Genomic DNA, 57231 nt, shown 5'->3' on the forward strand with positions numbered 1-57231 from the left:
CAACATCCGTGCTCGCGCGGAAGAGTTGTGGCGACGCGGGGCGCAGTCAACCGCCCCAGACCCACCCCCCGAACCCGAGGGTGGGACCGGACGCAAGCGCAGCACCACAGCCAGTGGCGCCCGCTGTGCAAGCCCGGGACTCTAGTCCCGGGTCGTTGACGTACGTGATCATCTCGGACGACACCTGGGTGCCGCCGCCCATGCCGCCACCGCCGCCCGAGCCGGCCGCCCCTGCCGTGCCGGATCCCGACTCCGTCGTGCCGGATCCGACTCCGTCGTGCCGGATCCCGACTCCGTCGTGCCCGACTCCGTGGAGTTGCTGCCCGTCGGGGGCTACCCCAGCTGTCCGCCGTCGTCCGAACCGCTCTGGGCCTGACCGGAGTCGGTGCCCGGGCCGCCGCTGCCGCTCGGCCGCTGACCGCCGCCCCCGCCCATGCCCCTCGTACCGCCGGTGCTCGGACCGGCCGTCGGGTTGGTGCCGTTCGTGGCGGAGGCCGCCGCCGAGGCGGAGTACGCGGCCGGGCCGGCCAGCAGGGCGACGACCGCGGCGACCGCCGCGAGGCACATCAGCGAAGAACGCGGGCAGGACGACGTACGCCTGCATCATCTTGGTGTTGAACGCGAACCCGATGGCGACGCCCGACCACACCAGCGGCATGGCCCGGCCGGTACGGACGGCCTTCAGCAGGGCCGCCGCGCCGAGCAGCATCAGGCGGCCGCCCGTCTCCGCCGGCCGCCGGGCGTGGACCAGCGGCAGCCGCAGGGTCAGGTCCGGCGCCACGGCCTTCGTTTCGTTCATGTCGGTGACGATCGGGGGCGTCTCTGGGGGATCCCTGAGCCGCTCCTGAGGGGAGAGTGAGAATCAGCGGATTCACAGGCCGCGCACAGTCGGCGCGGTGCACGGAACCCGCGTCTCCCGTCAAAACCCCCGCAACACAAGCGGTCTAGACTCTGTCCGCAACGGCTCGGACTCAGATGGTCGAGAACGGGCGGAGAGTGCCAGACCCGAAGGGCGTTCGGCGTTTTGATACGGATAGATTCAGTCACCAAGCGGTACCCGGACGGCACGGTGGCGGTGGACCGGCTCTCCCTCGAGATACCGGACCGCGCGATCACCGTCCTCGTCGGCCCCTCGGGATGCGGCAAGACGACCACCCTGCGGATGATCAACCGGATGGTGGAGCCCAGCGAGGGCACCATCTCCATCGACGGCAAGGACACCCGGCAGCAGCCCGTCAACACCCTGCGCCGGTCCATGGGTTACGTCATCCAGAACGCCGGGCTCTTCCAGCACCGCACGATCATCGACAACATCGCCACCGTGCCCCGGCTGCTCGGCTGGAGCAAGGACAGGGCGCGGACCCGGGCCCGGGAACTGATGGAGCGCGTCGGCCTCGACGCCTCGCTCGCCAAGCGCTACCCCTACCAGCTCTCCGGCGGCCAGCAGCAGCGCGTCGGCGTGGCACGGGCGCTCGCCTCCGATCCGCCGGTGCTGCTGATGGACGAGCCGTTCTCCGCCGTCGACCCCATCGTCCGCAAGGGACTCCAGGACGAACTCCTGCGCATCCAGGAGGAGTTGGGCGAGACGATCGTCTTCGTCACGCACGACATCGACGAGGCCGTCAAACTCGGCACCATGGTCGCCGTGCTGCGCACCGGCGGCCGGCTCGCCCAGTTCGCGCCGCCCGCCGAGCTGCTCTCCCGGCCCGCCGACGCGTTCGTCGAGGACTTCCTCGGCGCCGACCGCGGCATCCGGCGGCTGTCGTTCTTCTCCTCCGCGGGGCTGGACCTGCTCACCGCCCCGATCGTCGCGGTCGACGCGAGCGCCGAGCAGATCGCCGACCGCACCACCGCCGACGTCCCCTACCTCCTCGTCACCGGCCTGGACGGCAGGCCGCTCGGCTGGAGCGAGCCGGACGCGCTGACCGCCGGGCAGGTCGACACCGGCCGACTGCTGCCGTACGGACGGCCGTTCGTGGCCGGACGGGACTCGCTGCGGTCCGCGCTCGACTGCGCGGTGCTCTCGCCCACCGGCTGGGCGGTCGCCGTCGACGGCGAGGGCCGGGCCGCCGGTGTCGTCTCCCAGACGGCCATCGGCGAGGCGATCCGCGGCGCCCACGCCACGGACACCACCGGCCCCACCGGCGCCACCGGCCCGACTGGCCCGACTGGCGTCGGCGACGCGGCCGACGCGGCTGACACGGGTGCCGCAGCCGTGCAGAAGGCCGTCCGGTGAACGGTTTCTTCGACATTCCCAGCGACCTCCAGCACAGCTGGGCCGGTCTGATCGGGCTGCATCTGCGCGAGGCCCTGCTGCCCGTCCTGGGCGGACTGCTGCTCGCGCTCCCGCTCGCCCAGCTGTGCGTCCGGCTGCGCTGGCTGTACCCGCCCGTGCTGTGGGTGACGACCGTGCTCTACGCCATCCCCTCGCTGGCCTTCTTCGTCGTCCTCATCGACTACACCGGCCAGACCGAGGTCACGGTGATGATCCCGCTCACCGTGTACACCCTCGTCGTGCTCGTCCCGGCGATCGTCGACGGTGTCCGTTCGGTCCCGCAGGAGACCCTGGCCGCCGCGACCGCCATGGGCCTGGGCCCCGTACGCCGTTACGTCCAAGTCCAGTTGCCGATCGCCGTGCCGGCCATCATCGCGGGCCTGCGGGTGGCGACCGTGTCCAGCATCAGTCTCGTCAGCGTCGGCACCCTCATCGGCAACCAGGGCGCCCTCGGCAACCTGCTGCACGACGCGACCATCTACAACCGGCCCGAACTCGCCTGGAACGCCGTGCTCACCATGGCCGGCCTGGCGATCCTCGCCGACGCCCTGCTGGTGGGCGTCCGTGTCCTGCTGACGCCCTGGATGCCGAGCGGCACGGCCGGCCGCGGCAACGCCCGCGCCGACGGCCGGGCCCGTAAGGAGGCTGCGGCCCGGTGAACGTACTGCACTTCGTCATCGCGTTCTTCAGCGAGAACGCGTACTGGCACGGCTACGACGGCATCCCCACCCGCGTGGGCGAGCACATCGGGTACACCCTTCAGGCGCTCGCCCTGGCCGCCCTGATCGGGCTGCCGGTCGGCCTGGTCACCGGGCACTACGGGCGCGGCGGAAACACGCTCTCCCTGATCGCCACCGCCGCGCGGGCGCTGCCGACCTTCGGTCTGCTGGTGCTGATGACCATGCTGATCGGCTTCGGCATGCTGCCGGTGATGATCCCGCTGGTCGTGCTCGCCGTCCCGCCGATCCTGGTCACCACGTACGAGGCCGTGCGCTCCGTCGACCCGTCCCCGGTGGACGCCGCGCGCGGCATGGGCATGAACGAGGCCGGGATCCTGCTGCGGGTCGAACTCCCGGTCGCGCTCCCGCTGATCCTCGGCGGCCTGCGCTCGGCGGCCATCCAGATCGTCTCCACGGCCACCATCGCCGCGTACGTCAGCCTCGGCGGCCTCGGCCGGTACATCGTCGACGGCCTCTACCAGCGCGATTACGAGAAGGTCGTCGGCGGCGCCACCCTGGTCGCCGCCCTCGCCCTGGTGACCCTCGCGCTGTTCTGGGCGGTGAGCCGGGTGGCGGTGTCGGCGGGGGTACGGCGGAGCGCCTAGCCGTATCGGCCCCGAGCCGTATCGACCCGGAGCCGTATCGACCCGGAGCCGTATCGACCCTGAGCCCGAGGGGGGAGTCACGCCCCCTCAGGCCTCCTGTCATCCCTGGGTACGGGCCAGTGCCTGTTCCAGGACGACCAGCAGCGCGTCCCGGACCGAGCCGCGTTCGCGGGCGTCGAAGACGAGGACCGGGACGCCGTCGGACACGTCGAGGGCCCAGCGGACCTCCTCCAGCGTGTGCGCGACCTGGCCGTCGAAGGCGTTGACGGCGACGGCGAACGGGATCTGCTTGTGCTCGAAGTAGTCCACGGCCGCGTAGCAGTCGTCGAGCCGGCGGGTGTCGACGATGACGAGCCCACCGACCGCGCCCTCCACGAGGTCGTCCCACATGAAGCCGAACCGTTCCTGCCCGGGCGTGCCGAACAGGTACAGCTTCAGGGTCGGGTCGATGGTGATGCAGCCGAAGTCCATCGCCACCGTCGTCGTGGTCTTGCGCGGTGTGTGGCTGAGGTCGTCCACACCCGCGGCGACCTCGGTGATGGCGGCCTCGGTGGTGAGCGGCTCGATCTCGGAGATCGAGCCGACGGCGGTGGTCTTGCCCACGCCGAAGCCGCCCGCGATGACCAGTTTCACCGGCAGCGGCGGCCGTACGACGGCCTGGCCGGTCCCGGATCGGACCAGCGGTTCAGTCGGAGTCACGGAGTACCCCCCGGGAGTCGGGGATGGCCCGCAGGCCATCGATAACCCTGCGCAGTACGGACGCGTCGTGGGTGACGCCGGAGTCGGGCACGTGCACGGACAGCTGCCCCGCCGCCCGCAGGTCCTCGGCGAGCACCCGCACCACGTTCAGGTGCAGCTTCAGCCGGGCGGCTATCTCCGCGATCGACTGCGGTTGCCTGCATGCGGCAACGATGTCGTGCTGTTCGAACGAGAGCGTGTCGAGCGCGTCGAGCCCGTCGGCGGTGGCCACCAGCTGGGTCTCGACGGGCATCGTCCGGCCGGACGACGCCTCGCCCGCGCCCGCCACCCGGCCCGCGGTGACCAGGAAGGGCCGTACGGCGGGCGCGGGGCCGACCGGTGGGAAACCGTCGTCGCCCGCGCCGCGCGGAGTCCGGCCGTCCGCCATCGGTGTCGTTCGCTTCCTCTGCGCTTCCTACGGTGCCGGCCGCTCAGCGCGACCTGGTGGCGCCGACGCTGTTCTTCAGCTCCAGCACCAGCTGCGGGCTGAGCGCGGCACCGGCCCGGTTGGCGAACACCGTCATCTCGTAGGCGATGTTGCCCAGCTTGGCCTCCTTGTCGGTGACCACGCCGAGCACGGCGCCGCTGCCGATGGCGGAGACCAGGACGTGACCGCCCTCCAGGTCGATGATGACCTTGTTCAGAGCGCCCAGGCCGTAGTTGCCGGAGGCGCCCGCGGCGAGGCTGGTCATGCCGGAGACGATCGCGGCCAGCCGCTCGGAGTCGGCGTGCTCGCGCAGCTCCGACACGGCGATCAGCAGACCGTCGGAGGACACCGCGATCGCGTCCACGACGCCCGCCGTCTCGGTGGCGAAACGATTGAGCAGCCAGGTGAAGTCGGCTGCGGCCGCCCGCAGGTCGGTCGGCGTGGCGTCTCCCGCGGGAGTCTCACCTGTCGACGTGCTCACTGCTCGGCTCCTTCCGGAAGGTGGTTCTGGTGGTGCGCGGGGTTCCGGTGGTCGTTCGGGACCCTCTGGTCCTGCTGGTCCTGCTGGTCCTGCTGGTCGTGCTGGTCATGCCGGTTGTGCTGGTCCTGCTGGGCGTCGCGGCCGTTCTCGCCGCTCTCGCCGTTCTGGTCGCCGCGGCCGTTGCGGCCGTGCGGATGGTCCGGATGATCCGGGTGGTGCGGGCGGTTCGGGTGGTGCTGCTCGGTGGGCTGCGGGTGTTCGCCCGTGTCGCCGACCGTGTCGCGGTGGGCGCGCTCCACGGCCGCCTCGAACTCCTCCAGCGCGCTGCGCACGGCGTCCGCGTCGGCAGGGCGGGAGGCCCCTCGCGCCGTCTGCTGCGCGGCGTCGACGGTGGTCCGCAGGGTGGCGCCGCGGACGCGGCGACGGAGGGGGCGGGGGCCGTCGTCCCCCGCGGCCACGGCACCGTCTTCGGCGGGTACGGCACCGTTGCGCGGGGCGCGGCCGTTCGTCGGCGTGGGCTCGGCGGCGCGGGGCGTGCGCCTGACCGGACCGCCGTCGCGGGCGGGTTCGGGCGTACGGGTGTGAGGGACGGGGGTGGCGCCGCCGCTGGTCGTGGTGCCGGCGTCGGCCCGCACACCCTCGACACCGGCGCGGGCCGAGGAGCCCTCGGCGCTGGTGCGCGGTGTCGGCACGGCCGGGGCGCCGGAGCGTACGGGCTCCGTCGTACGGCGCGAGGTGTTCGTGTCGGGCGCGATGCCGGTCGTACCCGCGCGCTCGGCCGGGACGGCGTCCGGCGCCGTCCCCTCGGCGGGCGACCCACCGGTGGCGGTGTCCGTCCCGTCGGCGGGCTCGTGCTCGGTGGCCTCGTTCCCGGCGGCCTCGTGCTCGTTCTCGGGCTCGTCCTGCGGGCCGGCGGGCTGATCGCGGCGCGGCACCCGGCGCGGCAGCGGGACCGCCTCCTCGACGGCGGACGCACCGGCCTCGGGCGACACGGAGGACGCGGGGGACGGGCCGGCCGACGGGGCCGAGGGCGCGGGCAGCGCGGCCGGGGCCGAGGCGTCCGCCGGGACGTCCACCCCGCTCAGCGTCAGCAGCAGGGACGACGGGAGGCTCACCTCGGCCGTCACACCGCCGCCCGGGGTGCGGGAGAGGGTGACGTCGATGTCCCAGCGGCGGGCCAGGGCGCCGACCACGAACAGGCCGAGCACCTTCGTCGGCACCAGGTCGAGGCGCTCACGGCGCACCAGACGGGCGTTCTCCTCGGCCAGCCGCTCGGCGCTCATGCCCAGGCCGTGGTCGGCGACGGTGATCGTCGCGCCCGCGTCCCCGGAGTCCACCGCCACCTCGACGGCGCTGCCCTCGGGCGAGAACGACACGGCGTTCTCCAGGAGTTCGGCGATCATCAGCGTCAGGTCGCCGATGATGTCGGGCTCCACCATCGTCTCGGAGCCGGCGTACAGCCGCACCCGCTGGAAGCCCTCGATCTGGCCGAGCGCGGCGCGCACCACGTTGGTGAGCGCGGTCGGGCCGGAGTCAAGGACGGTCTCGCGGATGCCGGCCAGCAGCATCAGACTGTCGGCGTTGCGGCGCAGCCGGACCGCGATGTGGTCGATGGAGTAGAGGCGTTCGAGCAGCGCCGGGTCGGTCTCACCGCGCTCCACCGCGTCGATCAGGGCGAGCTGGCGGGTGGTCAGGTTGCTGACGCGACGGCCGACGTTGCCGAACATCTCGGCGACGTTGCGCCGGCTGAGCACCTGGCGCTCCAGCAGTGCCGCCGCGGTGGTCTGCACGTTGTTGAACGCCTCGGCGAGTTCACCGATCTCGTCGTCCGCGGTGACCGGCAGCTCGCGCAGCTGCGGCGACCCGGACTCCTCGGCGTCGTCGTCGGCCACCCGGGCCAGCTCGCGCCCGGCGATGTCGGCGACCTCCTGCGCGGCACCGGTCAGCGCCAGCACCGGCCGCACCACGGAACGGCGGACCATGACGGCGAAGGTGATCCACAGGGCGAAGCAGAGCAGCGCCAGGTTCAGCAGCAGGCCCGCGCGCCACTCGGCGCTGGTCGCGGCATCGTCGGCGCGGTCGGCGATCTCGTCGATCAGCGAGGTGGTGATCTTCAGCCGGGCCTCGGCCTGCGCGCTGTACTCGGGGTAGGAGGCGATGGCCGCCCGGAACGCCGTACGGATCCCGGCCTGCGACTCCGCCTGCAACGCGCTGGGGTCGACGGAGAGCTCGGCGAAGTGCTGGCCGATCGCCGCCTGCGAGGAGTTGTGCTCGATGCCGCCGAGCCGGTCGGTCTGCGCCTCGGTGGCGAACCGGGCGAACCGCTCGGCCTGGTACTGGTACACCTTGTACGAGCCGACCGCGCCGGTGAACTCGATGAGCGCGTTGCTGTCACCGGTGCGCGCGGAGAACACGCCGGTCTCGTAGGCGCCGTGCGCGGCGTCGGCGCGCAGCAGCGAGTCGAGCAGGTTGCCGGTGAAGGTGGTCGCCAGGCCCGAGTTGCGGTCCAGACCGAGGCCGTCGATGAGGGCCTTGGCCGCGCCCGAGTACGCCGGGTCGATGTTGTCGGCGGGCAGATAGCCCTGCTCGATGGTGCTCCGCAGGCCGGCCAGGCCCTGGATCTCCCGCAGCGCCTGCGCCTCGGTGCCCGGCAGCCGGTCGCCGAAGGTGTCGATCACCTTCCTGACCTGGTCGTCCACGGCGAGCTGCGCCTGCCGGTAGGCGTCGGTGGAGGGCGTGCCGCCGTCGAAGGACGCCTGGTAGCGCACGGAGAGCAGGATCGCCTGCTGGTGCTCGTCCTGGAGTTCGGCGACGAGCCGTGCCACCTGGGAGCTGTCGCGCACCAGCTGGGCCGCGGACTCGGCGCGGTTGGACTCCTGCACCAGATCGGCGATGAGGTACGTCAGCAGCAGGGCGATCACCGTCAGCGGGATGCCGACGAGCACGTTCAGCTTGCGCTGGAAGGGCCACCGGTCCGCGAAGCCCCGCAGGCCACGTCGCGCGGACGACGGGGCCGAGGATGCCGACCGGGCGGGCGCGTCCACCTCTTTCGTGGACACCGGGCCTCCTTCAAGGGGGTCTTGCGAGCGTGGCCGTGGTACGCGTATGGCCGAATGCGAACGAAACGACACCGAGCGGCCCCCGCACACCGCTGTGGTTGACGCCAACTCAGGGGACACTATCGCTTCTTTGTGCGGCCCTGCGTGTTGCACTACGTCAAGAATCCATTACGAAGCGCCCTCACGTTCCCCGGAAATGGCCACTGAACAACACACAAGTGACCACGAATCGAACCCAATCGGTAACCGGTACGCACTTGACTGACCAAGAACGGGGTGGATTGGATCAGGCCAGAGTGTTTCCGCGTCCGTCGGCTCCGTCATGCCGACGGCCCGCCTCGACAGTTCCACCGCGACACCTCATCGCCCCCCAGAGCTCGGAACGGAACCGTGACTTCCAACGCCCACAGCAGCAGGTCCAGGTCCTTCAGGAACCACCCCGGCGCGGCGGCCGTCGCGCTCGCCGCGATCGCGGCCCTGCTGACGGGATGTTCCTCCTCGTCCGACGACTCCTCCGACAACCCTCTCGACGGGGACAAGGCGTCCGGCGGGACCGTCGTCGTCGGCTCCAACAACTTCGCCGAGAGCATCCTGCTCGCCGACATCTACGGCGAGGCCCTGAAGGCCAAGGGCATCAAGGTCTCCTACAAGCCGAACATCGGCAGCCGCGAGACGACGTACGGCCTGCTCAAGAACGGCTCCGTCACCGTGCTGCCCGAGTACAACGGCTCGCTGCTGGCCTACCTCGACGCCAAGGCCGAGCAGAAGTCGCTCGCGACCGTGAACGCCGCCGCGCAGGCCAAGCTCGACCCCAAGCTGACGCTGCTGGAGTCGTCGCCGGCCGAGAACAAGGACTCCGTCACGATCAACGCGGAGACCGCGGAGAAGCACGGCCTCACCGCCGCCTCGACGCTCGCCGACCTCAAGGACATCGCGCCCGAGCTGGTCCTCGGCGGCTCGCCCGAGTTCCAGACCCGGCAGCAGGGCATGCTCGGCCTGGAGTCGGTGTACGGGCTGAAGTTCAAGTCCTTCAAGGCGCTCGACGCGGGCGGCCCGCTGACCCAGGCCGCGCTGAAGAAGAACACCGTGCAGGCGGCGGACATCTTCACCACGGACCCGACCATCACCAAGGAGAAGTTCGTCGTCCTCCAGGACCCGGAGAACCTCTTCGGCTACGCGAACGTGACGCCCCTGGTCTACAAGAGCGGGCTCACGCAGGAGGGTGTCGACGCGCTGAACGCCGTCTCCGCCAAGCTCGACACGAAGACCCTGCTCGACCTGGACTTCCAGGTGCAGCTGGAGAGCAAGGACCCGCTGGACGTCGCCCAGGCCTGGCTGAAGTCGGTGGGCCTGGACTGATCCCGGCCAGGCCACTGACCCACCCTGGCAACGGACACCGGACGGCCCCGGCCGGGCCGTCGTCCTGAACGGCACCCCCTCACCGTCGGCGAGCCGATCACGCTCGCCGACGGTGACGCCGTACCCACCGTCGCCGGGCTGTGAGACCTACGGCGGTCAGTAGCCGACCTGGAACGTGGCGTCCTGTCGCTCCGTGGTCGTCGAGATCGGGTCGATCCGCAGGACGTGGTCGGCGTGCCGGATGTACCGGGTCGGGTTGTTGTACGACCGGAACGACGCCCAACTCGCGTCCGCCAGGCCCGCCGTACGGTAGAAGGTCGCGTCGCCCGCGAAGGTCGAGGTGCCGTCGTTGACGTCCAGCCGGAGCTGGTAGTTGTAGTGCCGCAGGTAGCGGGTCGGGTAGTTGACCGAACGGAAGGACACCCCGGAGCCGTCCGCGAGGCCCGGCACCAGCGTCCACAGCGAGTCCTTGTACGGCTCGACCGGGTACTCGTCGATCCGGCCGACGTATCCGGAGTGGCGGACGTAACGGGCGGGGTAGTTGTACGACTTGAGCCGGTTCCAGACGGGGGCGCCCCAGTGGGCGATGAGGTTGTCGTACTGGGCCGTGGTGATCGTCGCGATGCCGCAGTGCTTGGAGTTGACCGGCTGGGTGTAGGTCCGCTGGTCGAGCGCGGTCCAGGTGCCCGCCGCGAGGTCGGTGGACTGCCAGGCGTAGAAGACCCCGTTGGGCGTGTAGGTGTCACCCCAGAGCCACCAGGCGTTGGACGTCAGGGACTTGACCAGGGTCGGGGCCTCGGTGCCGCCGTGCGCGACGCCCGTGCTGAACTCCGTGAAGCTGCCCGGGTCCAGGGAGGTGGACCGCGCGCCCACGAGCGTCTGGTTCTTCTTGAAGTAGAGGTAGTTGACGCCGTTGACGCCCACGGCCATGTCGCCGTCGATCACGTCGTAGCCGGGGTCGAAGAAGACCTGGGGCGCCGACGCCGTCACGAAGTCGGTGGTGTAGTTGACCATCAGCACGTTGTGGCCACTGGAGTTCACCGACGAGTACACGACCGCGTACTGTCCGCGCCCCGCGTCCCAGAAGGCCTCCGGTGCCCAGCTGTGCGTCGTCATGTCGTGCAGCTTCAGCCGGTGGTAGCCGGTGAAGGTGCGCAGGTCGGTGGAGTTCCAGACGTGGATGTACTGGCTGTTGTAGCTCCAGTCGGTGCCCTTGAGGTCGGTGGCGAGCACCACGAACGTGCCGTCCTGCTTGCGCAGGATGAACGGGTCGCGCAGCCCCAGCGCGCCCTCGGTGGGCGTGACCACCGGGTTGTTCTGGTTCAGCGGCGTCCAGCGCAGCCCGTCCGTGCTGACGGCCAGATGGAGGCCGTAGTCGGTGCCGTCGCCGAGGTTGGTCGACTCGGTGAAGTAGCACATCACGTACGCCGAGTCGGCCGCGTGGGCGGTTCCGGCACCGAGGGTCAGGGCGCCGGTCATGGCCAGCGGGGCGGCGGCGGCCATACCGAGGACGAGACGGCGGGAGGGGTGCGGGCGGGGCGGGGGAGTCATGCGTGCTCCAACGGGGATGCGGGCGCCCTGGGGGAGGGGCTTGGCGGGGGGAACTGCGCACACGGCCGTCCGAAATCCCGAACGCAGTTCGGAAGATCGATCAGAAGGTAGGGGTGGGGCTGAAGTGCGTCAATCAGTGTGTCGGGCTTGGCTGAAATTCGACGTCCGCGATCAGCCGGTCGATCAGAGCGATCAGCACGTCCCGGCACGACCGGCGCTCCCGCGCGTCGCACAGCAGCACCGGAACGTGCGCCGGCAGCGCCAGCGACTCCCGGATCTCCGCCGCCGGATAGGGGTGCCGGCCGTGGAAGCCGTTGACCCCGACGACGAACGGGATCCGCCGCCGTTCGAAGAAGTCGATCGCGGCGAAGCTGGACTCCGGCCGGCGCACGTCGACCAGCACCACCGCCCCCAGGGCACCGATGGCCAGGTCGTTCCACATGAACCAGAACCGCTGCTGCCCCGGGGTGCCGAAGAGGTACAGCACCAGGTCGTCGCTGATCGTGATCCGCCCGAAGTCCAGCGCCACGGTGGTGGCCCGCTTCTCCTCGATGCCCTTCAGGTCGTCGACGTCCAGCCCGGCGACGGTCAGCGGCTCCTCCGTGCGCAGCGGAGTGATCTCGCTGACCGACCCGACCATGGTGGTCTTGCCGACGCCGAAGCCGCCGGCGATGAGGATCTTCACCGCCTCGGGCGCCACGACAGCCCCGTCGGTGTGATCAGATCCGGCCAAGGCCGTCCCTCACTTTCTGCAACAGGTCCAGGTCCGGAGTGCCGGCGAAGGAACGCGGCGGACGGGCCGTGATCAGGCCCGCCTCCAGCAGATCGCAGAGCATGATGACGACCACGCTCACCGGCAGGTCGAGATGGGCCGCCAGTTCCGCCACCGCCACCGGCCGGGCGCACAGCCGCAGGATCCGGGAGTGTTCCGGCTGCGGCCGTACGGCCCGCTCGGGCGGCGGGTCCACGGCCGTGACCGTCGTGATGAGCGTGAAGTCGGCGCGGCTGGGCCGGGTCCGCCCACCGGTCAGGGCGAACGGCCGGACGAGTCGGCCCGCTTCGTCGCCTCCGCTCACCTCACCCGCCGTGGGTGCGGACGGCGGGACCGACACCGGTCCGCGGCGCCGCGCTGAGGTGCTCGCCGATCTTCTTCACCAGCATGTTCATCTGGTACGCCACCACGCCGACGTCCGCGTTCGAGCCGGCCAGCACCACGAGATGGGCCCCCGGACCGGCCGAGGTGAGGATCAGGTAGCTGTGGGCCATCTCGATGAGCGCCTGGCGCACCGGGCCGCCGCGGAAGTCCATGCTGACGCCCTTGCTGAGGCTCATCAGACCGGAGGCGGTCGCGGCCAGCCGTTCGGCGTCCTCGCGCAGGAACCCGGTGGACTTGCTCACCACCAGCCCGTCCTCGGAGAGCACGACGGCCTGGTTCACATCGGCGACCCGGTCCACGAGACCGGTGAGCAGCTGGTCGAGCTGGGTGTTCGTGGCGGGGAGGGAGCGTGTCATCGCGGTGTCCTTCATGAGCGGTCGGCGGGCGGGGTCGGGGTCTGGGGTGCGCCGGCGGAGACCGCCGGGCCGGGGTCCCGCGCCGGGTCCGCCTCCTCGGGGCCGGACGGCGGGTCGTCGTCGGCGTCGCGCGCCCGGAGCGTGCCGCGCTGGAATCCGGCGAGGGAGGAGGCGGCGCGCTCCGCGGTGAAGTCGTCGAGGAAGCCGTCCTCCGGCACGGGCGACGGCGCGGCCTCCTCGCGCAACTCGGCGGCGAGGCTGGTCTGCGGGACCCGCCGGGGGAGCGGGGTGAGGCCCTCGGGGCGGGGACGGTCGTCCGAGGTGCCGTCCGCCGGGGGCGCGGCGGCGGGCACCGGTGGGGCGGGGGACGTCGAGGTGGGAGACGTCGAGGTCGGGGACGTCGAGGTGGTGGAGGCCGGTGCGGAGCGGTGCCGTATCGGTAGGGGCGGCTGACCGTCCGGTCCCGGCCTGCCGGGCGACGGCTCGGGAGCGGACGTCTCCTGCTCCGGGGGGACGCCGGGGGTCTTGGGGGCGGGCGTGGGTGAGGAGGCGGGTGTGGGTGTAAGTACGGGCGCGGAAGACTCGTACGCCGCACCGGTCTCCTCCGGCACCGCACTCGACGCCTTCGGTTCCGCACTCGATGCCTTCGGCTCCGCGGTCGATATCTCCGGCGCGGGGGAGGTCCCGGGCGCCGGGTACCCCGCGCCGAGGGCCTCCCGTACCACGATCTCGTGCGGGACCAGGACGATCGCGGTCGTCCCGCCGTACGGCGAGGGGCGCAGGGTCACGGCGATGCCGTGCCGGGTGGCGAGCCGGGCGATCACGAACATGCCCAGCCGCAGGTCGTCGGCGAGCGCCACCACGTCGAACTGCGGCTCCACCGCCAACTGGGCGTTGAACGAGGCGTAGTCCTCCTCGGACAGACCGAGACCGCGGTCCTCGACCTCGATCGCCAGCCCCTTGGCCACCAGCGCGGCCCGCACCCCGACCGGGCTCGGCGCCGGTGAGTAGGAGGTCGCGTTGTCGATCAGTTCGGCCAGCAGATGGATCACGTCGGCGACGGCGGGCGGAGCGATGGACACCTCCTCCTCGGTGTGCACCTCCACCCGCCGGTACTCGGCGACCTCGCCCACCGCGCTGCGCAGGATGTCGATCAGCGCCACCGGCTCCGACCAGCTGCGCCCCGGCCGGCCGCCGCTGATGATGACGAGGTTCTCCTCGTAGCGGCGCAACTGGCTGGCCGTGGAGTCCAGTTCGTACAGCCCCTTGAGCACTTCGGGGTCCTGGTGCAGGCGCTCCAGCGCGTCGAGCTTGGAGAGCTGGAGGTTGACCAGGTTCTGGCTCTGCCGGGCGATGCCCAGGATGACCTTCTGGAAACCGCGCCGGGTGTCCGCGAGTTCGACGGCGGTGTGCACGGCGGTGCGCTGCGCCGTGTTGAACGCCTTCGCCACCTGGCCGAGTTCGTCACCGCCGTAGTCCAGGGGCGGAGTCGCCGAGTCCACGTCGACAGTCTCTCCCCGGTCGAGCCGTGCCACCACATCCGGGAGCCGCTCGTGCGCCAGGCTCAGCGTGGCCATCCGCAGCCCGCGGAGCCGTCGGGACAGCGAACGGGTGATCCGCCAGGACATCACGACGCACAGCAGCAGCGCCACGAGGCCGCCGGTGCTCAGCGCGGCGGCCTTGATCAGCAGATCGCGCGCTTCGTCCGCGCTGCTCTGGAGCAGCGCCCCGGTCTGCTGCCGGATGAGCGCCGAGTACTCGTCGGAGACCTCGATGAGCGCCGCCCGCCACTCCTTCCGGACGTCCGGCAGGGGGATGTCACCGTTCGCGCCCTGGTCAGCCCGGGCCGCGAGCACCCGGTCCTCGACGGACTCCAGCGTCCGCCATTGCGCGCTCTGCAGGATCCTTTCGGTCTGCGTCTTCGTCGAGCCGGTGAGCGAGGGGACGATCTGGTCCTGCACCAGCCAGCGGCGCGCGTTCACCGTCTGCGCGAACGCGGCCCACGCCTTCTCGTCCATCCGCCCCTGCGGGCCGGCCAGGGTGAGGTACAGATCCTCCTCGGAGACCAGTTCGGCCGCGTGTTCCAGCGCGACCAGCGGGCCGGCCTGCGAGGTGAGGTCGCCGTCGTCGACCTGCGACAGCTCCTGGAAGGCGTGGATCTGGTCGTCGATGATCGACGTGTACTGGTCCAGCGCCTGCGCCGCCGTGATGTCGGTGGGGTCGTCCACCTGTCCCCGGTAGTACTCCAGGCTGCCCACGGAGGCGACGACCGAGTACATCCGGTCCCGGACACGGGTGGGCGCCTGCTGGATGTCGTCCGCCCGCGCGACGAGTGTGGCGACCGCCGCGTCCGTCCGCCTGCGCGCGGCCTCCAGCGGCGCGCGGGAACCGTCGGGCGTGGCCAGCCACACGGCCGACAGGCTGCGCTCCTGCTGGAGCGCGAGCGTCGCCTCGGTGCCCATGGCACCGGTCGACCGGCTCAGTTCGGTCTGCGCGCGCAGCCGCAGCCCCTCCGAGAACATCTGGATCGTCGTCACACCCCACATCGCGGTGAGGGTGACGCCGGGCACCAGCGCCAGGAGGATCAGGGAGAGACGTATGGAGCCGAGACGGCGGCGGCGGGCACCTGTCCGTGGAGACATAGTCGTCCTAGGGCGATCAACGGGGAGGCGGGGAGCGGAGGAACGGGGGAGCGGGGAAGCGGGGAATCGGGGAGGCGGGGGCTGGAAAGTGGTGGATCCGGGGGAGCGGGAGTAGGCCGGCCGTCGGGGGCAACTGCCGGGTCAGCGGGTGCCGTTGGCGATGAACCGGGCCACCGAGGAGATGTTGGTCTTCGTGACGAAGGCCGGACCCGTCAGTACCGGGGCCACCCCGCCGCCGCTGATGTTGCCGTTGGTCTCGTGGAGCCACAGTGCGTCCACGGCGAGATAGCCCTGGAGATAAGGCTGTTGGTCCACCGCGAACTGCACCCTGCCGTCGCGGACCGCGTCGACCAGGTCCTGGTTCAGGTCGAAGGTGGCGACCTCGGCCCCGCTGCCCGCCTCTTCGGCCGACTTCACGGCGGCGAGCGCGAACTGCGCGCCGTTGGTGATGACTTCGTCGACGTCGGGCTCCTGGCGCAGCGCCGTCGTCACGGCCGCGGTCATCGCGTCCATGTCGGTGCCGTCGACGTAGAGCATCTCGGTCCGGCCGGCGAACGCCTTCTTCACGCCCGCGCAGCGCGCCTCCAGGGCGATGTTGCCCCGCTCGTGGATGACGCACAGGGCGTGTTGCGCGCCGAGGCCGTCCAGCTTGTCGCCGACGGCGCGACCCGCGACGCTCTCGTCCTGGCCGAAGTACTCCAGGAGCCCCGCCGACTGCCAGGCGTCGATACCGGAGTTGAGACCGACCACCGGGATCCCGGCCGCCTCGGCCTCGGCCACCGGGCCCTTCATCGCCTGCGGCTTGGCGAGCGTCACCGCGATGCCGTCGACCTTGTCGCGGATCGCGTCCCGCACCAGCTCGGCCTGCCCGGCGGCGTCCGCGTCGCTCGCGTACGTGAGGTCGACGCCGTCCTTGGCGGCCGCCGCCTCGGCGCCCTTGCGCACCCGTTCCCAGAAGACGTCGCCCTCCGCGCCGTGCGTGACCAGGGCGACCTTGATCCGGCCGCCCGAGCGGCCCGCCGCGTCCGAGTCCGAGGCCAACGACGCCCCGCCGGAGCAGCCGGCGAGGAGGAGACAGCAGACGGCGGCCAGGGCGGTCAGCGCGGTCGGGGCGGCCGCGGTGGCCGGGCGGGCGAATCCGAGGGCGGTCGAGGCGGGGAGGGGAGTGTTCATGGGGGGCTGCACCTCGCTGTGCGGCAGAACAGGAGTACGGGGCGAGCGCCGCTGGTGCGCAGGGGTGGTGCACCGGCGAAAACCTTGGGTTGGCTCGGAGCCAACCCTGTGTGACCGCTGGTAGTCAAGTGACCAACCACGTGGTGTGAGGTCCCGCCGCCGCATTGTGATGTGGCGTCGGCCGAGAAGGGCGGAGCGGGGGCGGAAAACGGTATAGCCGCAGGGTGATTGACTGTCGGTCAATATGTGACGCCCCCGCGTCAGGGCTTGCGCGCCACCGCCCCGTACATCGCGATGTCCTCGTCCCGGACCACTTCGGTCCCCGTGCCGTCCGGACGCCAGTGGTGCACCTGGACGATGCCCGGGCGACGAGATCGAGCCCGGTGAAGAACTCCGCCGCCTCCGCCCGGGTGCGCAGCCGCATCGGCATACCCCGCGCCGCGTACTCCCGGGCCACCCGGCCCACCTCGTCGGGCGCGAAGTCCGCGGTGCCGACGGACATCGCCAGGTAACTCCCCGACGGCAGCGGGTCGAGAAGCCGGCGGACGATCCCGACGGCGTCGTGCTCGTCCAGCAGGAAGTGCACGATCGCGATCACGGTGAGCGCGACCGGCCGGCCGAGGTCGATCGCCGTACGGAACTCCGGCGCGGCCAGGATGCCCGCCGGGTCGAGCATGTCCGCCTCCAGGTACGCCGTACGGCCCTCGGCCGAACCGCGCACCAGATTCCGGGACAGCGTGAGGACGAGCGGGTCGTTGTCGACGTACACGACCCGGGCGTCGGGGGCCTCCGTCTGCACGATCTCGTGGATGTCGGGCGATGTGGGGATGCCGCTGCCGATGTCCAGGAACTGCCGTATCCCCGCCTCCCGCGCCAGATGACGCACCGCGCGGTTCATGAAGTCCCGGTTGGCCCGCATGTGGACGGGAAGCGCGGGCCACTGCGCACACATCGCGTCCCCGGCGTCGCGGTCGGCGGGGAAGTGGTCCCTGCCGCCGATGATGCAGTCGTAGATCCGCGCGGAGTGCGCCGTCCCCGTGTCGATGCCGTCGATGCCGTCGAAGTCACTGAAGCCGCCGAAGTCGTCGATGCCCATGAGGCCCGACGTCCCACCGGACAGCGGTGGTCGGCGAGTGAACGAAGCCGGCGGGGCCGCGGACGCCTGCTTCAGAGCAGGTCGTCCCGGCCCCGCCGGTGAGGTGACGTACATCCGAAGGGTCTGACCGGTCCGAAGGGACGTGGCAGGCCCGGTCTCAGGCGGGTTCGCCCGCCTCGGGCAGCGAGCCCGGCCGGAGCGTCTCCGCGGCCGCCGCCCGGGCCTCCTTGCGCCGCTTGCGGCGGCTCACCCGCGGATCCTGGTCCGGCAGCCAGCCGAAGGTCAGGCAACTGCCCACGACCCCCAGCAGGATGCCGACCATGAAGCCGCCGATGTTGGATGTGAGCCAGGTGCCCAGGGAGAGCAGGACGGCGAGCACGGAGTAGAACAGCCGCTGCGCCGGGTTGAAGAGGATCAGCAGGCCGCAGACCACCATCAGGGTGGGCAGGAGGTAGCCCGCCAGGCCCTGCATGCCGACGTGCAGAATCACCGGGAGCGGTGCCTTCATGGTCAGCAGGATCTCGCCGCCGGCCAGGACGAGCAGCAGTCCGCCCACGAAGGGCCGACGTCCCCTCCACTGCCTGAAGTCGCTTCTCCACCGCTGGGCGCGGGTCACTGCGGGCAGCCCTCGCTCCCGAACTTCATGTGCAGGTTGGGCAGCTTGAAGACGGCGGCGGTGGCCGCGTAGTTGTGCTGGTACAGGTCGGTGATGACGACCGAGTCCGCCTGCTGGCCGTACACGCCGGGAGGACCCTGGATCGGGACCTTGTCGAAGGTGCTGGAGTCGCGGCCGATCTCGATGTTGTTGAACTCGGCGTTGCCCGTGATGTCGTCGGAGTCGATGGCCAGGTTCTTCACGCTGACCGGGGTGGCTCCGTCGCCGGCGGTGAGCACCAGCTGGATGCCGCCGAGGTCGACGCTCTGGCAGAGGTTGGTCAGCTTGCCGTTCTTCACGACCGAGGTGACGACCAGGACCTGGCCGCCGGTGTCACCCTGGTTGGGGCTGTTCTCGATCATGTTGTCGAGCCCGCCGAACTGGGCGAAGCCCTGTCCTTCGAGCTTGTCGGCGGTGACCACGAACGGCATACCGGAGATCGCGAACTGCACGCCGAGGGCTCCCTCGGCGGTGAGGATCGCGAGTCCGGCGGCGACCGCGGCGGCCGGTACCGCCATCACAGCCGCCCGGCGCAGCCGGACCCGGCCGCGTCTCTCTGCGGAACCGTTTTCCGGGGTCCCGGGGGTGTTGTCGGCGGACGACGTGACGTCCGAGGACGAGGCCATGTCTGCTCCCATGCGCTGAGTCGTGCGGGTTGGGCTTCAGTGGCACGTTGTCCTGGCGCGGACAGCGGCTGTCGCGCACGCCCCTCACAACTCCCGGAAGGCGCAAGGGCTTTCTGGTTACGCGGCAGTAGCCATCGAGGAAGTTACCGATGGTTACAGTCAGGGGTCAAGGGAGATGTGGAAAAAGAGTGTTCACTGTGTGCCGCTTGTGGATCAAGTCCGCCACGAGACCCGTGGATATACCTGTCGGACCATCAACTTCCTTACAAACTATTGACGTTGACGGAATCCCAGGTCTACAACTCTCCCTGGCTCAGCCCGGATCCGTGGCGCCGGATCCGTTCCGCGGCGACCCGGCCGCGTTCCCGGACGTTCAGCACCACGACCGGCGGTCTCCGCTCACGTACGGGCCGCCGGTGTCCGAGTCCGATCCCTTCACGGCGCCGGTACGGCCGCTTCCCCCCGCGGGCCGCGCCCGGTCGCCCCTACCGCCCGGCCCGGCCGGAGAGTACCCACCCCGTGCCCTCCGGCCGGTCACCGGCCGGCTGCCGTTGCCGGCCCGTCCCGTACGGAGAAGGCGTCACGGGCCGGCGACGGCGGACGCCGACCCGCGCCCCCCACCTCACGAGACCACCTTCCAGGGCGCCCTCGGGCTCCCGTCAACTCCCCCTGAGCGTCACCCAGTTGAGAAAGAGGCACCCGCATGCGCATTCGCCCCCTCCTTGCTGTCGTCGGCACCGCTGTCGCCCTCACCCTCCCGGCGGTCACCCCGGCCGCGGCGGCCGGCGCGGTCCTCACCACCGACGGTGGCGACGTCGCGGTCGGTGACGTCCTGAACGCGTCCCTGGCCAGCGGCACCACCGCCACCCTCTACTCGAGCGCGACCGGCACCAGCGGTGTCACCTGCGCCAGCTCCGCGTTCAGCGCGACCGTCACCGACAACCCGACCGCGCCCGGCACCGCCACCGAGTCGCTCACCGCGCACTCCTTCGGCAACTGCACCGCGAACGTGATCGGTGTCCTCGGCGTCACCAGCATCACCGTCAACAACCTGCCGTACACCGCCAGTGTCTCGTCCGGCGGCACCCTCACCGTGACCCCGGCGAGCGGCTCCACCATCCAGACCACGGTGGTGCTGCGCACCCTGCTCGGCAGCATCAACTGCGTCTATCAGGCCGCCAGCCTGACGGGCACGGCCAGCAACACGGACAACAGCATCACCTTCGCCGCCCAGCAGTTCACCAAGTCGTCCGGATCCTCGCTCTGCTTCGCGAACGGTTACTTCACCGCGAAGTACGCCCCGGTGACCGCCGGGGGCGCGGCCGTCACCGTCAACTGATCATCTCGGCAGCAGAGTTCAGCGCCGTCGCAGACGCAGGACCAGGGCGGTGCCGCCGGTGAGCACCAGCACCGTGGCGGCGCCGCCCGCCAGCAGCGGCGTGGACGGCCCGGAACCGGCCCCGGTGGCACCCGCCACCGGGGCGCTCTGCTCGGTGGCCGCGGCGGCCCGCGCATCGTCGCCGACACCCGGTGCGGCGGTGGCCGACGGACTCGCGGAGGCCGGGGACGGCGTCGCCGACGCGGTCGGCGTGGCCGAAGGGGGCGCCGTCGTCTCCTTACCGGATTCCGGGGCCTTCTGCGTCTCCCCGCTCTGCTGCGTCTCCCCGGTTCCGCCCGCCCCCGGGAACACCACGTCCGAGCACGAGTAGTACGTGTCGGGCGTACTGCTGTTCTGCCAGATCGTGTACAGCACCTGACGGCCCGTCCGGCCGGTCGGCAGCTGCGCGGCGAACCGGTACGCGCCGTTCGTCAGCTTCGGGTCCTTGATCTCGGCGAACGGGCGATCCGGCAGATCGGCCCAGGTCAGCGGCTTCGCGGGATCGTATCCCTGCTTCGTCAGGTACAGCTTGAACGTGCCGGTGTGCGGAATCGTCGAGGCGTACGTCATCCGCAGTGTCCCGCCCGCCGTCACCCGGGTCGACGGCCAGTCGGCGCGGGCCAGGTCGAGGCCCTTGTAGGCGGGCAGCCCGCCGCTGCACAGCTTGCCGTCGGGGACGGTCTGCCGGTCCCGGCCGTTCACGTTCGCGACGCGCAGGTTGTCCCAGGCGGCGAAGGCGGTGCCGTTCGCCGCGACGGCGGCCTTGCAGGCCGCGCTGCCGGTCTGCGCGCCGTCCGGGGAGCAGCCGTACACCCGGCTGACCGGATCCGTGGGCGCGCCGTGCGCCAGGGCGGGACCCGCGGCCCACAGGTTCAACAGGAGCGGGGTCGCGGCGGCGGCCGCCAGGGCGGCGGTGCGATGGGCGGTCATCCGGGGCATCGGGGACGTCTCCTCGGCCGGCGGGAACGGTCTGTCGGCTTCAGTACGGGAATCCGGCCCGGCGCGTTCAGTTCGGCACCGGGCGTCTGTCGTGGGAGCGAAGCGGGGCATTGGCGGTCAACCCGCTGAGGCAGAGGGTGGGTTTCCGGCCTGATCGAGGGTTTCCCCTGTATCCGGATGACTGTTCCTTTGCCTATCGTTCCACCACAGCTGACCCACGGGTAACCCCTGACGGAGTCCGCTTCCGCGCCTGGCCGGCCATCGCGATCCACCCCCCGCCGCTTCGATGCCGAAGCACCCCGACCGCCGCTCCGCGCTGCCCGGAGTCGGCCAGGAAAGGCACGCCCTTGCGCACCTCACCCGCTCTCCGGCGGAAGCTGATATCCGCCGCCGCGCTCTCCGCCGCCCTGCTCACCGCCGCGTCCACCGCCTCGGCCGTCGCCGCCCAGGAAGCCGTTTCCCAGGGCTCCGCCGCGTCCGCCGTTCCCGCGGCGCAGACCGAGGCCGCGCCCGGCACCCCGGCCGAGCGTCTGATCGTCGGTTACAAGTCCGGTGCCACCGAGGCCACTTCGAACGCGGCCGCCGAGGCCGACGCCGCCGCCAAGGGTGAGGAGGCCGGCGAGGACCTCGACTTCCAGCGCCGTCTCGGCACCGGCGCCGCCCTGGTCGACCTGGGCGAGGACCTCACCAGGACGGACGTCGCCGACGTCGTCGCCCGGTACCAGGCCGACCCGCAGGTCGCCTACGTCGTCCCGGACCGCCTGAACACCCCGAAGGCCGACCCGAACGACACCGAGTACGCCAAGCAGTGGGACCTCTTCGAGTCCACCGCCGGCATGAACGTGCCCGGCGCCTGGGCGACCACCACCGGCACCGGCGTCACCGTCGCCGTGATCGACACCGGTTACGTCGCCCACACCGACCTCGCCGCGAACATCGTCGGCGGCTACGACTTCATCGGTGACACCGCCGTCTCGGTGGACGGCGACGGCCGCGACAGCAACCCGGCCGACCCGGGCGACTGGTACAACGCCAACGAGTGCGGCTCGGGCATCCCGGCCAGCACCTCCTCCTGGCACGGCACCCACGTGGCCGGCACCATCGCCGCCGCCACCAACAACGGCAAGGGTGTCGCGGGCATCGCCTACGGCGCGAAGATCTCCCCGGTTCGTGTCCTCGGCAAGTGCGGCGGCTACGACTCCGACATCATCGACGCCATCACCTGGGCGTCCGGCGGCACCGTCTCCGGCGTCCCCGCCAACTCCAACGTCGCCAAGGTCATCAACATGAGCCTCGGCGGCGACGGCGCCTGCACCTCGGCGACCCAGAGCGCGATCACCGCCGCCGTGAACCGCGGCACGACGGTCGTCGTGGCCGCCGGCAACGAGAGCGACAACGTCGCGAACCACTCGCCGGGCAACTGCAACAACGTCATCTCGGTCGCCGCGACCAACCGCACGGGCGCCAAGGCGTCCTACTCCAACTTCGGCTCCCTGGTGGACATCTCGGCGCCCGGCGGCCAGACCAGCACCGGTACGGCCAACGGCATCCTGTCCACGCTGAACTCCGGCACCAAGACGCCGTCCACCGAGAACTACGCCTACTACCAGGGCACCAGCATGGCCACCCCGCACATCGCGGGCCTGGTCGCGCTGATGAAGTCGGCGAACTCCTCGCTGACCCCGGCGCAGATCGAGACCGCCATCAAGAACAACGCCCGTGCGCTGCCCGGTGCCTGCTCCGGCGGCTGCGGCGCGGGCCTGGCGGACGCCGCGAAGACCGTGGCGGCCGTGACCGGCACCGGTGGCTCGACCGGCACCGTCTTCTCCAGCGCCACCGCGGTGTCGATCCCGGACAACGGTTCCGCCGTCGAGTCCTCGATCGCCGTGACCGGCCGCACCGGCAGCGCCCCGAGCGCCCTCCAGGTCGGCGTGGACATCACCCACACCTACCGCGGTGACCTGGTGATCGACCTGGTCGCCCCCGACGGAACCGCCTACCGTCTGAAGGCCGCCAGCTCCTCGGACTCCGCGGACAACGTCATCACCACCTACACGGTGAACGCCTCCAGCGAGACCGCCAACGGCACCTGGAAGCTGCGCGTCCAGGACACCGCCGCCCAGGACACGGGCCGGATCAACAGCTGGAAGCTGACTTTCTGAAACCGCCATGCGGAGACTTCCGCGTGATCTCTGAACGGGCGGGGGGGGGGGGGGGGGGGGGGGGGGAGGGGGGGGGGGGGGGGGGGGGGGGGGGGGGGGGGGGGGGGGGGTGGGGTGGGGCCGCCCCCCCCCCCCCCCCCCCGCCGTACGTTCGCCCTCAGGAGGCCGCCCGCTCCTCCAGTGAGGCCAGCACCCGCACGCCCCGGTCGGCCCGCGCGTCGAGGCCCGGCAGCAGACCGGGCACGGCGATGCTCGGCAGGATGTGCGACCACAGCACCGACAGCCGGTCGCCCAGGTCCGCACGGTCGCTCAGCGCCCGCGACATCAACTGGATGCCGGTGAAGGCGCCCACGAGCAGCTCCACCGTCTCCGGAGGCTTCACCGTCGGCAGCAACTCGCCCCGCTCCCGCGCCAGTTCGAGCAGTCCGGTCAGCCGTCGCGCCCACTGGAGGAACGGCTCCCCGTGGTCGACCCCGGACGGCGTCTCCTGGTCCACCGCAAGCCGGACGCTGCCCCGCAGCAAGGCGTTGTTCAGCAGCCGCTGGCCCACCACGAACGTCATGTCGACGATCTCCTGAAGCTTGCACGGCTGCGGCGGCACCGCCCCGAAGGGCACCTGCTCGTCCAGTACCGCCTGGGCGAGCGACTCCTTCGACGGGAAGTGGAAGTACAGGGCGCCCTTGGTGACTTCGGCGCGTTCCAGGACCATGGCGATGGTGGTGGACGTGTAGCCGTGCTCGTCGAAGACCGCGCCGGCCGCTTCCAGGATCGCCCTGCGCGTCCTGATGGCGCGCTCCTGTTTCGCCATAAGAGCCCCTTAACGGCACCGAGTTGGCCGGTCCGTCGATCGTCCACTGGTTCGGCCCGATCATAGGATGCCGTCGACTGATCTCATTGAAAACAAACCGGTCGCCTCGTACTCTAACGCCAACCGGAGCGGACGGTTCGCCGTCTGCCGTTGCCTTCGGGGGACCGTAGGGAGAGACATGACTCGACCACGGCAGCTTGCCGACGCTCCGATGCTGACCGCAACCGTGCCACGTCAACTGGTCCACCGCGCCGCCGTCGCGGAAACCCTGCTCACCGGCTGGCGGCGCACCGGGGACGACCGGTTCGCGGTCTCCGCGCAGTGGCCACGAGCACATGGGTTACACGTGTCTCCCGACTGGTCGGCGTACGACCCGCTGCTCGTCGTCGAGACCATCCGGCAGGCCGGCACGCTCATCGCCCACACCGAGTACGAGGTACCCCTGGATCATCAGTTCGTCCTCCAGGAGTTCCAGGTCAGTACGGTCGCGGGGCGGTTGACCGTCGGCCCGCGCCCCGCCGAACCGGAGGTCGCCGTGGCCTTCACCGACGTCCGCCACCGCGGCGGTCGCCCGTCCGTCGCCCGCTACACCGCGCACGTCCTGCGCGACGGCGACCGCGTCGCGTCCGCGGACGTCGCCTTCACCAGTGTCGGCCCGCCCGTCTACCGCAGACTGCGCGGCGGCCGCACCCCCGAGGCGGTGACCGCGCTGCCCGTCCCGCCCGGCCTCCCGCCGGCCGCCGTGGACCGCGCGCTGCCCACCGACGTCGTCCTGGCCGCGACCGGCGGCCCCGACCGCTGGCGGCTACGAGTAGATACCGCGCACCCCGTTTTCTTCGACCATCCGCTCGACCACGTCCCCGGCATGCTCCTGCTGGAGGCCGCCCGCCAGGCTGCCCGGCTGAGCAGACCCGACGGCCATCTGCCCGTGGCGTACCACGCCCTCTTCCATCGGTACGCCGAGCTGGACGAACCCATCTGGATCGACGTCAAGGGCGATCTCGGCACCGACGTGCAAGTCGTGGGCACGCAAGGGGAGTCGACGTTTTTCGAGTGCATGGTCGGCACCGTCGCACGGTGAGCTATTGTGTACAGGGGGTAAGAAACAAACGGCACGACCCGTTCTTTACCGGCCCAGGAGAGTCCACTCGATGGCGAGGCAGTTACGCGCCGAACAGACCCGCGCGACGATCATCACGGCCGCAGCCGACCTGTTCGACCGGCGCGGCTACGAGTCGACCAGCCTCAGTGACATCGTCGAGCACGCCCATGTCACCAAAGGCGCCCTGTACTTCCACTTCGCGGCGAAGGAGGACCTGGCGCACGCCATCATGGAGCTGCAGTCCCAGGCCTCGCGCCGGGTCGCCGGCGAGATCGACGACCGCGGCTACCCCGCCCTGGAAGCGTTGATGCGCCTCACGTTCGGCCTCGCACGGCTGTCGGTCGAGGGCCCGATCGCTCGCGCGGGGCTCCGCCTCGCCACCGGGGGAGTCGCGGTCAAGCCGCCCCTGCGCCATCCCTTCGCCGAGTGGCTGGAGCTGATGACCCGTCGGCTGATCGGCGCGGTCAAGGAGTCCGACATCCACCCGGACGTCGACGTGGACGCCGTGGCCCACTCCCTGGTCTGTTTCTTCGTCGGCACCCGCGTCGTCGGCCGCTCCCGCGAACCCGCGGCCCGGCTGCCCCGCCGGATGGCCGAGATGTGGCACGTCCTCATCCGGGGCCTGGTGCCGGTGCCCCGCCGGCCGCGCTACCTCACCCTGGCGGCCCGGCTGGAGCGGGAGATCATGGTGGGATGACCGGGGCTCGACGGCCGGGGGAAACGAGGAGAAACACCGGGAAACGGGGAGCCCGGTGGGGTGCGCGATACGGTGAGGCGCATGCCCGACACCCCCGTCCCGCCGCCCGTGATCCTCGGCGACGAGCCCGGCTCCTTCCCCCACGGCGTCCTGGCCGAACGGCACCCGGCGATCATCCGACAGGTGCGGGACGCCTTCCCGTACGACCCCGCCGTCCACCGCGCCCTCGACGCGCTGCTGGAGAGCTGCGCCAAGGGAGTGATCGAACCGCTTGCCGCCGACGCGCACGACGGCGAGCGGTGGCGGGACTGGGGACTCGACGCGTACGCGGGCCGGTCCTGGTTCGAGGTGCCCTGGCTGTGGTCCGAGAGCTACTTCTACCGCAGGCTCCTCGAAGCCGTCGGCTATTTCGGGCCCGGCGTCTGGCAGGGCATCGACCCGTTCCGCCCCTTCAAGCTCGCCGAACTCGACGCGCCCGAGACCGACGAGGAGCTGGCCGCCCTCGACACCCTCGAAGCCCGCCCGGCCGACGAACGGGCCCGCGCCCTGCTGCACGGCTCGCTCTGGGGCAACCGCGCCGACCTCGGCTTCCGCCTCTCCGACGCCGACGCCGAGCAACGGGACGCCGCACCGGGGCTGGTGGCCGACGACAGCGAGGTGCTGTGGTCGCTGCTGCCGGTTTCCGCAAGCGGTTCCGCAGCCGCATCCGCGACGACCGCCCCCACCGTCTGCCTGATCGCCGACAACGCCGGCCGTGAGCTGATCCCCGATCTCCTCCTCGCCGCCCACCTCCTCGCCCACGGCCGGGCCGGGCAGGTCGTTCTGCATGTCAAGCCGTACCCGTACTACGTCTCCGACGCCACGCCCGCCGATGTCGTCGACGCGCTGCGCAGGCTGACCGGTGCGCCGGGAGCGGCCGCCGGGTACGGCAGGCGGCTGTGGGCGGCCATGGCCGACGGCAGTCTGACCGTTCGCGCGCACCCCTTCTCCGCCTCCCCGCTGCCGTACGCGGAGCTGCCGGAGGACCTGCGGGCGGAGTTCGCCGCGGCGCGTCTGACGATCGTCAAGGGCGACCTCAACTACCGCCGTCTGGTGGGCGATCGCCGGTGGGAGCCGACCACCCCCTTCGCCGACGTCACCGCGTACTTCCCCGGGCCGGTGGCCGCCCTGCGCACCCTGAAGTCCGATGTGATCACCGGCCTGTCCGCGCGGACCGAGGCCGCCCTGGTCGCCGCCGAGGGGCAGCGCTGGCGTACGGGCGGCACGCACGCCCTGGTCCAGGTGCGGCCGTGACGCTCAATCGACCCGCACCGGCAGCGACTTGATCCCGTTGATGAAGTTGGAGACCAGCCGCCTCGGCGGCCCGGCCGTGCGCAGCCGAGGCAGGGTCCGGAGCGTCTCCCGGTAGAGCACCCGCAGTTGGAGCCGGGCGAAGTGGGCGCCCAGGCAGACGTGCGGGCCGTCCCCGAAGGACACGTGCGGGTTGGGCGTGCGGGACAGGTCGAGCCGGTCGGGGTCGGTGAAGGCACGCTCGTCCCGGTTGGCGGCGGCGTGGAAGACGACCACCTTGTCGCCCGCGCGGATCCGCCGTCCCGCCAGCTCGGTGTCCCGGGCGGCGGTGCGCCGGAAGGTCAGCACCGGCGGATGCCAGCGCAGCAACTCCTCCACGGCCGAGGCGAGTTCGACCTCGCCGGTGCGCAGCCGCTCGTACGCCTCCGGATGCTCGGCGAGTGCCAGCAGACCGCCCGGCGCGGCGCTGCGCACGGTGTCGTTGCCGGCGACGGTGAGCAGGAAGAAGAACATCTCCAGTTCGGCGTCGGCGAGTTCGGTGTCGCGCGCGAGGATCGTCATCACGTCGTCGGCGGGGTGGCGGCGCTTGTGCGCGGCGAGTCGCTGCGCGTACCCGAACATGTCCCGCAGGGCGGCGGGGGAGCGCGGGTTCACCGGGCGGCCCGTCGTGTCGTGCCGGCCGGGGCCCGCCTCGTCGGGGTCCTGGTAGCCGATGATCCGGCGCGTCCAGTGCAGCAGCAGCGCACGGTCGCTCTCCGGAACGCCCAGCAGGTCGGCGAGGTTGAGCAGGGCGTAGTCGTCGGTGACCGCGGACACCAGGTCCACCGTCCCGTCCGCCTCCCGGGCTTGCTCGACGGCGCGGGCGCACAGGGTGCGGGCCCGTTCCCCGGCGAGCGCGGTGAAGTGCTCGATGCGGCCCGGGGTGAAGGCCCGGCTCACCAGCCGCCGCAGCCGCCCGTGCCGCGGCGGATCCTGATTGAGCATCATGCGCCGGATGAACGGCAGGTCGGCGGGGTCGGGATCGCGGATCTGGGTGGCCCCGAGGTGGGAGGAGTGGATCGCCGGGTCCTTCAGCACCCGGACGACGTCCGCGTGCCGGGTCACGGCCCAGAAACCGGTTCCGGCGGGCCAGCCCAGCACCTCCGGCTCGGCCTGCCACGCCACCGGGTGATGGTCGCGCAGGACGCGGTAGGCGGCGTACGGCACCCCGGCGGCGTACTGCCGGGGGTCGAAGACGTCGGGTACGGGCGGGGCCTCGCGCACGGTCACGCGGGTCCGTCCGCCCGCAGGAAGTCCTCCCACACCCGGATCAGCTCCAGCGGTGTCTCGTCCATGGGGTAGTGGCCGGCGGCGGGCAGTTCGTACAGCTCCGCGCGCGGGTACCAGCGCAGCCAGGTCTCGCGCATCAGCGCGGCCGAGAGGGCGGGGTCCAGGGCCCCGGTGACGGCGAGCGCGGGAACGGTCGAGCCCTCGGCCCGGTCGTGGAAGTCCTCCCGAGCCCAGGAGTCCAGCCAGGCGCGGAACGCCTTGGCGTCGCTCGTCTCCAGCGAGCGGGCGACCATCCGGTCCAGCCAGGCGGCGGGCCGGCGGCCGCCCGTCGTGACGTCGAGGATCGTGCGCCGGTTCTCCGGCCTGTGTGCCGCGTCCGCGAACAGTTCCCACTGCTCCGGCGCCAGCGCCAGTCCCGAGGCGGGCACCGGTGAGACGCCAACCAGCCGCCGCAGCCGGTGCGGGGCGATCACGAGCAGCCGCTGGCCGATCGCGCCGCCCATCGAGTGCCCGACGACCGAGAACCGTTCCCAGCCGAGCCGGTCGGCCAGCGCCACGAGGTCCCACGCGGCCTCGGCCGTCGCGTAGGTGCCGGCGAGGTCCCGGGCCTCGCCGTACCCGCGCAGATCCACCAGCGTGTACTGGAAGGCCGTACGGTCGAGGTCGGGCACGACCGGGGCGTACGCGGACCGGTCGGCGAGCCAGCCGTGCACGGCGAACACCTTGTGGGCGCCGTCGCCGTGCAGTTCGTGGGGGAGCACCAAGGTCTCCGGGGTGGTTGCCATGGGACCACGGTGACGTCGGCGGCGGTGCCCGGCAAGGGCGCGAGCCCGCCACCGCCGCCCGCGCGCGGGCCACCTCCGCGCGCCGGCCGGGCACCGGAACTCCCGTACCGCGCAAGGCATCCCGCCCGATTCACTGGATGGTGTGATCATGTGTCGCCGTGCGGATGGCCGTCTCGGGCCACGGGTAGGGGCCGGGCCATGAAGAAGCCGTTCGAACTCCCGCACTTCTACATGCCGCACCCCGCGCGGCTGAACCCGCACGTCGAGCAGGCGCGCGCCCACTCGACGCGGTGGGCGCGCGACATGGGCATGCTGGAGGGGTCCGGGATCTGGGAGCAGGCCGATCTGGAGGCGCACGACTACGGCCTGCTCTGTGCCTACACCCACCCCGACTGCGACGGCCCCGCGCTGTCGCTGATCACCGACTGGTACGTGTGGGTGTTCTTCTTCGACGACCACTTCCTCGACATGTTCAAGCGCACCCCCGACCGCGCCGCCGGCAAGGCGCACCTGGACCGGCTTCCGCTGTTCATGCCGCTGGACCTGGCGGAGCCCGCGCCCGAGCCGCTGAACCCGGTCGAGGCGGGCCTGAGGGACCTGTGGGCGCGTACGGTGCCGGCCATGTCCGCGGACTGGCGGCGCCGGTTCGCCGTGGCGACGGAGCACCTGCTCAACGAGTCGATGTGGGAGCTGTCCAACATCGACGAGGGGCGGATCGCCAACCCCGTCGAGTACATCGAGATGCGCCGCAAGGTGGGCGGCGCCCCCTGGTCGGCGGGGCTCGTGGAGTACGCGGCGGCCGAGGTCCCGGCGGCCGTCGCGGGGTCGCGGCCGCTGCGGGTGCTGATGGAGACCTTCTCCGACGCCGTGCACCTGCGCAACGACCTGTTCTCGTACCAGCGCGAGGTCGAGGACGAGGGGGAGAACAGCAACGGCGTGCTCGTCCTGGAGAGGTTCTTCGGCTGCACCACGCAGGAGGCCGCCGACACCGTCAACGACATCCTCACCTCCCGCCTCCACCAGTTCGAACACACCGCGTTCACCGAGGTGCCGGCGCTGGCCCTGGACAAGGGCCTCGGGCCCGACGAGGTGGCCGCCGTCGCCGCGTACACCAAGGGGCTCCAGGACTGGCAGTCCGGCGGCCACGAGTGGCACCTGCGCTCCAGCCGCTACATGAACGAGGGCGCCACCTCCGTCGCGCCCTGGCAGCGGCTGACCGGCCCCGGCACGTCCGCCGCCGACGTCGTCGCGCTGCTCGCCTCGGCCGCCGCGGAGCGGCTGCGCGCGTACGCGCACGTGCCCTTCCAGAAGGTCGGCCCGTCGCTGCTGCCCGACTTCCACATGCCGTACCAGGTCGAGCTGAGCCCGCACCTGGCGGCGTGCCGTCCGCGGCTGACCGCCTGGATGCACCGCATGGGCATGCTGGAGGAGGGCGTCTGGGACGAGGACAAGCTCGCCGCCTGCGACCTCGCGCTCTGCTCGGCCGGCCTCGACCCGGACGCCACCCCGGAGGCCCTCGACCTCAGCGCCCACTGGCTCGCCTGGGGCACCTACGGCGACGACTACTACCCGCTGGTCTTCGGCGGCCGCCGTGATCTGGCCGCCGCCCGGCTGACCACGGCCCGGCTGTCGGCCTGTATGCCGGTGGACGGCGAGGAGGCACCCGTCGTGCCGGTCAACGGCATGGAACGCGGCCTGATCGACCTGTGGGCCCGCACCACCGCCGGCATGACCCCCGACCAGCGGCGCACCCTGCGCGACTCGGTCGACAAGATGACCGAGAGCTGGGTGTGGGAGCTGTCCAACCAGCTCCAGAACCGTGTCCCCGACCCGGTCGACTACCTGGAGATGCGCCGCGCCACCTTCGGCTCCGACCTCACCCTGAGTCTGTGCCGCATGGGCCAGGGCCCGGCCGTCCCACCCGAGGTCTACCGCAGCGGGCCCGTCCAGGCGCTGGAGAACGCGGCCGTCGACTACGCGTGTCTGACCAACGACGTCTTCTCGTACCAGAAGGAGATCGAGTACGAGGGGGAGATGCACAACGCGATCCTCGTCGTGCAGCACTTCTTCGGCTGCGACTACCCGGTCGCGCTCGGCATCGTCCACGACCTGATGACCCAGCGCATGCAGCAGTTCGAGCACATCGTCGCCCACGATCTGCCCGTCCTGTACGACGACTTCGCCCTGTCGGCCGAGGCGCGCGAGGCGATGGGGAACTACGTGGACGACCTCCAGAACTGGCTGTCGGGCATCCTGCACTGGCACTGCGAGGTGGACCGTTACAAGTCCGCCCATCTGGCCGCCCGGGCCCACGGCTTCGTCCCGGACCGGTCCTCGGCGGCCCCGCCCGTACACCTCCTGCTTTCCGGACTTACATATACGGAATAGGGCATTCAGGGAACTTCGGCGGGGCGCCAGGCGTCTCATGGGGCAAGGGGAACGACCAAGAGAACACGGGGGTGTTCGACCTTGACCGAAACGATCGAGCCGATCAACGAGGTCTTAGCGAAAGAGCGCGACCAGACACCGGCGCCCGGTGAACTGACGCCGTACGCGGCGCCGCTCACCGTCCCGCCCGTCCTGCGGCCCGCTTCCGCCGACGTGACCCACGAGACCGAGATCGCCCTGCGCCCCACCTGGGTGCGCCTCCACCCGCAGCTGCCGCCCACCCTGATGTGGGGGTACGACGGCCAGGTGCCGGGCCCGACCATCGAGGTGCGGCGCGGCCAGCGCGTCCGCATCGCCTGGACCAACCGCATCCCCAAGGGGAGCGAGTACCCGGTCACCGCCGTCGAGGTGCCCCTCGGCCCGCCGGGCACCCCGGCGCCGAGCACCGAACCGGGCCGCGGCGGCGTCGAACCGATCAAGGACGTCGCCGCGCTGCCCGCCTGGTCCGTCACGCATCTGCACGGCGCGCAGACCGGCGGCGGCAACGACGGCTGGGCGGACAACGCGGTCGGCTTCGGCGACGCCCAGCTCTCGGAGTATCCGAACGACCACCAGGCGGTGCAGTGGTGGTACCACGACCACGCCATGAACATCACCCGGTGGAACGTGATGGCGGGCCTGTTCGGCACCTACCTCGTCCGTGACGACGAGGAGGACGCCCTGCACCTGCCCTCCGGGGAGCGGGAGATCCCGCTGCTCCTCGCCGACCGCAACCTCGACACCGACGAGGACGGCCGCCTCAACGGCCGGCTGCTGCACAAGACGGTGATCGTCCAGCAGTCCAACCCGGAGACGGGCAAGCCGGTCTCCATCCCGTTCTTCGGGCCGTACACCACGGTCAACGGCCGTATCTGGCCGTACGCCGACGTCGACGACGCCTGGTACCGCTTCCGACTGGTCAACGCGTCCAACGCGCGCATCTACAACCTCGTCCTGATCGACGAGGACGACCAGCCGGTGCCGGGGATCATCCACCAGATCGGCAGCGACGGCGGACTGCTGCCGCGCCCGGTGCCCGTCGACTTCGACGACGCGCTTCCGGTCCTGAGCGCCGCCCCGGCCGAGCGGTTCGACCTGCTGGTCGACTTCCGCGGCCTGGGCGGCCGCCGGCTCCGCCTGGTCGACAAGGGCCCCAACCAGCCGGCCGGCACGCCCGACCCGCTGGGCGGGGTGCGCTATCCGGCGGTCATGGAGTTCCGGGTCCGCGAGACCTGCGAGGAGGACTCCTTCGCGCTGCCCGAGGTGCTCTCCGGCTCCTTCCGCCGGATCAGCCATGACGTCCCGCACGGCCACCGGCTGATCGTGCTCTCCCCGCCCGGCACCAAGGGTTCCGGCGGCCACCCGGAGATCTGGGAGATGGCCGAGGTCGAGGACCCGGCCGACGTCCAGATCCCCTCCGAGGGCGTCATCCAGGTGACCGGCGCGAACGGCAGGACGCGGACGTACCGCCGTACGGCACGCACGTTCAACGACGGTCTCGGCTTCACCATCGGCGAGGGCACCCACGAGCAGTGGACCTTCCTCAACCTCGCGCCGATCGTCCACCCCATGCACATCCACCTGGCCGACTTCCAGGTCCTCGGCCGCGACGCCTACGACGCGTCCGGCTTCGATCCGGAGCTCGGCGGCACCCGCACACCCGTGCGGTTCGACCCGGACACCGCGATCCCGCTCGCACCCAACGAGCTGGGGTACAAGGACGTCTTCCAGGTGCCGGGTCCCCAGGCCCTGCGGGTGATGGGGAGGTTCGACGGGGCGTACGGGCGGTTCATGTACCACTGCCACCTCCTCGAACACGAGGACATGGGCATGATGCGGCCCTTCGTGGTCATGCCGCCCGAGGCCCTGAAGTTCGACCACGGCGGGGGGCACGGCGGGCACGGCGCGGGTCACACGGGCTGACGCTCCGTCCGCGCGGTGTGCTCCACCGCGGCGCGCGCCAGCGCCCGGACCATCGGGTGCGGGCGCGTGCCGTCGCCGTGCAGCTCCGGCTGGAACAGGGAGGCCAGGAAGAAGGGGTGGCCGGGCAGCTCCGCCATCCGTACCTGGCCCGCCGTGTTGTGCCCGGAGAAGCGCAGCCCGTGCGCGGTGAGGGTGTCGAAGTGGCGGGCGAGGCCGTAGCGGCAGGAGTAGCGCTCGACCGTGCGCTCCGCGCCGATCACCGTGTGCGCGAGCGAGCCGGGCGTGAGGACGACGGTGTCCTCGTGGCCTTCGAGGGAGCAGGCCAGAAGCTCGAACAGGAGGTCGTCGCCGTCCGGGTCGTTCTCGGCGTGCGCCACGTGCGGCAGCCCGCAGGCGTTGCGGGCGAACTCCAGCAGCGCGTGCTGGAAACCGCCGCAGGTGCCGAGGAACGGGATGCCCTCCTCGCGTGCGGTGCGGATCGCGGCGAGCACTCCGGCCTCGCTGCGGTACGGGCTGCCCGGCACCACCCACACCGCGTCGAAGCCGCGCACCGCGTCCGGCGCCTCGGCGTCCTCGGACGGGATCCAGTAGGAGTCCAGGACCAGCCGGTCCCGGGCGGCGAGGGCTTCCAGCAGGAGGGGGATGCGGGTGTGCGAGACGACGTTCGGGGAGCGGTCCCCGACCAGGGCGACCTTGGCGATCTGAGCGGTGTTGTCGGTCATGGACTCATCCTGGGCGCGGGCCCAGGTTCACGTCCAACGATGATTGCTGCACTCTCCATCAGCATCGCTGATGAGAGGCTGGGGGCATGGACCCGCACCTCCTGCGCACCTACGTCACCGTGGCCCGCCTGGCCTCCTTCTCCGAGGCCGCCCGGGAGCTGGGCTACACCCAGTCCGCCGTCTCCCAGCACATCGCGGCCCTCGAACAGGACCTCGGCGCACCGCTGCTCACCCGCCGTCCCGTCGCCCCGACGACGGCCGGTGAACGGCTCCTCGAACACGCCGGCCCGCTGCTGCTGCGCCTGGAGGCGGCCCGCGCCGACGTCGTACGGATGGCCGCCGCGCCCGCCCTCGGGCTGACGCTGGCCGCCTCGCCGGCCGCCCTCCCGCCCCGGGTCCTGGCCGCGCTCCCGCCCGCCGGGGTGACCCTGCGGGTGCTGGCCCGCGACGACGTCCCCGCCGCCGTCGCCGCCGGTACGGCCGACCTGGGGCTGGTGGACGGCCTGGCCGCGCCCAGCGACCCGCTCCGGCTGCCCGACGTGGCCCCGCTGACCACGTACGGCGTGGCGGAGGAGCCGGTCTGCGTCCTGCTGCCCGCCGCCCACCCGCTGGCCCGGCGCGCCGGGCTGCGCCTCGGCGACCTGGCCGACGCACGCTGGCTGGACGCCCCCGACACCGCCCTGCCGCTGGAGCGGCTGCGCGCCGCGAACGGCGGCCGCGGCTTCCGGCCCGCTCTGCGCTACGACGGCACCGACGTCCGCGTGCTGACCGGCCTCGCCGCCGCCGGGCACGGGCTGGCCGTGCTGTCCCGCCCGGCGGCCACCGGCGTCCCGGGCACGGTCGCCGTCCCGCTCGTCGAGCCCCGGGTCGTCCACCGGGTCGAACTCGTGTACGTCGGTACGCCGACGGGTGCGGCGGGGGCACTCGTCACGGCGCTGTCCGCATCCGCCTGAGCTGCATCGCCCCTGGTGGGCGGGGGCCTACCGCTGTTGACCCTGGGTCAGTCTCACTCGTTCGTGGCAGGTCGTGCACCGGTGCGCCGGGTAGAGCACCAGCCGGAGGCGATCCATGGAACAGACCGCGTTGCGACCCAAGCCCATGCCCGGCCAGGAGCCCGGTGAAGGCACCGAACCGGGCGGCCGGGGCCGGCGCCCGCACGCCGCCCGCCGCAGGCACCGACGGCTCGCGACCCTGCTGACCGGACTGCTCGCCGGCACAGTCCTCGTCCTGACCGGCGTCGGACTGGGCACGGTCGGAGCGACCGTGATCGGCATGAGCAAGCTCGCGGAACTCCAGCGGGCGACGGGCGGCGGGGGCGTGCCGGGCGCCGGGCCGTCCGCCCCCTCGGCACCGCCCGCCCCGGACCCGTCCGCGCCGGCGGCCTCGCCCGCCCCCGCCCGGGCCAGCCTCGGCCTGGAGGCCGTGGACGCGGAGAAGTCGGGCGCCCGGATCGTCGCCGTCCATGTCCCCGGGCCCGGCTACACGGCCGGCCTGGTGCGCGGAGACGTCGTGCTGAACTTCGGCGACACGAGGATCGACTCGGTCACGGACCTCGTACGGGCGGTCGAGGCGGCCCGTCCCGGGCGGCACATCAAGGTGACTGTCCGTCATGAGAGTGGCGGATACCAGCAGTTGGTGGTGGTTCCCGGGGTCGTCACCTGACGCCGGCCCGCCGGGGAGGGGCCGCGGCGGCGCTCGCGCGCGAGGCGTGAGCGTCCCGCCGGCCTTCCGCCTGACCTCTCCGGCCGTCCGGCCCTTCCTGCTTTTCCTGTCCCGCTCCTTCCCGCTCTCCTGCCGTTCCCGCCGTTCCTGGCCTTCCTGGCCGGAATCCCGTGGATACCGGCTCGCGCGGCTCACGCAGTCCGGGCAGGATGCTGCCCGTAGTCACCACGTCCGTCCAGGGAGGCCCGGATGACCGGCACCGCACGCGCGCCCTTCACCGCCGACGACTACCGGACCCGTATGGAGCGGGCCGCGCGCGAGGCCGCCGACGCCGGACTCGCCGGGCTCCTGGTGGCACCGGGACCCGACCTCGTGTGGCTCACCGGCTACGCGCCCCCGGCGGCCACCGAACGGCTCACGCTCCTCGTCCTCGCCCCCGGCCGGGACCCCGTCCTCGTCGTGCCGACCCTGGAGGCCCCCGACGCCGCCAAGGCGACCGGCGCCCCCGTGCTCACCCTGCGGGACTGGACCGACGGCAAGGACCCCTACGCCGCCACCGCCGGCCTCCTCGACGCGGGCGGCCGGTACGGCATCAGCGACAACGCCTGGGCGATGCACCTCCTGGGCCTCCAGAAGGCGCTGCCCGCCACCTCGTACGCCTCCCTGACCGAGGCCCTGCCGATGCTGCGGGCCGTCAAGGACGCGGCGGAGCTGGAGCTGATGGCGGCCGCCGGAGAGGCCGCGGACCGGGCGTTCGAGGAGATCCGGAAGGTTTCCTTCGCCGGCCGCCGGGAGACCGAGGTCGGCGCGGACCTCGCCGACCTGCTGCGACGGTTCGGGCACTCCCAGGTCGACTTCACCATCGTCGCCTCCGGGCCCAACGGCGCCAACCCGCACCACGAGGTCGGCGACCGCGTCATCGAGGACGGCGACATGATCGTCCTCGACTTCGGCGGCCTCAAGGACGGCTACGGCTCCGACACCTCCCGCACCGTCCACGTCGGCGAACCCACCGCCGAGGAACGCCGCGTCCACGACCTCGTCCGCGAGGCCCAGGAGGCCGGTTTCCGGGCCGTACGCCCCGGGGTCGCCTGCCAGGAGGTCGACCGGGCCGCCCGCGCGGTCATCGCCGACGCCGGGTACGGCGCGTACTTCATCCACCGCACCGGCCACGGCATCGGCGTCACCACCCACGAGCCGCCCTACATGATCGAGGGCGAGGAGCGGCCCCTCGTTCCCGGCATGTGCTTCTCCGTGGAGCCCGGCGTGTACCTGCCCGGCCGGTTCGGGGTGCGCATCGAGGACATCGTCACCGTCACCGAGGACGGCGGCCGCCGCCTCAACCACACCACCCGCGAGCTGGTCGTCGTGGAATGAGCCCCCAGGAGCCCACCCCCGGAGTCCCGGCACCCACCCGAACGGCAGCGGCGCGACCATGACCCAGGCACCGACACCCACCGCGGACACCGTCCGCAGACTGGTCCGTGCGCTCATGGAGGAGGGCGGCAGCGCCGGCCCGGGCCCGGAGGTGCGGCCCGTCCGCGAGGAGGGCGCGGCCTTCACCTGGTGGGTCGGCACCCGGTACGTCCTGCGGCTCGCCCCCGACCACGACGCGGCCGTCCGCCGACGGCGCGAACTGCGGCTGCGCGACCTCGTCCGGCCGCACGTGCCGGTCACCGTGCCGACCAGCATCGCGCACGGCGAGTGGTCCCCGGGGCTGACCTACAGCCTCGACACCAAGGTGCCCGGCGGCACGGCCGAGGAGCACGACGTGTCGGCCGTCGGCGAGGCCGACCTGGCGGGGCTGCTCGGCGGGCTGCGCGAGGTGCCGTCCCGGCAGGCCGACGCGCTCGGCGTGCCGCGTGCCGCCCCGCGTTCCCTGGAGGCGCTGCGCCGGATGGCCGTCGCCGCCGCCCAACGCCTCGCCCGCGCCGACGAGTTCGACGCCTCGCGGCTGCACCAGCTCACCCCGCCCGGGGCGGCCCAGTTCGCCGCCCGGCCCGCCCCCGCCGTCCTCGTCCACCACCGGCTGCGCGGCGAGCACCTCGTGGTCAGCGCCGACGGCCGGGTGCGCGGCGTTCTCGACTGGACGGAGGCGGTGCTCGGCGACCCCGCCGAGGACATCGCCGGACTCGCCCTCGCGGTCGGCTCCGGCGCGGCCGTCCGCGCCGCCACCCTCGCGGGCTACGGCGCCCGCCCCTGCCTGCGCGGCCTCTGGCTCGCCCGCTGCGACACCGTCGTACGACTCGCCGAACGCCTCGGCGGCCGGGGCACCGATCCCCTGCCACTGCTGCGCACCCAGCTGGGACGGGCCTGGGAGGCGATCCTGCTGGAGCGGGTGACGGAGCTCCGGGAGGACGGGGACGGGGGCGAGGGCGGGGGCGCGGGCGGGTACGGGTACGGGGTGGACGAGGAGAGTTAGCGCTACGGCTCCTGTTCCGGGGTCAGTCCTGTTCCAGTACCACGCACGACTCCCCGGGCACGTGCAGCAGTCCGTCCGGACCCGGGGCCTCCACCGGCTCCCAGGCCGCCAGGACCCGGGCCGGGCGGGTGCCCAGGGGGATCGCCGCCGGCTCCTTGCCGAGGTTCACGGCGACGCGGACGTCCCCGCGCCGGAAGGCGAGCCAGCGGGCGCCGGCGTCGTGGGCGACCTTGATGTCGGCGAGATCGGGGTCCGTGAGGTCCGCCTGCGCGTGCCGCAGTGCGATCAGCTCCCGGTACCAGGCCAGCACGCGCGCGTGGGGCTCGCGTTCCGGCTCGGACCAGTCCAGGCAGGAACGGTCGCGGGTCGCCGGGTCCTGCGGGTCGGGCACCTCGTCCTCGGCCCAGCCGTGCGCCGCGAACTCCCGCCGCCTGCCCCGCCGTACGGCCTCCGCCAGTTCGGGATCGGGATGGTCGGTGAAGTACTGCCAGGGGGTGCCGGCCGCCCACTCCTCGCCCATGAACAGCATCGGCGTGAACGGGGCGGTCAGCGTCAGGGCCGCCGCGCACGCCAGCAGCCCGGGGGAGAGGGACGCCGAGAGCCGGTCGCCCATGGCGCGGTTGCCGACCTGGTCGTGCGTCTGGGAGTAGCCCAGGAGCCGGTGCCCGGGGATCCGGGAGCGGTCCAGCGGGCGCCCGTGCCGGCGGCCCCGGAAGCCGGAGTACGTGCCGTCGTGGAAGAAACCGCTGGTCAGGGTCTTGGTGAGCGCGGCGAAGGGTTCGACCGCGAAGTCGGCGTAGTAGCCCTGGGACTCGCCGGTGAGCGCGGTGTGCAGGGCGTGGTGGAAGTCGTCGTTCCACTGCGCGTGCAGCCCCAGGCCGCCCTCCCCGCGGGGCGTGACGAGCCGCGGGTCGTTCAGGTCGGCCTCGGCGATCAGGAACAGCGGCCGGCCCGTCTCGGCGGCCAGGGCGTCCACGGCCGCCGACAGCTCCTCCAAAAACGGGTACGCGCGCGTGTCCGCCAGCGCGTGCACCGCGTCCAGCCGCAGCCCGTCCAGCCGGTAGTCCCGCAGCCACGCCAGCGCGCTGCCCAGCAGGAACGCCCGCACCTCGTCCGAGCCGGGCGCGTCCAGGTTGACGGCGGCGCCCCACGGCGTGTGGTGGCGGTCGGTGAAGTACGGCCCGAACTCGGGCAGGTAGTTCCCGGACGGGCCCAGATGGTTGTGGACGACGTCCAGGACCACGCCCAGCCCCAGCCCGTGCGCCCGGTCCACGAACCGCTTCAGCGCCGCGGGCCCGCCGTACGGCTCGTGCACCGCCCACAACGAGACCCCGTCGTACCCCCAGCCGTGCCGGCCGGGGAACGGGCACAGGGGCATCAACTCGACGTGGGTGACACCCAGTTCCACGAGATGGCCGAGGCGCTCGGCGGCCGCGTCCAGGGTGCCCTCGGGGGTGTACGTGCCCACGTGCAGCTCGTACAGGACCGCGCCCGGCAGCGGGCGCCCCGACCACGGGGCGCGCCACTCGTGGCGGCCGTGGTCGACGACCGCGCTCGGCCCGTCCGGGCCGTCCGGCTGGCGGCGCGAGCGCGGATCGGGGCGCACGGGGCCGTCGTCCACCGCGAAGCCGTACCGCGATCCGTCCCGTGCCTCCGCCTCGCCCGTCCACCACCCGGCCCGCTCCGGATCGCGCTCCAGCGCGCGCGGGACACCGTCGCACTGGAGCGTCACGCGTTCGGCCTGTGGTGCCCACACCTCGAACTGCACGGACGGTTCCCCTTCGTCTGCTGACCGTGATGGAGTGCGTCCATCGTGCTCTACCCGCGATCGATCCGCTTTTGAAACACCCCCCTTGCGGCGGGTGTCGTCGCCCACGCGCGCGCAGGGGCGTTTTCCCGTTTTCTGGACACCCGGGGTTCCCTGACCGACAATCACCACCGTGACGTCGTCTTTCGAGTTCAACACGTACCCCGCGCGGGTGGCCGACGCGGAGCGCGACAAGGCGCTGAAGGTGCTGCGTGACGGCGTCGCCATGGGCCGTCTGTCGCACGACACGTTCATCCGCCGCATGGAGCTGGCCCTCGCCGCCCGACGCTCCGACGAACTCGCCGCGCTCACCGCCGACCTGCCCAAGGAGAACCGCTTCTCCCGGGTGGTCTTCGGCACCGTCGAGGCGGTCTCCGGGTTCACCGTACGGCTGCGGCGGGCCTGGCAGGCCGAGCGGCTGCCCAAGCTGCTGCTGCCGCACCCCGGCACCGCCCACGCGCTGCGCATCGGCCGCGACCCCGCGAGCGGTCTGCGGCTGACCCACGAGAGCGTCTCGCGCGTGCACGCCGAACTCAGCCGCCAGGGCGGCATGTGGGTGCTGCGCGACCTCGGCTCCACCAACGGCACGACCGTCAACGGACGCCGGGTCATCGGCGCCGCCGTGGTCCGCGAGGGCGACCAGGTCTCCTTCGGACGGATGGCGTTCCGCCTCTCGGCGGACTGAGCCGGCCGGAGCCCCCGCGTGTCGGGCCGCCCTCCCCAAGTCCCACCGGGTGCGGCGGTGTTGACGTACCCCCGGACCATGACTCACTGTGCGTAGACCGGACACGCCCGGTGAACCGACGGTGCCGCCCCGTGGAGGTGTGTCCTGCCGCCCCTCCCGCGCTATCCGACCGTGGACGAACTCGCGGCCCACGCCGCCCTGCTCGCCGCCCGGCGGCCCCGGGACGTCCGGCTGCGGCGCGTGGGCGTCTCCCGGGCGGGCACGCCCCTGTGGCTGCTGTCCCTCGGCCGGGGCGCCCGGCAGGCCCTCGTCGTCGCCGGGCCGCACGCCAACGAGCCGGTCGGCGGCGCCACCGTCCTGCGGCTGGCCGAACGCGTCCTCGCCGACCCCCGGCTCACCGAGGGCGCCGACGCCACCTGGAACCTGCTGCTCTGCCTCGACCCCGACGGCCTGCGCCGCAACGAGGGCTGGCTGACCGGCCCCTACACCCTCGGCCGCTACTTCCGGAACTTCTTCCGGCCCGGCTTCCACGAACAGCCCGAGTGGCTGCCCGACGGAGCGGGGGCCGCCGCGTTGCCGGAGACCCGGGCGCTGCTCGGCCTCCAGGACGAACTGAAACCTTTCTTCCAGTGCTCGCTGCACGGCGTCGACGTCGGTGGCGGCTTCGTGGAACTCACCCACGACCTGCCCGGCCTCGACCGCCGTATGGCGCACGCGGCCACCCGCCTCGGCATCCCCCGCGAACTCGGCCCCTACGACACCCTGTACTGGCCCCGGCTGGGACCCGCCGTCTACCGGATCCCGCGGCCGCAGCCGCGCGACCTGGCCGCCGCCATCACCGAGGCCGCCGTCGAGTCGACCTGGTACCACCCGATCCGGCACGGCACCGTCACCGCCGTCGTCGAGGCACCCATGTGGGGCGTCGCCGCCGTCCAGGACGGCTCACCGCCCGCCGACCGCGACGCGGTGCTGCACGCCGTCAGCGACGCCCTGCGCCACGACACACGCGTGCTGGAACGCCTCCTCGCGCGCGTGCGGCCCCATGTCGACGACGCCCCCGACGCGGCGCGCCTGCTCGCGCCCGTCGACGACTATCTCCTGGTCTGCCCCGGCCTCGCCGACGCCTGGGACCCGGACACCGCCGACCCGGGCCGCCCGCTGCCGCAGCTCAGCACCGCCCATCTCACCGCCCTGCGCATCGCCGGGCGGCGGATCGCCGTACGGACGGCGGGGCTGCTGCACCAGCTCGTCACGGGGGCGGGACGCGATCCGGCGGGCGCGCTGCCGGAGCTGGACGGGCTCATCGACGCCTGGTGCGCCGCCTACCGCGACGACAGCGGGGCGCGGTGGATCCCCGTCGCACGCCAGGCCGAGTACCAGACGCGGGTCGTCCTCGCCGCGTTCGACCTGGCCGGACGGCACGGGGCGTCCGTACGATCGGGTGAGTCGGACTGGGGGACGCAGGCCGCCGTGCCGATGCACCGGGAATGAAGCACCTCTTCCCGACCGCGGTCCTGCGGCGCGCGCTTCCGGCCGCCGCCGTCCTCCTCGTCGCCGCGGGCGCCGTCCCGGCCCACGCGGCCGCCCGGGACACGCTCCCCGGTAACTGGCTCCAGCTCACGCTCACCCGGGGCACCGCGCAGTCCAGCGGCACCCGGGGCACCCTGCTCCTGTGCCACCCACCCCAGGGCCACTCCCGCGCCCCCGAGGCGTGCGGACAGCTCGAGGCGGCGGGCGGGGACCCCGGTGGTCTCGCGCCGGTGCCGGGCGCCGTCTGCGCGATGGTCTACGCCCCGGTCACGGCCCGCGCGAGAGGACGGTGGAACGGGCGCCCGGTCGAGTACAGCCAGACTTTCAGCAACGACTGCGAGCTGGCGGCACTGACGGGAGCGGTGTTCGCCCTCGACGAGGCGGAGGCGGGGGCCGAGGCGGAGGTGGACGTGCCCGAGGTGTGAGGCACGCGCGTGTGCCGCGGTGTGGGGCACGCGCGTGCGTGACGCTTCCGGGCCGGCGCGAGTGAGGCGGCGCGGGGCGGCACGCGCGTGTGTCCTAGGCCGCACCCTCGCGCGCGTGCAGCGCCGCCGCCACCACCGTGCGGGACTGGTGCTCCACCTGGTGCTCCAGCGGCACCCAACGGGCCCGGAAGCGTACGGCGAAGGCGTCGCTCCAGGTCTCCACGAGCTGCCCGAGGCGCGGGGCGGCGTGGTCGTCGCTCTCCTGGAGGACCCGCCACAGCATCGCGGCCGCCCGCAGCGGCAGCCGGCGGGCGAAGGCGTCCACGCTGCCGACGTACGCCATCGTCGTGTCCGCGGGCGGCACATGGGTCCAGTCCGAGGCCAGCCCCGGCACGAGCTCCAGCGCCCACTTGGCGGCCCGCAGCAGCGGCCCGTCGTCGCCCTCCAGCCGCGGCAGCGCCTCGGTGAGCACCCGCTCCACCTCCCGCGCGTCCCGCAGGAGCCGCACCGCCAGCCGCCGGATCGCCGCGGCCGGCGCGGGATGCGGGGCGGGGTCGTCCACCAGGTCACTCGCCCACATCGGCACCTCCACGACCGCGGTCAGGCCGCCGTAGCGGTGGGCGTGGTACCAGGTGCTGTGCCGGGCGTCGTCCGGCATGCTCGGGTAGGCCGCGTCCACCCCGGGGGCCGGCATCACGTGCACGCCGGGACCGGACGCCGGCCAGCCCGCCGCGTCGGAGGCGCCCGTCTCCACCGGGATGTGCAGCTGCGCCGCCGACTTGGCGAACGGCTCCGCGAGCCCCGGGATGTCCTTCGTCAACTGCACCCAGCTGCCGCCCAGATCGGTGCCGTGCAGCGTCACCTGGAGGTAGGGCCGCAGCTCGTCGATGATCCGGGTCAGCGCGCGGGTCTCGGGCGGCAGCCGGTCCGGCGGCAGCACGGCGGGCGACCACTCCGGCTGCTCCGGGCCGGCGGGCCGGAAGAAGCCGAGGTGGTACTCCAGCAGGCTGCGCGGGGCCGGGGTGACGTGCAGGCTCGCCCCGTCGGGATCCGCGCACAGCAGGAAGTGCCAGGAGGTGCCGGTGCGCAGCTCGCGTTCGTGCAGCACCCGTTCGGCGAGGGCCAGCAGGGTGGAGCCGCCGGTCGGTTCGTTGGCGTGGGCGCCCGCGACGACGAGCACGGCGCGCCGGGCGTGTCCCACGGACAGCAGGTGCAGCGGCCGGCCCGCGCGGGAGAGACCCACCTGGCGCAGCGCGCACAGACCGGGCTGCTGGGCGGCCAGCGCCCGCGCGGAGGTGGTCAGTTCGGTCACCGTCGGGTAGCGCAGCACCGGCAGGAGACTCACCCCCGTTACGTCCGCCCTGCTCGCAATCCGCAGTACCCCACGGACCCTGTGAACTGTCAAGTACTCCCCCGGGGAGCCTCCCGGGGGCGCCCGGAGGCACGCGCGGGCGGGCACGGCGGCCGCGCGCCTATGCCGCCCGCACTTCCCGCGTCACCACCCAGTGGTGCTTGCCGAGGCGGCGGACCCGGGTGAATCCGCGGCTCTCGAACAGCGCCACGGTGCCGTTGCGCAGGAAGGACGCCGACACCGACCGGCAGGCCGCGTCCTCCGGGCAGCTCTCCACTGTCGACGAAGAAACAGGTGATCCGCCAGTCGGGAGGCACCTCGGCCCGGCTCCGGCCTCGTAGGCCCGCCGGTGCGTGATCCGCGGCGGTTCGCCGACCGGCCCGAACCGGCACCAGCCGACGCACTCCGTACCGTCGTACACACCAGCGCGGCGTGCGCCCGGCCCTCGCGGACGCGGGTCTCCTTGGCGGAGCGGTTCCGCTCCGGTGTCGTGTACCGCCCGACGCCCTCCTCGTGGAACGCCATGCACCAGCGGCCGCCCCCCACGCCGTTGTGGCGCTCGACGAGCCGGGCGAAGTCCGGCCAGGTCTCCCCGTCCAGGGGTCTCGTGGTGCGGTCGTCCACGGGTTCCTCCTCAGCCCACCCGCTCCAGCAGTGCCACCGGCAGTCGCGCGAACAGCTCCGCCACACGCGCGTGCCCCGTGAACTCCCGCTCCGGAGCCAGCGCGTCCGCCCACCGCCCCGGCGGCAGCGGCAGCAGCGTCTCCCGCCAGCCGCCCGCCTCCGCCAGCCGCAGGGACAGCCGGGTCACCGCCGTGACCACCTCACCGGAGCGCGCGAACGCCAGGCAGTGCGCAGCGGCCGGACCCTCGGCCGCCAGCGGCTCGTACGTCGCCGCCTCCCCGAAGACCCCGGGCCGCCGCCGGCGCAGCCGCAGCGTGCCGACGGTGACCGCGCTCTTCGCGCTCTCCTCCTCCGCCTCCGGTGGCGGGAACCTCACGGGACGCCGGTTGTCGGGGTCCACCAGGGCGAGGTATTCGTGCTCCGTGCCCTGGTAGAGGTCCGGCACGCCCGGCATCGTCAGGTGCACCAGCGCCGTGCCGAGCACATTGGCCCGGATGTGCGGCTCCAGCGCGTCGCGCAGCGCGGCCACCCGCTCGCCCGGCGCCCCGCAGGGCCCCGCCGTGACGAACGCGGCCACCGCGTCCTCGTACGGCGGTTCCCGCTCGGTCCAGCTCGTGTAGAGGCCCGCCTCGCGCGCGTGCTTGAGCAGCGCCTCCCGGACGCGTTCCGGGGACGCCGGACCGAGCCCGAACACGGTCTGCCAGGCCGTCCAGGCGAGCTGCCCGTCCGGCGCGCCCTCCTCCGCGCGCGTGGCCAGCGCCAGGGCCTCGGCCCACCGCCCCGGGCACTCGGTCAGAACGGCCAGCGCGGCCCGTACGTCGGCGCTGCGCTTGGTGTCGTGCGTCGACACCACCGTCCCCGTGGCCGGCCAGTCGCGCTGCACGCGCGCGCAGTACGCGTGGAAGCCCGCCGGGGACACCCCCGGGCTGCCGGGCTCCCCGCCCACCTCGTTCGCCGCCAGGAAGGGCACGTACCGGTAGAACGCCGTGTCCTCCACCGACTTCGCGCGCAGCGCGGACGCCGTCTGCGCGAACCGGGCCCGGAACTCCGCGCGCGCGGGACCCGCGCCGCCGAGCACCAGAGCGCGCACCACGTCGACCGCGCCCGCCTCCTCGGGCACCACGAAGGCCTGCCGCGCCTCCTCGGCGGCCTCCTCGGTCACCACGGCCGCCGGGTCGCCCGAGGAGTACGGCCGGTACACCTTCAGGCGCACCAGCAGTTCCTCCAGCGCCGTGCGCAGCGCCCAGGGCGCCCGGTCGCGCAGGGCGGGGTCCGGGGAGGCCGCGCACACCCGGGACGCGACCCGGGTCAGCCGGTCCAGTTCGGCCGCCAGCTCGTGCGAGAGCACCCCGTACGCCGCCCGTCGCGCCGTCGCCGCCCAGTCGCCGCCACGGTCCGTCTGCGGGGCCGCGAAGCGCCGGTAGTGGTCCAGCAGCTCCCGGGCACCCTCCGGGTCCGTGAAGAGGCCGTCGACGCGGCGCAGGGCGTCGTACCCGGTGGTGCCGGCGACCGCCCAGGAGGCCGGCAGGCGCTCCTCGTCCGCGAGGATCTTCTCGACGACCGTCCAGCGGCCGCCGGTGGCCTCGTGCAGCCGCTCCAGATAGGTGTCGGGGTCGGCGAGGCCGTCGGGGTGGTCGACGCGCAGCCCGTCGAACACGCCCTCGTGCAGCAGCCGCAGCACCGTGCCGTGGGTCGCCTCGAACACCTCCGGGTCCTCCACCCGCACCCCGATCAGCTCCGAGATGCTGAAGAACCGCCGGTAGTTCAGCTCGGTGCGGGCCAGCCGCCACCACACCGGGCGGTACCACTGGGCGTCCAGCAGCTGCGGCAGTGGCAGTTCCTCGGTGCCCTCGCGCAGCGGCAGCACATGGTCGTGATAGCGCAGGACACCGTCGTCGACCCGCAGGTGCTCCAGCTCCGCCCCGACCGGACCGCCGAGCACCGGGACGAGCACCTGGCCGCCCCCCGCCTCCCAGTCGATGTCGAACCAGCGTGCGTACGGCGACTCCGGGCCCTCCCGCAGCACCTCCCACAGGGCGCGGTTGTGGCGCGGGACCATCGCCATGTGGTTCGGCACGATGTCCACGACCAGGCCGAGCCCGTGCTCCCGCGCGGTGCGCGCCAGCGCCCGCAGCCCCTCCTCGCCGCCCAGTTCCCCGCGCACGCGCGCGTGGTCCACCACGTCGTAGCCGTGCGGGGAGCCGGGCACCGCCTCCAGGACGGGTGACAGGTGCAGATGGGAGACGCCGAGCGACGCCAGATACGGCACGGCCGCCGCCGCGGCGGCGAACGGGAACGCGGGCTGGAGCTGCAACCGGTAGGTGGCCGTGGGCACGACGGGGACAGCGGGCGCAGGGGTCATGGAACCCTACGTACCCGCCCCGCCCCGATTCGTGTCACCCCGGCGGCCACCTGGCGTGCCGACGGTGTACGCGCGCCGGTGCCCCGCGCGCGGGACACCGGCCCGCCGCCGGACAGGGTCCTAGGTGGGCCGCTGGAGCACCGTCATGCTCCGGTCCACCAGGGTGAGCCGGTCCCCGGCCTGCACCTTCCGGCCGCCCTCCCGGCCCGCCGCCTCCGGGTCCGCGGTGTCGACGACCACCTGCCACTGCCGCCCGTGGTCGACCGGCACCACGAACTCCAGCGGCCGGGGCGAGGCGTTGAACATCAGCAGGAAGGAGTCGTCCGCGATCCGCTCCCCGCGCGGGCCGGGCTCCGAGATCGCGTTGCCGTTGAGGAACACCGACAGCGCCGACGCCTGCGCCCGGTCCCAGTCCCGCTGGGTCATCTCCTGGCCCTCCGGGGTGAACCAGGCGATGTCCGACAGCTCGTCGTGGGTGCCCTCCACGGGCCGCCCGTGGAAGAAGCGGCGCCGCCGGAAGACGGGGTGCTCCCGGCGCAGCCACACCAGCGCCCGCGTGAAGTCCAGCAGCTCGCAGCCGTCCTCGGGCCAGTGCACCCACGCCAGCTCGCTGTCCTGGCAGTAGGCGTTGTTGTTACCCCGCTGGGTGCGCCCGAACTCGTCCCCGTGGCTGATCATCGGCACGCCCTGGGACAGCATCAGGGTCGCCATGAAGTTCCGCATCTGCCGGGCCCGCAGCCCCAGCACCCGCGGGTCGTCGGTCTCGCCCTCCGCCCCGCAGTTCCAGGACCGGTTGTGGCTCTCGCCGTCCCGGTTGTCCTCCCCGTTGGCCTGGTTGTGCTTGTCGTCGTACGACACCAGGTCGTGCAGGGTGAACCCGTCGTGGCAGGTCACGAAGTTGATGGAGGCCAGTGGCCGGCGCCCGTCGTCCTGGTAGAGGTCGGACGAGCCGGTCAGCCGGGAGGCGAACTCCGCGAGCGTGCGCTGCTCGCCCCGCCACAGGTCGCGCACGGTGTCGCGGTACTTGCCGTTCCACTCCGTCCACAGCGGCGGGAAGTTGCCCACCTGGTAGCCGCCCTCGCCCACGTCCCACGGCTCGGCGATCAGCTTCACCTGGGACACGACCGGGTCCTGCTGCACCAGGTCGAAGAACGACGACAGCCGGTCCACCTCGTGGAACTGCCGGGCCAGGGTCGCCGCCAGGTCGAAGCGGAATCCGTCGACGTGCATCTCGGTGACCCAGTACCGCAGCGAGTCCATGATCATCTGGAGGACGTGCGGGGAGCGCATCAGCAGCGAGTTCCCGGTGCCCGTGGTGTCCGTGTAGTAGCGGCGGTCCTCCGACAGCCGGTAGTACCGCTCGTTGTCGATGCCCCGGAAGGACAGCGTCGGCCCCAGGTGGTTGCCCTCCGCGGTGTGGTTGTAGACCACGTCGAGGATCACCTCGATCCCCGCCTCGTGCAGCGCCCGCACCGCCGACTTGAACTCCAGCACCTGCTGGCCCCGGTCGCCCCAGGAGGCGTACGCGTTGTGCGGCGAGAAGAAGCCGATCGTGTTGTAGCCCCAGTAGTTGTTCAGGCCCATGTCGACCAGCCGGTGGTCGTTGACGAACTGGTGCACCGGCATCAGCTCCAGCGCCGTCACCCCGAGCCCGGTCAGGTGTTCGATCACCGCCGGGTGCGCGAGCGCCGCGTAGGTGCCGCGCAGCTCCTCGGGCAGCCCCGGGTGGCGCATCGTCAGACCCTTCACATGGGCCTCGTAGATCACCGTACGGTGGTACTCGGTGCGCGGCGGCCGGTCGTCGCCCCAGTCGAAGTACGGGTTGACCACGACCGACGTCATGCTGTGCGGCGCGGAGTCCAGGTCGTTGCGCCGGTCGGGGGCGCCGAAGTGGTAGCCGTACACCTCCTCGCCCCAGCGCACCGACCCGGCGACCGCCTTCGCGTACGGGTCGAGGAGCAGCTTCGCCGAGTTGCAGCGCAGCCCGCGCGCGGGTTCGTACGGACCGTGCACCCGGAAGCCGTAGCGCTGCCCCGGCATGATGCCCGGCACGTACGCGTGCCGCACGAAGGCGTCGCTCTCCCGCAGTTCCACCGCCGTCTCCGAGCCGTCGTCGTGCAGCAGACACAGCTCTACTCGGTCCGCGGCCTCCGTGAAGACCGCGAAGTTCGTTCCGGCACCGTCGTACGTGGCACCGAGGGGATACGCCTCTCCAGGCCAGACCTGCATGAAACGACTCTTTCAGGTGTGCCGCCGCGCCGGGGGCGCCTTGACGTCGAGTCTCCCGGAAAGTGATGGAACCACCTGCGACTTACGACCCTCTTACCTGGCGACCAGCGCATACGTCGGCATACGGCGTATGCCGAACCAGTGGGGCAGACAGACGTACTCCCGGGCAACAGGGGGAGTAGGGGGCAATTGTGCGCACGACAGTGCGCCGCCACCTGGGCAAGGTGGTGGCGGGAACGGCCCTCGCGGTGGCCGCGACAGCCGTGATGGTCGGGATCACCCTGCCAGGCACGGCGGGGGCGGACGACACCGGAGGCAGCAAGACGGGGCAGACGACAGGACAGGCGGCGGCGGGCGCCGGCGACCAGGGCGGCGCGGTGGCGCCCGGGGTCGTCGAGGCGGCCCCCGCCGACGGTGACAAGGGCACGGGCCGTGACCCGCTCACCGACGACGAGCTGAAGCGGGTCGAGCGGATCGCGCTCAGCCGCCAGCTCTTCAACGCGAGCCAGGACGTCGACGGCGACCGCGGCCCGCAGCGCCTCGGCGTGGACCTCGCCGCGCCCGAGGCCGACGAACTCGACGACCCGGCCGCGCCCCGGCGCGCCGACGTGACGTTCTACGACTACAAGAACGACACCGTCGTCACCAAGACCGTCAACCTCGACACCGGCAAGGTCGAGAACACCGCCACCCAGAGCGGAGTGCAGCCGCCGCTGAGCAACGCCGAGCAGGACGAGGCGGCCCGGCTGCTGATCGCCGACCCGCTCGGCGCCGACCTGCGCGCCGACTACCAGGACGCCACCGGCAACAAGCTCACCTCGCCGGACCAGCTCCAGCTCGCCAGCATGATCTACCGGGCGGTGCCGGGCGCCGAGCCCTCCTCCCTCGACCAGTGCGGAAAGCACCGCTGCGTGCGCCTGCTGCCGAAGGTGAAGAACGGCCCGTGGATCGACGCGAGGTCCCTGGTGATCGACCTCAGCGCCGGCCGGGTCGTGAAGCTCGCCGGCTGAGCCGTCCGCTCCGAGTCCACTTTTCCCACTCACTCCTCGTGTCTAGGAGTCATGTCCACATGCGCGTGAACCACATCAGCCGTACCCGAAAGGGCGCGGCCGTCGGCCTGTCGCTGGCCGCGCTGGCCGCCGGCGCGACCGCCGGGGCCGGTCCCGCCGTCGCCCAGCCGAAGGCGGCCCCCGCGCCGGCCGCCGACTGCAGCGCGGCCTACCGCATCGAACAGAAGCTCTCCACCGGCACCACCTGGCGCATGTGCTGGCGCTACGAGGCCAAGTCCGGGCTCATCCTGGAGAAGGTCACCTACCAGCCGCCCGGCGAGCCCAAGCCGATCCGGGTCCTCACCAGCGCCAAGATCGCCCAGATCCACGTGCCGTACGACGACGGCAAGAACGAGTACAACGACGTCACCGACTACAACTTCGGCGGCGGCCTGGTGAACCTCGCACCCGCCGAGTGCCCCGGCGGCACCATCAAGACGGTGAAGGTCCCCGAGTCCTTCAACGAGAACCCGAACGTCAAGGGCCTGTGTACCACGACCCGTTCGCGCGGCCACGCGTACCGCATGCAGGCCGAGGGCAACAAGGTCTACCAGGCGCAGGGCAAGGACCTGCTGATCTACACGGTCAACAAGGTCGGCTGGTACGAGTACATGACCGAGTGGCGCTTCTCCGACGACGGCACGGTCAACATGAACGTCGGCGCCACCGGCATGCTCTCGCCCTTCGACTACGACGCCGGCGACGGCCGCGGCTGGCCGATAGGCAAGGGCGCCCAGGCCAAGGCCACCAGCCACAGCCACAACGTCTTCTGGCGGCTCGACTTCGGCCTCGACGGCTCCTCCGCCAACAAGATCGAGCAGTACGACTCGGTGGTCAGCCCGCCCGCGAGCGGCCAGCAGGGCCCCACCAACAAGACCACCCGCACGGCCGTCACCAAGGAACTCGCGGGCGACGCCAAGAACATGCGCTGGTGGCGTGTGGTCAGCAACACCGGCAAGAACAAGGACGGCCACCAGCGGTCGTACGAACTCGTCCCCGGCGCCACCACCAAGTACTCCGGACGCGGCTTCACCAAGCACGACGTCTACTTCACCGAGTACAACAAGTGCGAGATGTACGCCAGCAACAACCCCCTCGCCTGCGGTACGGGACACCCGAAGACGGTGGACAAGTGGGTCGACGGCCAGACCCTCAAGCACCCCGTGACCTGGGTGAACGTGGGCTTCCACCATGTCGCGCGCGACGAGGACCAGCAGCCCATGCCGGTCCACTGGCAGGGCTTCTCCATCGCCCCGCGGGACGTCACCGCTATGAATCCGCTCACTCCGCCGGCGCTCGCGGGCCAGAACGGTCGGCCTGACACCGGCAGTTGAGAAACGACCTGCCCATCCGGCTGCACCGCCGACCGCTCCCGGAGTACCCTTCCTTGATCGTTGACACGGGGAGAGCTCGGGGGAGCGGAAGGCGGTGCTTGGGTGGGCTCGGGAGGGCTGGAGCTGCCCCCTGGTGACGAGAGTCACGAGGGGGGCTCCACAGACATCCCGCCCGGCACGGTGTCCCTGGCCCGGCCGATGGAGACGAACTCCATCGGACCGGAGCTGGACTGGGACGCCGACGCCTGGCGCGAGGTACGCACCCGCGCCCAGCGGGCCGGCCGGGCCTACATCTGGCTGAACCTCGTCGAACAGCGGCTGCGCGCCGTCGTGGCCGCCGTTCTGCGGCCCATCTACGAACCCGTCCACGGCGACGACTGGGTGGTCGCCGCGGCCGGCCCCGCCGGACAGGAGTGGGTGCAGCGCGCGGTCGCCGTCCGCGAAGTCAGCCGCCGCAAGGGCTACTTGCTGGACCCGGCCGACGACAACGTCATCTCCTTCCTGACGTTGCCGCAGCTGCGCGAGCTGATGGTGCAGCACTGGCCGTGCTTCGAGCCGTACTTCGACGACCGCCGCGACGTCGAACTCGCCCTGGACGAGCTGGAGGTGACCCGCAACGTCGTCTCCCGCAACCGGGCGCTGTCCGAGGCCGTCCTGGGCCAGGCCGAGCGGGCCTCCGCGCGGCTGCTGGAGATGCTCGGCACGAGCGGCGACGTGCCCTCCGCGCGGCGGCTGCCCGTCGACGCCGTCGAGGACCTCGTCGGCGACCGGTACGCGGACGTCGTCGCCGTCCACTCCGACCGGGTGCGCCTGCTGCGCCAGTTCCCCGCCGAGGACATCTTCGACGGCTCCCGCCGCATCGACGCCATCGGCATCGGCCTCAACCTGCTCGTGCAGAACTTCTCCGGCCGCCGGCTGGTCCGGCTCGCCGAGGCCGGCGCCCGCGTCCGGCTGCTCTTCCTCAACCCGGCCTCCAGCGCCGTCAAGCGCCGCGAACGCGAGCTGGGCATGAAACGCGGCGAGCTGAGCCGCGCGGTGGAGATGAACATCCTCCACATGCGCCGCGTCCGTTCCCGGCTGCGCGACCCGGGCGCCTTCCAGATCCAGGTGTACGACGAGACGCCCCGCTTCACCGCCTACCTCGTCGACGGCGACGGCACCGACGGCATCGCCGTCGTCCAGTCCTATCTGCGCCGGATGCGCGGCATGGAGGCGCCGGTGCTGGTGCTGCGCAACGGCAACCGGGTGGTCAAGTCGGGCGAGGTGGACGAAGGGGGACTTTTCGCGGCGTACCGCGAGGAGTACGAACTGGCTTGGGCGGATTCGCGCCCCGTGTCCTGAATCGTCGCCCTCGGCACGTCGCCCCCTCCGCTAAGCGGAACGCGCTCCTCTGATTGTCAGTGGCCCATGGGAAGGTGGAGACCACTGGGGGAAAGCACCACCAAGAAGGGGGGCCACGATGGCCTGGTACCGGGAGCTGCTGATCGGCTTCGACCTGGAGACGACCGGGACGGACCCGCGCGAGGCGCGCATCGTCACAGGGGCCGTGATCGAGATCCGGGACGGCCAGGTCCTGGGGCGCCGGGAGTGGCTGGCGGACCCGGGCGTGGAGATCCCGGCGGACGCCGTCGCCGTCCACGGGATCAGCAACGAACGGGCCGCCGCCGACGGCCGCCCGGCCGACCAGGTGGCGGACGCCATCGCCGACGTCCTGACCGGCTACTGGCGCACCGGCGTCCCGGTCGTCGCCTACAACGCCGCCTTCGACCTCACCCTCCTCACCGCCGAGCTGCGGCGCCACGGCCTGCCGTCCTTGCGCGACCGCCTGGGCGGCCTGGACCCGGCGCCGGTCGTCGACCCGTACACCATCGACCGCTGGGCCGACCGCTACCGCCGCGGCAAGCGCAACCTCGAAGCGGTCTGCGCCGAGTACGGCATCGCCCTCGACTCAGCCCACGACGCCTCCGCCGACGCCCTCGCCGCCGCCCGGCTGGCCTGCGCCATAGCCGACCGCCACCCCAAGGTCGCGGCCCTCGGCCCGGCCGAACTGCACCGCAGCCAGATCGAGTGGTACGCCGCGTGGGCGGCCGACTTCCAGAGCTTCCTGCGCCGCAAGGGTGAGACGGACGCCGTGGTGGACGGGGTCTGGCCGGTCCGGGAGCCCGCCGACAGCCCCACCGCGTGACACCCGCTCAGAACGGGTACCAGCGCACCTGAGCGTCCCCGTCCCGCAGGGACGCCACCCGGCGCTCGAACTCCGCCCGCGCCTTGGGGTTCGAGGGCGCGTGCTGGGCCACCCAGGCACAGCTCGCCGTCTCGCGCGCCCCGCGCAGCACCTCGCACCCCGACCACTCCCGCACATCCCAGCCGTACGCCTCGGTGAAGGAGTCGTACGCCTCGGCGGGCAGCCCGTAGCGGTCGCGGGAGAGCGCCATCACCACCAGATCGTGCTCGCGCAGATCGGCGGAGACGGTCTCCAGATCGACCAGGACCGGACCGTCGGGGCCGACGTGCACATTGCGGGGCAGCGCGTCACCGTGGATCGGCCCCGCCGGCAGCCGGGGGGTGAGCGCGGCGGCCGCCGTCGCGAAGCCGTCGCGGCGCTCGCGCAGATAGTCCGCGTCCGCCGGGTCGATCGCGTCGCCCGCGAGCCGCAGCCAACGCTCCACCCCGGACAGCAGATCGCGCGGCGGCAGCGCGAAGGGCGGGGCGGGCAGGGCGTGCAGCAGGCGCAGCAGTCCGGCCAGATCCCGGGGCTCGGCGGGCCGCACCGGGTCGGGCAGCCGGTGCCACACCGTCACCGGGTGCCCCTCGACCAACAGCGGCTCCGGCGCGGCCGCCCGCACCGCCGGGACACCGGCCCGCGCCAGCCAGGCCGCGATGTCCAGCTCGCGCCGGGCCCGGTCGAGGAGTTCGGCGGCCCGGCCCACCTTCACCACCAGGTCACCGGCGGCGAACACGGCGTTCTCGCCCAGGGCGAGGAGCCGCGCGTCCCGCGCCGGGCCGGGCAGCACCCCCGCCGCGGCCAGTACGTCCCGTGCCCTTGCCTCGTCCATCGTCCGCCTCCGTGTCGTGCTCCGACCGCTGCCGCCGGGATGCCGCCGGGGCGCCGTCGGGGAGCCGCCGGGACCCGGCCATCCGACGGTCAGTGTCGCATTCCCACAGGTCGGACGGTGTGCGCGGTGTCTTGACGGGGCACCGCGCCGTCACGACCATGGCGAGGCCCGTCACCGTCGCGGGAAGGGTGCCGGTCTTCGTGCCGTCGACGACCGAGAGAGGCCGGACCGTCCGCCGCGCGCCCGGCGCCGGACCACCCCGAAGCGCCACCGGCCGGGGCGCCTGGTTCCTCGTCCTGCCCGCGCTGATCCCCATCCTGCTGCTCAGCGCCGGCCCGCTGCTGTACGGGATCCTGCTGGCGTTCACCGACGCCCAGTCCGGCCGGACCGCGCCCACCCAGTGGATCGGCGCCCTCAACTTCCGGGACCTGCTGCACGACACCCTGTTTCTGGGAGTCCTTCCGGATCGGACTGCTCTGGGCGCTCGGGGTGACCGTCCCGCAGTTCCTCCGCCCTCGCCGCACATCTGCGCCCGGCACCCGCCCAGTCGGTACGCGGCTACCCGGAGTGGAAGGACAAGGTGGCCACCCCGGCCTTCCAGGAGTACTACAGCGGCGCGATCGACCTGGACGAGCTGCGCGGACGGCTGGAAAGGGTCGGAAACCTGGTGCTCGCGCGTTACCAGCGCTGATGGCGGCCCGTTTGATCCCCGGCCCGCTTGATCCCCGGACTGCCTGACCCCCGGACTGCCTGACCCCCGGGCTGCCTGATGCCCGGCCTGCCGGGTGCCGACGGGGATATTCATGTTGCACGAGACGTATCGTCTTGCCTAGGGTCGATGACATGACCAGTCCCGCTCACATCGCCATGTTCTCCATCGCCGCCCACGGCCACGTGAACCCCAGCCTGGAGGTGATCCGCGAACTCGTCGCCCGCGGGCACCGGGTCACCTACGCCATCCCGCCCGTGTTCGCCGAGAAGGTCGCCGACACCGGCGCCGAGGTGAAGCCGTGGCACTCCACCCTGCCCTCGCCCGACGACGACCCCTCCGTCTGGGGCAGCACCCTCCTCGACAACGTCGAGCCCTTCCTGGCCGACGCCATCCAGGCCCTGCCCCAGCTGATCGAGGCGTACGACGGGGACGAGCCCGACCTCGTCCTGCACGACATCGCCTCCTACCCGGCCCGTGTCCTCGCCCACCGCTGGGGCGTGCCCGCGATCTCCCTGTCGCCCAACCTCGTCGCCTGGGAGGGCTACGAGGAGGAGGTCGCCGAGCCCATGTGGGCGGAGCCGCGGGAAACCGCCCGGGGAAAGGCCTACTACGCCCGTTTCCAGGCCTGGCTGGAGGAGAACGGCATCACCCTGCACCCCGATCCCTTCGCGGGCCGCCCCGACCGGTCGATCGTGCTCATCCCCAGGGCGCTGCAACCGCACGCCGACCGGGTCGACGAGCGCGTGTACTCCTTCGTCGGCGCCTGCCAGGGCGACCGTGCCGCCGAGGGGGAGTGGACACGGCCCGCCGATGCGGAGAAGGTCGTCCTGGTCTCGCTGGGGTCGGCCTACACCAAGCAGCAGCCGGACTTCTACCAGGAGTGCGTGCGGGCTTTCGGTGACCTGCCCGGCTGGCACCTGGTCCTCCAGACCGGCAAGCACGTCGGCCGCGCCGAACTGGGCGACACACCGGAGAACGTCGAGGTGCGGTCCTGGGTGCCGCAGTTGGCGATCCTGAAGCAGGCCGACCTGTTCGTCACCCACGCCGGCGCCGGCGGCAGCCAGGAGGGGCTGGCCACCGCCACCCCGATGATCGCCGTACCGCAGGCCGTGGACCAGTTCGGCAACGCGGACATGCTCGTCGGGCTCGGGGTCGCCCGGCGGCTGGACACGGAGGCCGCGACCGCCGAGGCGCTGCGGGAGGCCGCCCTCGCACTCGTCGACGACCCGGAGGTGGCCCGTCGGCTGAAGACCGTCCAGGCCGAGTCCGCACAGGAGGGCGGCACCCGCCGGGCGGCCGACCACATCGAGGTGGAGCTGCGGGGGCGCTGAGCACGGGAGAGGGCCCGTTGACTCCCCAGGAGGTCAACGGGCCCTCGGATCAAGCGATTTCAGCAGCCGGAGCCGTCTCGGAATCTGTGTCGTAGCCCCTTCGGGCTCCGCTTCGGAAACGGTCGGCCGGGTGCGCGAGCGGTGTCAGACGCGCACCCGCTCACCCTCGTCGTCCCGCGCGGCGGGGGCGATCGCCTCCGACGACTCGTCGTGCGTGAGGTCCGGCAGCCAG

Annotated in this window: 49 protein-coding genes and 3 pseudogenes (1 of these 52 only partly in view); 26 read left to right on the plus strand and 26 right to left on the minus strand. The window is 72.4% G+C overall.

The window, feature by feature from the left end; all coding sequences use genetic code 11:
- Nucleotides 1–333 precede the first annotated feature (333 nt).
- Entirely contained in the window at nt 334–567 is a 234-nt protein-coding gene (locus ACZ6D7_RS39205) for a hypothetical protein (RefSeq protein WP_469501369.1), read from the minus strand.
- A gap of 47 nt (nt 568–614) precedes the next feature.
- Between ACZ6D7_RS39205 and ACZ6D7_RS39210 the strand changes: the two genes are divergently transcribed.
- The 4 genes from ACZ6D7_RS39210 (at nt 615) to ACZ6D7_RS39225 (ending at nt 3599) form a co-directional block, all read left to right on the plus strand.
- Entirely contained in the window at nt 615–848 is a 234-nt protein-coding gene (locus tag ACZ6D7_RS39210; RefSeq protein WP_469501370.1) for a hypothetical protein, read from the plus strand.
- Between the two features lie 176 nt (nt 849–1024).
- Nucleotides 1025–2236 carry an ABC transporter ATP-binding protein gene (locus tag ACZ6D7_RS39215; protein ID WP_469501373.1) on the plus strand — a complete coding sequence of 404 codons (1212 nt, stop codon included), beginning with the start codon at nt 1025–1027 and terminating at the stop codon, nt 2234–2236.
- Nucleotides 2233–2934, plus strand: coding sequence for an ABC transporter permease (locus ACZ6D7_RS39220; protein ID WP_469501376.1), 702 nt, complete (start codon nt 2233–2235; stop codon nt 2932–2934). Before ACZ6D7_RS39215 ends, ACZ6D7_RS39220 begins: the two co-directional genes overlap by 4 nt.
- Nucleotides 2931–3599 (plus strand): ABC transporter permease, encoded by a 669-nt coding sequence (locus ACZ6D7_RS39225; protein WP_469501379.1) that lies wholly within the window; start codon nt 2931–2933, stop codon nt 3597–3599. Before ACZ6D7_RS39220 ends, ACZ6D7_RS39225 begins: the two co-directional genes overlap by 4 nt.
- Before the next feature lie 99 nt (nt 3600–3698).
- Here the strand turns inward: ACZ6D7_RS39225 and ACZ6D7_RS39230 are convergent, their stop codons facing one another.
- Genes ACZ6D7_RS39230 through ACZ6D7_RS39245 form a run of 4 tightly spaced genes read right to left on the minus strand, consistent with a single transcriptional unit; the run spans nt 3699 to nt 8304 of the window.
- The gene (locus tag ACZ6D7_RS39230) at nt 3699–4298 is read right to left on the minus strand and encodes a GTP-binding protein (RefSeq protein WP_469501381.1); all 600 of its coding nucleotides are present in this window, start codon (nt 4296–4298) and stop codon (nt 3699–3701) included.
- Nucleotides 4285–4725 (minus strand): DUF742 domain-containing protein, encoded by a 441-nt coding sequence (locus ACZ6D7_RS39235; protein WP_469501383.1) that lies wholly within the window; start codon nt 4723–4725, stop codon nt 4285–4287. Before ACZ6D7_RS39235 ends, ACZ6D7_RS39230 begins: the two co-directional genes overlap by 14 nt.
- A gap of 43 nt (nt 4726–4768) precedes the next feature.
- The gene (locus ACZ6D7_RS39240; protein WP_469501386.1) at nt 4769–5245 is read right to left on the minus strand and encodes a roadblock/LC7 domain-containing protein; all 477 of its coding nucleotides are present in this window, start codon (nt 5243–5245) and stop codon (nt 4769–4771) included.
- On the minus strand, nt 5242–8304 hold the full coding sequence (locus ACZ6D7_RS39245) for a sensor histidine kinase (protein WP_469501388.1): 3063 nt from the start codon (nt 8302–8304) through the stop codon (nt 5242–5244). Before ACZ6D7_RS39245 ends, ACZ6D7_RS39240 begins: the two co-directional genes overlap by 4 nt.
- Before the next feature lie 390 nt (nt 8305–8694).
- Between ACZ6D7_RS39245 and ACZ6D7_RS39250 the strand changes: the two genes are divergently transcribed.
- The gene (locus ACZ6D7_RS39250) at nt 8695–9663 is read left to right on the plus strand and encodes an ABC transporter substrate-binding protein (RefSeq protein WP_469501390.1); all 969 of its coding nucleotides are present in this window, start codon (nt 8695–8697) and stop codon (nt 9661–9663) included.
- Between the two features lie 156 nt (nt 9664–9819).
- On the opposite strand, the gene ACZ6D7_RS39255 is transcribed toward ACZ6D7_RS39250, so the two are convergent.
- The 9 genes and pseudogenes from ACZ6D7_RS39255 to ACZ6D7_RS39295 form a co-directional block, all read right to left on the minus strand.
- Nucleotides 9820–11214, minus strand: a complete 1395-nt coding sequence (locus ACZ6D7_RS39255) for a glycoside hydrolase family 43 protein (RefSeq protein WP_469501393.1) — start codon at nt 11212–11214, stop codon at nt 9820–9822.
- Nucleotides 11215–11347: 133 nt separating this feature from the next.
- Nucleotides 11348–11947: a GTP-binding protein gene (locus ACZ6D7_RS39260; protein WP_469501395.1), complete on the minus strand. Its 600-nt coding sequence runs from the start codon at nt 11945–11947 to the stop codon at nt 11348–11350.
- The gene (locus tag ACZ6D7_RS39265; protein ID WP_469501398.1) at nt 11934–12290 is read right to left on the minus strand and encodes a DUF742 domain-containing protein; all 357 of its coding nucleotides are present in this window, start codon (nt 12288–12290) and stop codon (nt 11934–11936) included. Before ACZ6D7_RS39265 ends, ACZ6D7_RS39260 begins: the two co-directional genes overlap by 14 nt.
- Before the next feature lies 1 nt (nt 12291).
- Nucleotides 12292–12726, minus strand: a complete 435-nt coding sequence (locus ACZ6D7_RS39270) for a roadblock/LC7 domain-containing protein (RefSeq protein WP_469501401.1) — start codon at nt 12724–12726, stop codon at nt 12292–12294.
- An 11-nt stretch (nt 12727–12737) separates the two neighbouring features.
- The gene (locus tag ACZ6D7_RS39275) at nt 12738–15368 is read right to left on the minus strand and encodes a sensor histidine kinase (protein WP_469501404.1); all 2631 of its coding nucleotides are present in this window, start codon (nt 15366–15368) and stop codon (nt 12738–12740) included.
- A 141-nt stretch (nt 15369–15509) separates the two neighbouring features.
- On the minus strand, nt 15510–16541 hold the full coding sequence (locus tag ACZ6D7_RS39280; RefSeq protein ID WP_469501406.1) for a substrate-binding domain-containing protein: 1032 nt from the start codon (nt 16539–16541) through the stop codon (nt 15510–15512).
- Between the two features lie 260 nt (nt 16542–16801).
- Nucleotides 16802–17637 (minus strand): annotated as a pseudogene (locus ACZ6D7_RS39285) (SAM-dependent methyltransferase).
- A gap of 157 nt (nt 17638–17794) precedes the next feature.
- Nucleotides 17795–18253: a DUF6114 domain-containing protein gene (locus ACZ6D7_RS39290; RefSeq protein ID WP_469501408.1), complete on the minus strand. Its 459-nt coding sequence runs from the start codon at nt 18251–18253 to the stop codon at nt 17795–17797.
- Nucleotides 18250–18918: a DUF6230 family protein gene (locus tag ACZ6D7_RS39295; protein WP_469501411.1), complete on the minus strand. Its 669-nt coding sequence runs from the start codon at nt 18916–18918 to the stop codon at nt 18250–18252. Before ACZ6D7_RS39295 ends, ACZ6D7_RS39290 begins: the two co-directional genes overlap by 4 nt.
- Before the next feature lie 703 nt (nt 18919–19621).
- On the opposite strand from ACZ6D7_RS39295, the gene ACZ6D7_RS39300 reads away from it, so the two are divergent.
- Complete coding sequence (locus tag ACZ6D7_RS39300) at nt 19622–20257, plus strand: Tat pathway signal sequence domain protein (protein WP_469501413.1); 636 nt, start codon at nt 19622–19624, stop codon at nt 20255–20257.
- Between the two features lie 18 nt (nt 20258–20275).
- Here the strand turns inward: ACZ6D7_RS39300 and ACZ6D7_RS39305 are convergent, their stop codons facing one another.
- Nucleotides 20276–21235: a lytic polysaccharide monooxygenase auxiliary activity family 9 protein gene (locus tag ACZ6D7_RS39305; protein ID WP_469501416.1), complete on the minus strand. Its 960-nt coding sequence runs from the start codon at nt 21233–21235 to the stop codon at nt 20276–20278.
- Between the two features lie 347 nt (nt 21236–21582).
- On the opposite strand from ACZ6D7_RS39305, the gene ACZ6D7_RS39310 reads away from it, so the two are divergent.
- The gene (locus ACZ6D7_RS39310; protein WP_469501417.1) at nt 21583–23397 is read left to right on the plus strand and encodes a S8 family peptidase; all 1815 of its coding nucleotides are present in this window, start codon (nt 21583–21585) and stop codon (nt 23395–23397) included.
- A gap of 157 nt (nt 23398–23554) precedes the next feature.
- Here the strand turns inward: ACZ6D7_RS39310 and ACZ6D7_RS39315 are convergent, their stop codons facing one another.
- Nucleotides 23555–24205: a ScbR family autoregulator-binding transcription factor gene (locus ACZ6D7_RS39315; RefSeq protein WP_469501421.1), complete on the minus strand. Its 651-nt coding sequence runs from the start codon at nt 24203–24205 to the stop codon at nt 23555–23557.
- Between the two features lie 178 nt (nt 24206–24383).
- Here ACZ6D7_RS39315 and ACZ6D7_RS39320 point away from each other — a divergent pair, with 178 nt between their 5' ends.
- The 3 genes from ACZ6D7_RS39320 to ACZ6D7_RS39330 all read left to right on the plus strand — a co-directional run bounded on the left by ACZ6D7_RS39320 (nt 24384) and on the right by ACZ6D7_RS39330 (nt 27297).
- Entirely contained in the window at nt 24384–25286 is a 903-nt protein-coding gene (locus ACZ6D7_RS39320; RefSeq protein WP_469501424.1) for a ScbA/BarX family gamma-butyrolactone biosynthesis protein, read from the plus strand.
- 70 nt (nt 25287–25356) lie between these two features.
- On the plus strand, nt 25357–26004 hold the full coding sequence (locus tag ACZ6D7_RS39325) for a ScbR family autoregulator-binding transcription factor (protein WP_469501426.1): 648 nt from the start codon (nt 25357–25359) through the stop codon (nt 26002–26004).
- Nucleotides 26005–26085: 81 nt separating this feature from the next.
- Complete coding sequence (locus ACZ6D7_RS39330; protein ID WP_469501427.1) at nt 26086–27297, plus strand: damage-control phosphatase ARMT1 family protein; 1212 nt, start codon at nt 26086–26088, stop codon at nt 27295–27297.
- 3 nt (nt 27298–27300) lie between these two features.
- Here the strand turns inward: ACZ6D7_RS39330 and ACZ6D7_RS39335 are convergent, their stop codons facing one another.
- Nucleotides 27301–28563, minus strand: a complete 1263-nt coding sequence (locus tag ACZ6D7_RS39335) for a cytochrome P450 (RefSeq protein ID WP_469501428.1) — start codon at nt 28561–28563, stop codon at nt 27301–27303.
- Nucleotides 28560–29348 carry an alpha/beta fold hydrolase gene (locus ACZ6D7_RS39340; protein ID WP_469501430.1) on the minus strand — a complete coding sequence of 263 codons (789 nt, stop codon included), beginning with the start codon at nt 29346–29348 and terminating at the stop codon, nt 28560–28562. Before ACZ6D7_RS39340 ends, ACZ6D7_RS39335 begins: the two co-directional genes overlap by 4 nt.
- Before the next feature lie 198 nt (nt 29349–29546).
- Between ACZ6D7_RS39340 and cyc2 the strand changes: the two genes are divergently transcribed.
- Both cyc2 and phsA read left to right on the plus strand, forming a co-directional pair.
- Entirely contained in the window at nt 29547–31736 is a 2190-nt protein-coding gene (gene cyc2 / locus ACZ6D7_RS39345) for a germacradienol/geosmin synthase Cyc2 (protein ID WP_469501432.1), read from the plus strand.
- An 81-nt stretch (nt 31737–31817) separates the two neighbouring features.
- Nucleotides 31818–33698 carry an O-aminophenol oxidase PhsA gene (gene phsA, locus ACZ6D7_RS39350; protein WP_469501436.1) on the plus strand — a complete coding sequence of 627 codons (1881 nt, stop codon included), beginning with the start codon at nt 31818–31820 and terminating at the stop codon, nt 33696–33698.
- Here phsA and ACZ6D7_RS39355 read toward each other — a convergent pair.
- Nucleotides 33686–34420 (minus strand): CTP synthase C-terminal region-related (seleno)protein, encoded by a 735-nt coding sequence (locus ACZ6D7_RS39355; RefSeq protein WP_469501438.1) that lies wholly within the window; start codon nt 34418–34420, stop codon nt 33686–33688. The two genes, phsA and ACZ6D7_RS39355, sit on opposite strands and share 13 nt — an antisense overlap.
- Nucleotides 34421–34506: 86 nt before the next feature.
- Between ACZ6D7_RS39355 and ACZ6D7_RS39360 the strand changes: the two genes are divergently transcribed.
- The 4 genes from ACZ6D7_RS39360 (at nt 34507) to ACZ6D7_RS39375 (ending at nt 38504) form a co-directional block, all read left to right on the plus strand.
- A complete protein-coding gene (locus ACZ6D7_RS39360; RefSeq protein WP_469501441.1) occupies nt 34507–35373 on the plus strand; it encodes a LysR family transcriptional regulator in 867 nt (288 codons plus the stop codon).
- 115 nt (nt 35374–35488) lie between these two features.
- A complete protein-coding gene (locus ACZ6D7_RS39365; protein ID WP_469501444.1) occupies nt 35489–36082 on the plus strand; it encodes a PDZ domain-containing protein in 594 nt (197 codons plus the stop codon).
- Between the two features lie 249 nt (nt 36083–36331).
- A complete protein-coding gene (locus tag ACZ6D7_RS39370; RefSeq protein WP_469501449.1) occupies nt 36332–37459 on the plus strand; it encodes an aminopeptidase P family protein in 1128 nt (375 codons plus the stop codon).
- A gap of 58 nt (nt 37460–37517) precedes the next feature.
- A complete protein-coding gene (locus tag ACZ6D7_RS39375; RefSeq protein ID WP_469501452.1) occupies nt 37518–38504 on the plus strand; it encodes an aminoglycoside phosphotransferase family protein in 987 nt (328 codons plus the stop codon).
- A gap of 22 nt (nt 38505–38526) precedes the next feature.
- Here ACZ6D7_RS39375 and treZ read toward each other — a convergent pair whose 3' ends face one another.
- Nucleotides 38527–40272, minus strand: coding sequence for a malto-oligosyltrehalose trehalohydrolase (gene treZ / locus ACZ6D7_RS39380; RefSeq protein ID WP_469501455.1), 1746 nt, complete (start codon nt 40270–40272; stop codon nt 38527–38529).
- Between the two features lie 172 nt (nt 40273–40444).
- Between treZ and ACZ6D7_RS39385 the strand changes: the two genes are divergently transcribed.
- From ACZ6D7_RS39385 to ACZ6D7_RS39395, 3 genes are all read left to right on the plus strand, one after another.
- A complete protein-coding gene (locus tag ACZ6D7_RS39385; protein ID WP_469501458.1) occupies nt 40445–40996 on the plus strand; it encodes an FHA domain-containing protein in 552 nt (183 codons plus the stop codon).
- Nucleotides 40997–41167: 171 nt separating this feature from the next.
- The gene (locus ACZ6D7_RS39390) at nt 41168–42487 is read left to right on the plus strand and encodes a M14 family zinc carboxypeptidase (protein WP_469501461.1); all 1320 of its coding nucleotides are present in this window, start codon (nt 41168–41170) and stop codon (nt 42485–42487) included.
- Entirely contained in the window at nt 42484–42951 is a 468-nt protein-coding gene (locus ACZ6D7_RS39395) for an SSI family serine proteinase inhibitor (protein WP_469501464.1), read from the plus strand. Before ACZ6D7_RS39390 ends, ACZ6D7_RS39395 begins: the two co-directional genes overlap by 4 nt.
- Before the next feature lie 94 nt (nt 42952–43045).
- Here the strand turns inward: ACZ6D7_RS39395 and ACZ6D7_RS39400 are convergent, their stop codons facing one another.
- The 4 genes from ACZ6D7_RS39400 to glgX all read right to left on the minus strand — a co-directional run bounded on the left by ACZ6D7_RS39400 (nt 43046) and on the right by glgX (nt 49517).
- On the minus strand, nt 43046–44296 hold the full coding sequence (locus ACZ6D7_RS39400) for a M14 family zinc carboxypeptidase (protein ID WP_469501467.1): 1251 nt from the start codon (nt 44294–44296) through the stop codon (nt 43046–43048).
- 127 nt (nt 44297–44423) lie between these two features.
- The gene (locus tag ACZ6D7_RS39405) at nt 44424–44579 is read right to left on the minus strand and encodes a hypothetical protein (RefSeq protein WP_469501470.1); all 156 of its coding nucleotides are present in this window, start codon (nt 44577–44579) and stop codon (nt 44424–44426) included.
- A 357-nt stretch (nt 44580–44936) separates the two neighbouring features.
- Complete coding sequence (gene treY, locus ACZ6D7_RS39410; protein WP_469501473.1) at nt 44937–47288, minus strand: malto-oligosyltrehalose synthase; 2352 nt, start codon at nt 47286–47288, stop codon at nt 44937–44939.
- A gap of 120 nt (nt 47289–47408) precedes the next feature.
- A complete protein-coding gene (gene glgX, locus ACZ6D7_RS39415; RefSeq protein ID WP_469501475.1) occupies nt 47409–49517 on the minus strand; it encodes a glycogen debranching protein GlgX in 2109 nt (702 codons plus the stop codon).
- A gap of 191 nt (nt 49518–49708) precedes the next feature.
- Here glgX and ACZ6D7_RS39420 point away from each other — a divergent pair, with 191 nt between their 5' ends.
- The 4 genes from ACZ6D7_RS39420 to ACZ6D7_RS39435 all read left to right on the plus strand — a co-directional run bounded on the left by ACZ6D7_RS39420 (nt 49709) and on the right by ACZ6D7_RS39435 (nt 54085).
- On the plus strand, nt 49709–50527 hold the full coding sequence (locus tag ACZ6D7_RS39420) for a Tat pathway signal sequence domain protein (RefSeq protein WP_469501478.1): 819 nt from the start codon (nt 49709–49711) through the stop codon (nt 50525–50527).
- A gap of 59 nt (nt 50528–50586) precedes the next feature.
- Nucleotides 50587–51900, plus strand: coding sequence for a copper amine oxidase (locus ACZ6D7_RS39425; RefSeq protein WP_469501481.1), 1314 nt, complete (start codon nt 50587–50589; stop codon nt 51898–51900).
- Nucleotides 51901–52002: 102 nt separating this feature from the next.
- Nucleotides 52003–53241: an SAV2148 family HEPN domain-containing protein gene (locus ACZ6D7_RS39430; protein ID WP_469501483.1), complete on the plus strand. Its 1239-nt coding sequence runs from the start codon at nt 52003–52005 to the stop codon at nt 53239–53241.
- A gap of 118 nt (nt 53242–53359) precedes the next feature.
- The gene (locus ACZ6D7_RS39435) at nt 53360–54085 is read left to right on the plus strand and encodes an exonuclease domain-containing protein (protein WP_469501486.1); all 726 of its coding nucleotides are present in this window, start codon (nt 53360–53362) and stop codon (nt 54083–54085) included.
- A 7-nt stretch (nt 54086–54092) separates the two neighbouring features.
- On the opposite strand, the gene ACZ6D7_RS39440 is transcribed toward ACZ6D7_RS39435, so the two are convergent.
- Nucleotides 54093–54956, minus strand: a complete 864-nt coding sequence (locus ACZ6D7_RS39440; RefSeq protein ID WP_469501489.1) for a phosphotransferase enzyme family protein — start codon at nt 54954–54956, stop codon at nt 54093–54095.
- A 158-nt stretch (nt 54957–55114) separates the two neighbouring features.
- On the opposite strand from ACZ6D7_RS39440, the pseudogene ACZ6D7_RS39445 reads away from it, so the two are divergent.
- The 3 genes and pseudogenes from ACZ6D7_RS39445 to mgt all read left to right on the plus strand — a co-directional run.
- Nucleotides 55115–55466, plus strand: a pseudogene (locus ACZ6D7_RS39445) (hypothetical protein); the annotation flags it as partial.
- A pseudogene (locus ACZ6D7_RS39450) lies at nt 55459–55647 on the plus strand (sugar ABC transporter substrate-binding protein); the annotation flags it as partial. The pseudogenes ACZ6D7_RS39445 and ACZ6D7_RS39450, both read left to right, overlap by 8 nt.
- 152 nt (nt 55648–55799) lie before the next feature.
- Complete coding sequence (gene mgt / locus ACZ6D7_RS39455) at nt 55800–56999, plus strand: macrolide-inactivating glycosyltransferase (protein WP_469501491.1); 1200 nt, start codon at nt 55800–55802, stop codon at nt 56997–56999.
- A gap of 144 nt (nt 57000–57143) precedes the next feature.
- Here mgt and ACZ6D7_RS39460 read toward each other — a convergent pair whose 3' ends face one another.
- Nucleotides 57144–57231: the 3' end of an MMPL family transporter gene (locus tag ACZ6D7_RS39460; RefSeq protein ID WP_469501494.1), read on the minus strand. Its footprint extends 2159 nt past the window's final position; the window shows 88 of its 2247 coding nt (coding positions 2160–2247); its start codon lies beyond the right edge, outside the window — the gene reads right to left on this strand; the stop codon is at nt 57144–57146.

Source organism: Streptomyces sp. NPDC041784 (genome assembly GCF_055591025.1).

What these genes read in the sequence shown, in the direction of transcription:
- ACZ6D7_RS39205 (WP_469501369.1), bottom strand. Translation starts at nt 567, where the DNA reads ATGTGCCTCGCGGCGGTCGCCGCGGTCGTCGCCCTGCTGGCCGGCCCG.
- ACZ6D7_RS39235 (WP_469501383.1), bottom strand. Translation starts at nt 4,725, where the DNA reads ATGGCGGACGGCCGGACTCCGCGCGGCGCGGGCGACGACGGTTTCCCA.
- ACZ6D7_RS39255 (WP_469501393.1), bottom strand. Translation starts at nt 11,214, where the DNA reads ATGACTCCCCCGCCCCGCCCGCACCCCTCCCGCCGTCTCGTCCTCGGT.
- ACZ6D7_RS39270 (WP_469501401.1), bottom strand. Translation starts at nt 12,726, where the DNA reads ATGACACGCTCCCTCCCCGCCACGAACACCCAGCTCGACCAGCTGCTC.
- ACZ6D7_RS39275 (WP_469501404.1), bottom strand. Translation starts at nt 15,368, where the DNA reads ATGTCTCCACGGACAGGTGCCCGCCGCCGCCGTCTCGGCTCCATACGT.
- ACZ6D7_RS39280 (WP_469501406.1), bottom strand. Translation starts at nt 16,541, where the DNA reads ATGAACACTCCCCTCCCCGCCTCGACCGCCCTCGGATTCGCCCGCCCG.
- ACZ6D7_RS39295 (WP_469501411.1), bottom strand. Translation starts at nt 18,918, where the DNA reads ATGGCCTCGTCCTCGGACGTCACGTCGTCCGCCGACAACACCCCCGGG.
- ACZ6D7_RS39300 (WP_469501413.1), top strand. Translation starts at nt 19,622, where the DNA reads ATGCGCATTCGCCCCCTCCTTGCTGTCGTCGGCACCGCTGTCGCCCTC.
- ACZ6D7_RS39305 (WP_469501416.1), bottom strand. Translation starts at nt 21,235, where the DNA reads ATGCCCCGGATGACCGCCCATCGCACCGCCGCCCTGGCGGCCGCCGCC.
- ACZ6D7_RS39315 (WP_469501421.1), bottom strand. Translation starts at nt 24,205, where the DNA reads ATGGCGAAACAGGAGCGCGCCATCAGGACGCGCAGGGCGATCCTGGAA.
- ACZ6D7_RS39320 (WP_469501424.1), top strand. Translation starts at nt 24,384, where the DNA reads ATGACTCGACCACGGCAGCTTGCCGACGCTCCGATGCTGACCGCAACC.
- ACZ6D7_RS39325 (WP_469501426.1), top strand. Translation starts at nt 25,357, where the DNA reads ATGGCGAGGCAGTTACGCGCCGAACAGACCCGCGCGACGATCATCACG.
- ACZ6D7_RS39330 (WP_469501427.1), top strand. Translation starts at nt 26,086, where the DNA reads ATGCCCGACACCCCCGTCCCGCCGCCCGTGATCCTCGGCGACGAGCCC.
- ACZ6D7_RS39340 (WP_469501430.1), bottom strand. Translation starts at nt 29,348, where the DNA reads ATGGCAACCACCCCGGAGACCTTGGTGCTCCCCCACGAACTGCACGGC.
- cyc2 (WP_469501432.1), top strand. Translation starts at nt 29,547, where the DNA reads ATGAAGAAGCCGTTCGAACTCCCGCACTTCTACATGCCGCACCCCGCG.
- ACZ6D7_RS39355 (WP_469501438.1), bottom strand. Translation starts at nt 34,420, where the DNA reads ATGACCGACAACACCGCTCAGATCGCCAAGGTCGCCCTGGTCGGGGAC.
- ACZ6D7_RS39360 (WP_469501441.1), top strand. Translation starts at nt 34,507, where the DNA reads ATGGACCCGCACCTCCTGCGCACCTACGTCACCGTGGCCCGCCTGGCC.
- ACZ6D7_RS39365 (WP_469501444.1), top strand. Translation starts at nt 35,489, where the DNA reads ATGGAACAGACCGCGTTGCGACCCAAGCCCATGCCCGGCCAGGAGCCC.
- ACZ6D7_RS39370 (WP_469501449.1), top strand. Translation starts at nt 36,332, where the DNA reads ATGACCGGCACCGCACGCGCGCCCTTCACCGCCGACGACTACCGGACC.
- ACZ6D7_RS39375 (WP_469501452.1), top strand. Translation starts at nt 37,518, where the DNA reads ATGACCCAGGCACCGACACCCACCGCGGACACCGTCCGCAGACTGGTC.
- ACZ6D7_RS39395 (WP_469501464.1), top strand. Translation starts at nt 42,484, where the DNA reads ATGAAGCACCTCTTCCCGACCGCGGTCCTGCGGCGCGCGCTTCCGGCC.
- treY (WP_469501473.1), bottom strand. Translation starts at nt 47,288, where the DNA reads ATGACCCCTGCGCCCGCTGTCCCCGTCGTGCCCACGGCCACCTACCGG.
- glgX (WP_469501475.1), bottom strand. Translation starts at nt 49,517, where the DNA reads ATGCAGGTCTGGCCTGGAGAGGCGTATCCCCTCGGTGCCACGTACGAC.
- ACZ6D7_RS39425 (WP_469501481.1), top strand. Translation starts at nt 50,587, where the DNA reads ATGCGCGTGAACCACATCAGCCGTACCCGAAAGGGCGCGGCCGTCGGC.
- ACZ6D7_RS39435 (WP_469501486.1), top strand. Translation starts at nt 53,360, where the DNA reads ATGGCCTGGTACCGGGAGCTGCTGATCGGCTTCGACCTGGAGACGACC.
- ACZ6D7_RS39440 (WP_469501489.1), bottom strand. Translation starts at nt 54,956, where the DNA reads ATGGACGAGGCAAGGGCACGGGACGTACTGGCCGCGGCGGGGGTGCTG.
- mgt (WP_469501491.1), top strand. Translation starts at nt 55,800, where the DNA reads ATGACCAGTCCCGCTCACATCGCCATGTTCTCCATCGCCGCCCACGGC.